The 57,671-nt window shown below is 29.9% G+C and carries 44 protein-coding genes (1 of these 44 running past the window's edge); 12 read left to right on the forward strand and 32 right to left on the reverse strand.

All coding sequences use genetic code 11. The features are described 5' to 3' along the window. Positions 1–148: 148 nt before the first annotated feature. The 5 genes from EYW44_RS19450 to EYW44_RS19470 form a co-directional block, all read right to left on the reverse strand. A complete protein-coding gene (locus tag EYW44_RS19450) occupies positions 149–982 on the reverse strand; it encodes a DUF4262 domain-containing protein (protein WP_132726684.1) in 834 nt (277 codons plus the stop codon). 495 nt (positions 983–1,477) lie between these two features. Next, a complete protein-coding gene (locus tag EYW44_RS19455; protein ID WP_132726686.1) occupies positions 1,478–2,302 on the reverse strand; it encodes a hypothetical protein in 825 nt (274 codons plus the stop codon). 90 nt (positions 2,303–2,392) lie between these two features. Then, on the reverse strand, positions 2,393–3,139 hold the full coding sequence (locus tag EYW44_RS19460) for a hypothetical protein (protein WP_132726689.1): 747 nt from the start codon (positions 3,137–3,139) through the stop codon (positions 2,393–2,395). Positions 3,140–3,680: 541 nt separating this feature from the next. Next, the gene (locus EYW44_RS19465) at positions 3,681–4,541 is read right to left on the reverse strand and encodes an SDR family oxidoreductase (RefSeq protein ID WP_132726691.1); all 861 of its coding nucleotides are present in this window, start codon (positions 4,539–4,541) and stop codon (positions 3,681–3,683) included. A gap of 22 nt (positions 4,542–4,563) precedes the next feature. Next, entirely contained in the window at positions 4,564–5,574 is a 1,011-nt protein-coding gene (locus tag EYW44_RS19470) for an SDR family oxidoreductase (RefSeq protein ID WP_132726694.1), read from the reverse strand. Between the two features lie 135 nt (positions 5,575–5,709). Here EYW44_RS19470 and EYW44_RS19475 point away from each other — a divergent pair, with 135 nt between their 5' ends. Continuing rightward, positions 5,710–6,129, forward strand: a complete 420-nt coding sequence (locus tag EYW44_RS19475) for a winged helix-turn-helix transcriptional regulator (protein WP_132726696.1) — start codon at positions 5,710–5,712, stop codon at positions 6,127–6,129. A gap of 165 nt (positions 6,130–6,294) precedes the next feature. Here EYW44_RS19475 and EYW44_RS19480 read toward each other — a convergent pair whose 3' ends face one another. Further along, positions 6,295–7,149 carry a dienelactone hydrolase family protein gene (locus EYW44_RS19480; RefSeq protein ID WP_132726699.1) on the reverse strand — a complete coding sequence of 285 codons (855 nt, stop codon included), beginning with the start codon at positions 7,147–7,149 and terminating at the stop codon, positions 6,295–6,297. Between the two features lie 201 nt (positions 7,150–7,350). Here EYW44_RS19480 and EYW44_RS19485 point away from each other — a divergent pair, with 201 nt between their 5' ends. Next, complete coding sequence (locus tag EYW44_RS19485) at positions 7,351–8,676, forward strand: alkaline phosphatase D family protein (RefSeq protein ID WP_132726701.1); 1,326 nt, start codon at positions 7,351–7,353, stop codon at positions 8,674–8,676. A 389-nt stretch (positions 8,677–9,065) separates the two neighbouring features. Here EYW44_RS19485 and EYW44_RS19490 read toward each other — a convergent pair whose 3' ends face one another. The 7 genes from EYW44_RS19490 to EYW44_RS19520 all read right to left on the reverse strand — a co-directional run bounded on the left by EYW44_RS19490 (position 9,066) and on the right by EYW44_RS19520 (position 24,165). Then, positions 9,066–12,350 (reverse strand): glycosyl hydrolase, encoded by a 3,285-nt coding sequence (locus tag EYW44_RS19490; RefSeq protein ID WP_132726704.1) that lies wholly within the window; start codon positions 12,348–12,350, stop codon positions 9,066–9,068. Between the two features lie 127 nt (positions 12,351–12,477). Continuing rightward, positions 12,478–14,088 (reverse strand): serine hydrolase domain-containing protein, encoded by a 1,611-nt coding sequence (locus EYW44_RS19495; protein ID WP_243643702.1) that lies wholly within the window; start codon positions 14,086–14,088, stop codon positions 12,478–12,480. Between the two features lie 132 nt (positions 14,089–14,220). Further along, on the reverse strand, positions 14,221–17,451 hold the full coding sequence (locus EYW44_RS19500) for a WD40/YVTN/BNR-like repeat-containing protein (RefSeq protein WP_132726707.1): 3,231 nt from the start codon (positions 17,449–17,451) through the stop codon (positions 14,221–14,223). Between the two features lie 309 nt (positions 17,452–17,760). Continuing rightward, the gene (argE, locus tag EYW44_RS19505) at positions 17,761–18,915 is read right to left on the reverse strand and encodes an acetylornithine deacetylase (protein WP_132726709.1); all 1,155 of its coding nucleotides are present in this window, start codon (positions 18,913–18,915) and stop codon (positions 17,761–17,763) included. Between the two features lies 1 nt (position 18,916). Continuing rightward, positions 18,917–20,320, reverse strand: a complete 1,404-nt coding sequence (locus EYW44_RS19510) for a YfcC family protein (protein WP_132726711.1) — start codon at positions 20,318–20,320, stop codon at positions 18,917–18,919. Between the two features lie 201 nt (positions 20,321–20,521). Beyond that, positions 20,522–22,234 (reverse strand): gamma-glutamyltransferase, encoded by a 1,713-nt coding sequence (gene ggt, locus EYW44_RS19515; protein WP_132726714.1) that lies wholly within the window; start codon positions 22,232–22,234, stop codon positions 20,522–20,524. Between the two features lie 293 nt (positions 22,235–22,527). Further along, a complete protein-coding gene (locus EYW44_RS19520) occupies positions 22,528–24,165 on the reverse strand; it encodes a hypothetical protein (RefSeq protein WP_132726716.1) in 1,638 nt (545 codons plus the stop codon). 351 nt (positions 24,166–24,516) lie between these two features. Between EYW44_RS19520 and EYW44_RS19525 the strand changes: the two genes are divergently transcribed. Further along, entirely contained in the window at positions 24,517–25,287 is a 771-nt protein-coding gene (locus EYW44_RS19525) for a LamG domain-containing protein (RefSeq protein ID WP_165872278.1), read from the forward strand. Positions 25,288–25,303: 16 nt separating this feature from the next. Here EYW44_RS19525 and EYW44_RS19530 read toward each other — a convergent pair whose 3' ends face one another. From EYW44_RS19530 to EYW44_RS19545, 4 genes are read right to left on the reverse strand one after another with little or no spacing between them, the layout of a single operon-like run. Further along, a complete protein-coding gene (locus EYW44_RS19530) occupies positions 25,304–26,056 on the reverse strand; it encodes a LytR/AlgR family response regulator transcription factor (RefSeq protein ID WP_132726722.1) in 753 nt (250 codons plus the stop codon). Between the two features lie 2 nt (positions 26,057–26,058). Then, entirely contained in the window at positions 26,059–27,126 is a 1,068-nt protein-coding gene (locus EYW44_RS19535) for a sensor histidine kinase (RefSeq protein ID WP_243643703.1), read from the reverse strand. Between the two features lie 9 nt (positions 27,127–27,135). After that, complete coding sequence (locus EYW44_RS19540) at positions 27,136–27,936, reverse strand: hypothetical protein (RefSeq protein WP_132726727.1); 801 nt, start codon at positions 27,934–27,936, stop codon at positions 27,136–27,138. 2 nt (positions 27,937–27,938) lie between these two features. Continuing rightward, positions 27,939–28,355 (reverse strand): ABA4-like family protein, encoded by a 417-nt coding sequence (locus EYW44_RS19545; protein ID WP_132726730.1) that lies wholly within the window; start codon positions 28,353–28,355, stop codon positions 27,939–27,941. Positions 28,356–28,527: 172 nt separating this feature from the next. Between EYW44_RS19545 and EYW44_RS19550 the strand changes: the two genes are divergently transcribed. Then, complete coding sequence (locus EYW44_RS19550) at positions 28,528–29,124, forward strand: Crp/Fnr family transcriptional regulator (protein ID WP_132726733.1); 597 nt, start codon at positions 28,528–28,530, stop codon at positions 29,122–29,124. A gap of 58 nt (positions 29,125–29,182) precedes the next feature. Next, entirely contained in the window at positions 29,183–29,923 is a 741-nt protein-coding gene (locus tag EYW44_RS19555) for an acyl-CoA desaturase (RefSeq protein WP_132726736.1), read from the forward strand. 54 nt (positions 29,924–29,977) lie between these two features. On the opposite strand, the gene EYW44_RS19560 is transcribed toward EYW44_RS19555, so the two are convergent. The 10 genes from EYW44_RS19560 to EYW44_RS19605 form a co-directional block, all read right to left on the reverse strand. Further along, the gene (locus EYW44_RS19560; RefSeq protein WP_132726739.1) at positions 29,978–31,756 is read right to left on the reverse strand and encodes an ABC transporter ATP-binding protein; all 1,779 of its coding nucleotides are present in this window, start codon (positions 31,754–31,756) and stop codon (positions 29,978–29,980) included. Positions 31,757–31,878: 122 nt separating this feature from the next. After that, the gene (locus EYW44_RS19565; RefSeq protein ID WP_132726742.1) at positions 31,879–32,064 is read right to left on the reverse strand and encodes a hypothetical protein; all 186 of its coding nucleotides are present in this window, start codon (positions 32,062–32,064) and stop codon (positions 31,879–31,881) included. A gap of 126 nt (positions 32,065–32,190) precedes the next feature. Further along, positions 32,191–33,327 (reverse strand): methionine aminotransferase, encoded by a 1,137-nt coding sequence (locus EYW44_RS19570; RefSeq protein WP_256369384.1) that lies wholly within the window; start codon positions 33,325–33,327, stop codon positions 32,191–32,193. Positions 33,328–33,388: 61 nt separating this feature from the next. Beyond that, positions 33,389–34,138, reverse strand: a complete 750-nt coding sequence (locus EYW44_RS19575; protein WP_132726749.1) for a LytR/AlgR family response regulator transcription factor — start codon at positions 34,136–34,138, stop codon at positions 33,389–33,391. Positions 34,139–34,142: 4 nt separating this feature from the next. Then, on the reverse strand, positions 34,143–37,184 hold the full coding sequence (locus EYW44_RS19580) for a ligand-binding sensor domain-containing protein (protein WP_132726752.1): 3,042 nt from the start codon (positions 37,182–37,184) through the stop codon (positions 34,143–34,145). Positions 37,185–37,259: 75 nt separating this feature from the next. Continuing rightward, entirely contained in the window at positions 37,260–41,753 is a 4,494-nt protein-coding gene (locus EYW44_RS19585) for a HEAT repeat domain-containing protein (protein ID WP_132726755.1), read from the reverse strand. Positions 41,754–41,848: 95 nt separating this feature from the next. After that, complete coding sequence (locus EYW44_RS19590) at positions 41,849–42,145, reverse strand: hypothetical protein (RefSeq protein WP_132726758.1); 297 nt, start codon at positions 42,143–42,145, stop codon at positions 41,849–41,851. A gap of 10 nt (positions 42,146–42,155) precedes the next feature. Beyond that, positions 42,156–43,169, reverse strand: coding sequence for a hypothetical protein (locus EYW44_RS19595; RefSeq protein ID WP_132726761.1), 1,014 nt, complete (start codon positions 43,167–43,169; stop codon positions 42,156–42,158). 80 nt (positions 43,170–43,249) lie between these two features. Then, on the reverse strand, positions 43,250–43,831 hold the full coding sequence (locus EYW44_RS19600; RefSeq protein WP_132726763.1) for a hypothetical protein: 582 nt from the start codon (positions 43,829–43,831) through the stop codon (positions 43,250–43,252). Between the two features lie 302 nt (positions 43,832–44,133). Further along, a complete protein-coding gene (locus EYW44_RS19605) occupies positions 44,134–46,287 on the reverse strand; it encodes a VIT and vWA domain-containing protein (protein WP_132726766.1) in 2,154 nt (717 codons plus the stop codon). 217 nt (positions 46,288–46,504) lie between these two features. Between EYW44_RS19605 and EYW44_RS19610 the strand changes: the two genes are divergently transcribed. The 3 genes from EYW44_RS19610 (at position 46,505) to EYW44_RS22350 (ending at position 48,467) form a co-directional block, all read left to right on the forward strand. After that, positions 46,505–47,026 carry a hypothetical protein gene (locus EYW44_RS19610; RefSeq protein ID WP_132726768.1) on the forward strand — a complete coding sequence of 174 codons (522 nt, stop codon included), beginning with the start codon at positions 46,505–46,507 and terminating at the stop codon, positions 47,024–47,026. Between the two features lie 113 nt (positions 47,027–47,139). Then, entirely contained in the window at positions 47,140–47,991 is an 852-nt protein-coding gene (locus tag EYW44_RS19615) for a DUF4437 domain-containing protein (RefSeq protein WP_132726771.1), read from the forward strand. A gap of 323 nt (positions 47,992–48,314) precedes the next feature. Then, positions 48,315–48,467, forward strand: coding sequence for a hypothetical protein (locus tag EYW44_RS22350; RefSeq protein ID WP_165872279.1), 153 nt, complete (start codon positions 48,315–48,317; stop codon positions 48,465–48,467). A gap of 38 nt (positions 48,468–48,505) precedes the next feature. On the opposite strand, the gene EYW44_RS19620 is transcribed toward EYW44_RS22350, so the two are convergent. Continuing rightward, positions 48,506–49,096, reverse strand: a complete 591-nt coding sequence (locus EYW44_RS19620) for a hypothetical protein (protein ID WP_132726774.1) — start codon at positions 49,094–49,096, stop codon at positions 48,506–48,508. 321 nt (positions 49,097–49,417) lie between these two features. Here EYW44_RS19620 and EYW44_RS19625 point away from each other — a divergent pair, with 321 nt between their 5' ends. Beyond that, positions 49,418–49,654, forward strand: a complete 237-nt coding sequence (locus EYW44_RS19625) for a hypothetical protein (RefSeq protein ID WP_132726777.1) — start codon at positions 49,418–49,420, stop codon at positions 49,652–49,654. 126 nt (positions 49,655–49,780) lie between these two features. Here EYW44_RS19625 and EYW44_RS19630 read toward each other — a convergent pair whose 3' ends face one another. Then, positions 49,781–52,126, reverse strand: coding sequence for an outer membrane beta-barrel family protein (locus EYW44_RS19630; protein ID WP_132726780.1), 2,346 nt, complete (start codon positions 52,124–52,126; stop codon positions 49,781–49,783). 221 nt (positions 52,127–52,347) lie between these two features. Here EYW44_RS19630 and EYW44_RS19635 point away from each other — a divergent pair, with 221 nt between their 5' ends. Further along, complete coding sequence (locus EYW44_RS19635) at positions 52,348–53,409, forward strand: sensor histidine kinase (protein ID WP_132726782.1); 1,062 nt, start codon at positions 52,348–52,350, stop codon at positions 53,407–53,409. Beyond that, complete coding sequence (locus tag EYW44_RS19640) at positions 53,410–54,105, forward strand: LytR/AlgR family response regulator transcription factor (protein WP_132726785.1); 696 nt, start codon at positions 53,410–53,412, stop codon at positions 54,103–54,105. It begins immediately after the preceding gene. Between the two features lie 13 nt (positions 54,106–54,118). On the opposite strand, the gene EYW44_RS19645 is transcribed toward EYW44_RS19640, so the two are convergent. From EYW44_RS19645 to EYW44_RS19655, 3 genes are all read right to left on the reverse strand, one after another. Next, a complete protein-coding gene (locus EYW44_RS19645; RefSeq protein WP_132726788.1) occupies positions 54,119–55,027 on the reverse strand; it encodes an AraC family transcriptional regulator in 909 nt (302 codons plus the stop codon). 157 nt (positions 55,028–55,184) lie between these two features. Beyond that, a complete protein-coding gene (locus tag EYW44_RS19650; RefSeq protein WP_132726791.1) occupies positions 55,185–56,294 on the reverse strand; it encodes a type 1 glutamine amidotransferase domain-containing protein in 1,110 nt (369 codons plus the stop codon). 161 nt (positions 56,295–56,455) lie between these two features. Continuing rightward, the gene (locus tag EYW44_RS19655) at positions 56,456–57,373 is read right to left on the reverse strand and encodes an FKBP-type peptidyl-prolyl cis-trans isomerase (RefSeq protein ID WP_132726794.1); all 918 of its coding nucleotides are present in this window, start codon (positions 57,371–57,373) and stop codon (positions 56,456–56,458) included. Positions 57,374–57,450: 77 nt separating this feature from the next. Between EYW44_RS19655 and EYW44_RS19660 the strand changes: the two genes are divergently transcribed. After that, on the forward strand, positions 57,451–57,671 hold the 5' portion of the coding sequence (locus tag EYW44_RS19660) for an RNA-binding S4 domain-containing protein (RefSeq protein WP_132726797.1). Its footprint extends 160 nt past the window's final position; the window shows 221 of its 381 coding nt (coding positions 1–221); the start codon lies at positions 57,451–57,453; its stop codon lies off the right edge, out of view.

Below are 57,671 nucleotides of genomic sequence, written 5' to 3' on the forward strand. Positions count from 1 at the left end.
TTTCTAATTCTATCATATCTTTGCTTAGTACTTGGTACATAGGGTTGTGTTTTTATGTTTCGCAACACAAATATCTACAACCCTTAATTTTTTCTCAAAAAAAGTCAAGATGACTTCATAACTAACATTAACTATATAAAATTGTTTTTTATTTAAAAGCCCTTAAAAAGTAATTTATAAAGTCTGTAAATTTCCTTTTTACTGAGAATAAGGTGTTTGTATTCCTATTAACCGTATTTTCTTCCTCATTTTTTGAATCTTCAATTGTCCACTCTCCTCCTATTTCATTTCGATAAGCAGTTTGTCCATAATTCAAATAATAAATTTCATTTAAAGTTGAGTCTATTTTTACAATTTCTTCAAGACAAATCAGTTTAGCATCTTCTATTTTTGGTTCATACTCAGTGTGAAATTGCCAATCACCATCTTCATTGTGATAAACGTACAAAATTGGCTTACCTTCAAGAGCATGAAAAGTTGTGTAAACACCTAAATATCTTTCCTCTTGATATTTAAAATCAGTGTTTCTGTCAAGTAAAGGTTGTTTGAATTTCCAGTTTTCGTTAAATCCAATCTCCCAAGGCCACTTACTTTCTTTATCAGGCCAAATCATTTGTAAAACAGGAAAATCAAATGTGTTGTTATAATACCAACTAGCATAGCCTAAATAATCTGCATAATTTGCTTGATTCACCTCTAAAAATTGAATATCATAACCTTCTAGTACACCTGAATATTGCTGATTAGGATTGTATTTGTTTCCTTTTCTTATTTCGTCTCTTAACTCGTTAAGAAGATGTCCCATTACATCAGTTTGAAGACCGAATATAATTATTTCAGGATGTTTAAATTTTTCATACAGTCCAATGGTATAAACAAAGGCAGGTGAATAACCATCACTTTCCAATATTGCTAAATAACAATCATATTCTTTAATATTATTTACAATCTTTTCTTTTATTTGTTTATCCTGGTTTTCCATAGTAATTGTAAAGTTTTAATTAACTAAAAGGTAAAAATCAAACTTCATTGTTATAATATATATGATAATCGATTCTTCTTCATCTACTGTTCCTAATTTTTGATTATTACCTCTCCAAAAAATTTTCACACTCCTATAAAAGTCAAATTGTATTTGTAAAAATCCAGCTGTTTCCATTCTCATATAATCCCAACCCCATAGATGTTTTCCTCCTCCATCAAAATCGTGACTCCATAAATCATGTTTAACCTCCCTTAATTCCTTTATTATATTGTCAACTTCTTTCCAATATTCATTCCAGTCTTTAAATGGTTTTAATCTATTAGTTAAATCTGTTTTTAACGAAATAAGTATTGATTTAAGCTCTTCATTATTTAGATTCTCTAGAGTTATGAGTTATTCTATCATATTTTTTATAATCATTCATGATATTTTTCTGTCTAAAATTTCACATAACGGCAGAATTAGGAAATTCTTACGTTACAGTTTTAGCATTTATAAATTCCTAGCCTTTATTTTTTCAATGGTTCCTTCAATAGCTAGTAACCATCCTTTCTGAATTTCATCATTGGTATTTTGCACAAAAACTAAGCTACGCTCTAGGTATGGTAAAAAGTCTAAATCATTTAGTGTTTCGATTGCCTCAAACAATAAAGTTCCATACTCCCTCCTATTTAGCTCTTTAATAATAATTTCTTTAACTCTTTTATCATTTCTATTGGCTAGTCCAACTATAGCTTCAAATCTTGAATTTTGATCACTATCATTTATCCTATCCCAAAGTGCATCTATAATTGTTTTGTTATTGATTTCTATTTGTGAACCGAGTCCAAAAGTAGCCCAATCTCTAACTGATACAACTTTATCTTTAGATAAATGTATTAATGTGTTTATCGCTATATCATATTCTAAACCACAGAGAGAGTTAACTAAAGCTTTGCGAACATCGGCATTGGTAGAATATTTAAAAACAGAAAGCTTTTCTACTTGCTCCTTTGTTAGATTCTCGTTATTATGACTGATTCCATAAAGAATAGAGCTTAGTACTTTGCCATTTGGTTTGGTTTCAATTAAATCGAAATATAATTTAATTGTTTCTTCTTGTTTAAATCTAGGATTGAAACCTAATTGAGCCAAAACATCAATTCCTATAATTTTTTCTTTGTTATTTTTAGATCTAGCTAATAAAGTAGCTTTTTCATATACATCTACACAAGGCCTTCTTCTCAACTCAGAAATATTATCCCAATATGTTCTTTCAGTCTTATTGTTTATAAGCCTTGAATACAATTTTTGATTTGTCCATTTCTTTCTACTCATTATTTATGATGTAAAACTTTTTGTAAGAATTACGTTTTTGATATATTTTCAGTTTTATAGCGATATTGATCTTTTTTCTCTTACTATATTTTATTCAATACAAGAGAAATGCATATTAAAAATACCTTCAAAACTATATTCTATCCACTTTTCTTTCTCTATCAATTTATATTTTGGTAATTTTTCCAAACTCTGTTCTATCATGTCTCTTCCGCGAATAAGTCCTAATTTATTTGATAAAGCGATCTCAAATAACTTTATATAATTTTCAAAATAATCCATTATTTCCTCATCATAAGGTCCAATAGAAAACAATTCATCTTTACTCATTATTAATATTTCAATATCCTCTAAATCTATCCAATTTATTATTCCCCCATCAGATAGAAAAACACTATTAAAGTCCTCTAAATTTTCCAATATTTCAAAAGCAATTGAATTATCTTTAGGGTCTAATTCTGATAATAGACCTCCTTTTCCAGTTGGAAGATGAGGGTAAAAATCTGCACAGTATTTAAATACATAATATTCGAAAAACCTACTGTATTCATAATGAAACTCGTTGTTTTGTAAACTATGATTTTCATCCGAATTTAAGTTATGTGCTTTAAAGTTTGAATTAAATTTATTAGAAATCTCAATAATTTTAGATACTGAAGTATCCGTTTTCTTTTTAAGCTCTTCTAATGATAAATCAGTAATGCCACCTGTTCGATATAATCTTAAAAACTCTATAAAATCATTTTGTAAACATCCTTTTTCTCCGCGTAATACAGGAACAAGTTCTTTGTAGAACTTATTATCATCGAACAAATGTAATGTATTCCAATATCCCAATTTCTCTAATTATTGCTGACTGTAAATATAACAAACGTTGTGATTTAAAAAGTACTGTGTTATATATCTTCAATGATAAAAGTTTAATACTAAATCCATAAAACACAAAGTCCAACCAGAATACAATTTCTAGTTGGACTTAAAATTAAAATAGTAATTGCTATGATAAATCAACAGAATCGCTAAATTTCATGAAACCAACTTTAAATCAGTCTTTTTATAAGACTATTTTTTTGTTAACTTCTGAAAAAAACAATGTATATAAAAATAAGGCAATTTAAGATTGTTAGAAAAGTATGTGCACACCCGTTTGGTAGTCAAATATAAAATTTGGTGTTTCAAATATTAAAAATGCAAAACATTATTTTAAACAGTAATAAACGTAAAGTGAGAGCTTACCCTATACCCTAGGTTTATAATCATCATCATTGTAGTTTATTAAAAAACTATCAAATTTTAATTAAAGTCCGAGTGATATATACAGTTTTAGAAACCTTACCTAGAATAGATTAAATTACTTTAAAATAAAACCTACCATTAATTATTTTTTAATTGAATGTGCAAGTTCCTTAGAAAATTCAGTAAACGAACGTGGTTTTCTTCCTAAAACTGTTTCAACAGTATCTGTTACAGAAGTATAGTCCCCCACAGTAAACCATTCAAACATTTCGCCAAATTCCACAGCTAACCAATCTCCTAATCCAGCTTGTTTATAAGCTCCAATTAAAGCTTCTTTTGGAATGTCCACATAATTAATTTGTTTTCCACTAACTTCCGTTAATAACTCTGCATGCTTTGCAGACGTAAATGATTCTGGCCCTGTAAGACAATATGTTTTTCCCGCATGTCCATCTTCTGTCAATGCTTTAACAGCTATATCAACTACATCATTAATATCAACCAAACTAAGTGCTGTGTCCCCAAAGCAAGAATAAAAATTCCCTTCAGCATTAATCGTTTCAAGATTTAGATAAAAATATTGAAAGAACATATTGGGTTGAATTAAAGTATAATCTAAACCAGATTTTTTGATTAATTCATCTGTAATAGCATGTACACGTATAGGTCCAGATAGCGCATCTTTTCTAGCCTTAAAACCAGATTGTTTAACAAGGTGCTTAACATTTGCTGTTTTGGCTGCAGAAACTATATTTTCTACCCATTCTTGAGCTTTAGGGTGTATAGGTGTTAATACGTATATTTTTTCTACACCTTCGAAAACAGTGATTAATGATTCAATATCGTTAAAATCACCAATACGGATTTGGTTTTCTTCTAATCCTAACTTTGTAGTATCACTATTTTTAGTAGCCATAATACCAAAGTCTACTTGTTTTTCTTTTAACTGATTTACAATAAGTGAACCTGTGTTTCCTGTTGCTCCTAATACTAAAATTTCCATTATATTACTTTTTACTTTTTGATTAAATAAGTGGTTTTATATATTCAGCTGTTTCTAAAACTGTTTTTTTAAAGTCCATTGGTTTCCAATTGAATGTTTTCATGGTATTACTTACATCAGCACTATAAGTATTTCCTATAAAAGGTTTCATTGCTTTTGCATCAGGAACGAAATGGGACATAATTTTCAATAAAAAATTTGGCGCTTCTATAGTACTTACTTTTTTGTATCCGTTTGTTTTTAAAATATTTGCCATTTCTTTAAAAGAATATGCTCTTTCAGAGGCAACAATAAACCGTTTTCCGTTTGCTTGTTGGTTTTCTAATGCTTGGACGTGAATTTTAGCAACATCTCTAACGTCAACCATATTCATAGCTGCTTTTGCTAGCATTGGTGTTTTACCAGTAATCATTTTTTTAACCAATTCTATAGATTCACCAGCCAAAGTACCAGATAAACTAGGTCCCCAAATTGCTCCTGGATTTAAAACAACCATTTCTAACTTGTCATTCCCAGTTTGTGCATTAATAAAATCCCATGCACTTTTTTCAGCTAGCGTCTTACTTTTTATATAAGCCGACATTCCTTTTGCTTTTGGGTTTGTCCAAGTGTCTGGATTCACATTAATAGACCGATTACCTTCGCCTAACATGGCTACTGTAGAAGATGTTAAAACCAAACGCTTAACACCTGCATTTTTTGCAGCATTTAAAGCACGTTGCGTTCCTTCAATAGCTGGTTTTATCATTTCGTTTTCATCCTTTGGTTCTGTAGCAAAATAAGGAGAGGCTATGTGTAATACATAATCACAACCTTCCATAGCTTCCTTCCAACCATCGTCTTTTAAAAGGTCCAATTCGTAATATTCTAAATTCCCTTTAGGATCAACTTCTTTTCTAAGAGCCTCTGTTAATTTTGCTGTTTTAGATAAACTTCTTACAGAACCTCGAACTGCGTATCCATTTTTTAATAGCTCAGCAGCAGTATGTAATCCAACATACCCTGATATTCCTGTTATTAATACTTTCTTCATTATTTATAAATTTTACAATTGCATCAAATTATTACTTGCTAAACGCAAGCAAAGATAGTAAATTACTTTTATTTCGCAAGTAATAAATAAAAATTGTAATTTTACACCATCATTTTATGTAAAATATAATTGAAAATGGAATACAAATTTAGATGTGATTGCCCAATTACTAGTGCTATTGATATAATTGGAGATAAGTGGTCTTTAGTTATTATTAAACAAATGTTAACTGAAGGAAAAAAAACATTCAAAGATTTTATTGAGAGTGAAGAAGCTATAGCTACAAACATTTTATCTTCAAGATTAAAAATGCTTGAAGAATTTAAAATTATAATCAAAGAAAAACTTCCAGAAAACAAAAAAACAAATATTTATACTTTAACGAACAAAGGGATTGCATTAACACCAATAATCGTAGAGCTATCGATTTGGAGTGACAATAATTTACGAGAATTTCATTCAGCTTTATACGAAGGAGAACAGATAGAAATGATAAGAGGTAACAAAGAAAAATTTATTAACGATATAATAGAAAATTATAAGAAAAATAACTAGCTATAACAACAGTAGTCGTTACACAACTCTATAAATCCATAAAACACAAAGTCCAACAAGAATACAATATCTAGTTGGACTTAACTTTAAAATATTAGAATAGTAATTACTGTTATAAATCAACTGAATTACTAAATTTTATAAAATATAATTCGTGATGGATTCTTAATCTACAAAAGCCTCTTTCAATAACTTTTGAAGACTATTCCATGATTTTTTATCAGCTTCTGCATCATATGCTAATGGTAAATTGAACTTTTTTCCATTTTCATCAGCAGCTTTTGAAGTAAAACTATGCTTTACACCCGGATATGAGTAATATTCATATGTAGTACCTAAAGAATCTAATGCAGATTTAAAGGCTGTTACAGACTCTGGACTTATAAAAGGGTCATCTGCACCATTACAAACCAAAACTCTAGCTTTTAAATCTTTATTAGGCATTACAGGCAATGCTACACCACTATGGAAAGCAGCTACAGCATCCAAATCAAACCCGCTATTAGCCATGGTTAATGCTACACTTCCGCCAAAACAATATCCAATTGCGGCTACTTTAGTAGTATCAACAGACTCATGATTCGTTAATAAAGCAATTGCAGCATTAAAACGAGCTTTTGCTTCAGGTAAGTTTTTCATTACACTGCCAGCAAACTTCCCTGCATCCTCTGGATGATTGGCTTGTTTACCATCTCCATACATATCAACAGCAATAGCAGTATATCCTAATTCAGCAAGCATATCTGCGCGTTCTCTCACATAATCATTATGTCCCCACCATTCATGTACAATAAGTACTCCTGGTCGTTTTCCTTTTTTACTTTCATCAAAAGCAATGTATCCTTTTAAATTTGTAGAATCAGAAGCATAACTCACCTCAGTACCTTTTACTTTTACGGTTTCAGTTTCAGTTTTCGGTACTTCTTCAGTTGTTACTGGTTTGGTTGCTGCTTTTTGTTTACATGATATTGCTGTGGTAGATAACACTACACACGCAATGAACATATTCAGTAATTTCATTTGTTACATTGTTTTATTTGGTTGTTATAAATATAGATATAATATTAAGAACTAGCGATTCTTACAGTTCAGATTTATACTTCAATCTTCTTGAATGTTCACTACAGATAACACTTTCTTTAACTTAAAAAAACATTATGTCAAACATTACCTTTAAATTTGTAAGATTACGAATTCATTAATTGTATCAATTTTATTTTTATGACTAAAAAGTTATTTCTTGTTGCTTTACTAATAGTTACAAGCTTTGTAAGTGTTGCGCAAGATAAAATTCAATCAGGACCAATGGTAGGATATTCCACAATGCGTGAAGTACTGTTATGGGTTCAAACTACTGAAGTTTCAAAAGTACATTTTGAATATTTTGATAAAAAAGCTCCTAAAAAGCGTTTTAAAACAGCTAGCTATACAACCAATAGTAAAGATGGACATGTAGCTAAACTGATAGCAGACAAAGTATTACCTGGCAAGAAATACACGTATGAATTATTTGTAAATGGTAAAAAAATAAAAAGGGACTACCCTATGGAGTTTCAATCGCAAACACTTTGGCAATGGAGAACAGATCCGCCAGAGATTAACTTTGCTATTGGAAGTTGTACTTACGTAAACGAACCTGAATTTGATAGACCAGGAAAGCCTTATGGTAGTAGTTATGAAATTTTTGATGCCATTCATAACAAAAGACCAGATTTTATGCTTTGGTTAGGTGATAATACCTATTTAAGAGAAGTAGATTGGAATTCTCGCACTGGTTTTTTACACAGATATACGCATACACGTTCCTTAAAAGAGTTACAGCCTTTATTGGCATCTTCTCATCATTATGCTATTTGGGATGATCATGATTTTGGTCCGAATGATTCAGATGGAAGTTTTCCTTTAAAGAAAACAGCAGACGAAATGTTTCAACTTTTCTGGGGAAATCCTAATTATGATGCTTTAGGTACTGGTGGTATTACAGGTTCTTTTCAATGGGGAGATTTGGACTTTTTCTTGTTAGATAATCGTTATAACAGAACTTCTAACAAAAATTTTACGGGTAAACGTGAAATGTTAGGAAAAGAACAAATAGACTGGTTAATCAATGCCTTAGCATCTAGTAAAGCTACTTTTAAGTTTATTGCTATTGGTGGTCAGGTATTAAGTACAGAAGCTATGCATGAGAATTATGCTACTTTTCCTGAAGAAAAAGAATATTTAATTCGAAAAATAAGAGAAGCCAAAATTAGAGGTGTTATTTTCTTGGATGGAGATAGACATCATACTGTATTAAGTAAAATGCAAGAAAGTGACAGAGTATATCCTTTATACGATCTTACTTGTTCTCCTTTAACTTCTGGTTCGCATGCCAGTAAAGAAGAATTAAATGCTTATAAAATGGAAGAAACTTTAGTTGGAGAACATAATTTCGGAATCTTAAATGTAAGCGGTCCTAAAAGAGATCGTGTGTTAAAGATTACAATCTTTAATAAAGATGGAAAAGAATTATGGACTAAAAGTATAAATGCTAAAGATTTAAAATGATTTTTCAATGAGTAATTATTAATTATCAGTGATCATTTTTAAACAGTAATAAAGTTTTAAAGTTAAAAGTTTTGTTTTTTTTAGATGTATGGACGTAGTATTATGAAACTATCATCTCTAAAAAACAAAACTACTTTAAACTTCTACTCTTCCAATTCTTAACTCCCTAAAAAAGTACAATCAAAAAAGCTCTCGACTGCGCTCGAGCAGACATTATTTGTAATAAACCAGCATTCTTAACTCCTAAAAAAGACACTCGAAAAAAGTCTCTTCTCTCTTCTCTCTTTTCTCTTTTCTAATTTTTACAAAAACAAAAAATCCCCACCAGAAAAACTAGCGGAGATTTTTCAGCTTAAAGCATAAAACCTAAAGCTTATAGCTATAAAACATTAATCCTCATAACCACGACCAGGCGTATATGGAGCTCCAGAATTGATCAATTCTTGCTCTAATGTTTTAATATCTTTATTAAATATTGTTTCCATTTTAGTTTTTATAACAGTTACTTCTTCTTTTGCTATTGCATAACTATCACGATGTGTTTTAGTTGGTGTAGCTGTAGAATACTTTTGCTCATAACCAATAGACCCTAAACGACTTGCAGTAGATAATGGTTGATCTATATCTAATCTACGTTTTACAGCATCGCCATACATTGCTATTTGTACCTCGTTTAATTGTTTTTCTATTAGTTTTACTGTTTTAGCTAAACTTCCTAATGGTTGCTCAGAACGTTTAATAGCTTCTTTAATATGAGTTAATTTATTTCTGCTTTCAGACATTAATCGCTGAGCAGTTCCCATATCTGCTTGTACTTTTGCCAATCCTTTTTGGAAAGCAACTTTTTCAGCACGATTTTTAGCTGGCATTTCTACATTGTTCAATGCTCTTACTTCAAAACTTGTAGGTGCTGTTAAAGAATTCAACTCACCATCTTTTAATATCCCCATTTCTACTGTATAAGTTCCTGGTGCTACTAAAGTTCCTTCTGAACGTCCAGCAAATGGATTATAAAATCCTGATTTGTTCAAATTGATAGGGTTTTGAGGCGTGTATCTTAAATCCCATTTGAAACGTTGTACTCCTTTTGCAACTGGCTTAAATTCTTTTTTAATTACTTTACCAGTAGCATCTTTAATATAAAATACCAATTCAGGTTTACTTTCGTTATTTTCTTCTTTTAACGATGTATAGTTTGGATACGGAGTATCTTGTCCTGATTTTACCAATCCTTTTTCACTCTTTTGACGTTTACTTTTTAAAGATGTAAAGTTTGAATCGTAATAATAAGTAATGATTGCCTCTGGACCAAGATTTTGTGCTGTATACAAGTTATCACCTTGGAAAGATTTTCCTGGTAAACCTAACGGACTGCTTTTTTCCCACATTAATGCAGTACGAATAGGATAAATTTTAGCCTTTTCTTTAGGAGCAGCATTTTCAATGTTTCTTAATGCTGAATAATCGTCCATTACATAAAAACCACGACCAAAAGTACCTAATACTAAGTCATTTTCACGCTCTTGAATAGCAATATCTCTTACTGCAATTGTTGGCAATCCGTTTTTCAATTGTTTCCAATTTTGACCTTTATTTGGAGAGAAAAATGCTCCAAACTCTGTTCCTACAAAAAGTAAATTAGAGTCTACATGATCTTCTTCAATTGCATATACACTACCTCTTTCTGGTAAGTTTGATGCAATTGCTTGCCAGCTATTACCTTTGTCAGTAGATTTAAAAACATAAGGTTTAAAATCTCCGTATTTATGATGATTAAAAGCAACATAAATCGTATTCTCATCATGTCTAGATAAATAAATGCTATTTACATATGATTGCTTTGGCGCTCCAGAAATACTTGAAATCTTTCTCCAACTCTGTCCTCCATTTTCAGAAATATGAATTAAACCATCATCAGTACCTGCGGCTAATAATTCTTTATTCTTTGGCGATTCAGCAAAAGCTACTACACTACCATATTGCGATGTTGAACCATTTTTCATTACTGCATCTATACTTACAACTCTTCCGTATACTTTTAAGGTATTTCGGTCTATTTGCTGTGAAAGATCATCACTAATAACTTCCCAGCTATTTCCATAGTCATCTGATTTAAACACTTTGTTTGCTGAAAAATATAAACGTCCAGGCACGTGTCTACTCACCACTAAAGGAGCATCCCAATTAAAACGGTATGCGTTTTCTCCTTTTCTTGCTTTTGGTTTAATTCCTACTTTTTCACCGCTTTTCTTGTCAAAACGAACCAATCCTCCATATTGAGATTGTGCATACACAATATTTGGATTATTAGGATCAATTTGCGATTCAAATCCGTCTCCTCCATTGGTAATAAACCATTCAAAATTTCTAATTCCATGATTCGTTAATACTCTTGACGGACCTCCTAAACTAAAGTTATCTTGAGTACCACCGTAAATATTATAAAAAGGATAATCATTATCTACAGCTACTTTATAAAACTGAGTAACAGGTAAATTTTCTTTGAAATCCCATGTTTTAGCTGCATCAAAGGTTTCATAAATTCCACCATCACAACCAACAATCCAATGCTTATTGTTATGAGGATTTATCCACATTGCATGGTTATCAACATGTTTTGTGTCCTCTCCTACTAATTTGAAACTTTTACCTCCGTCATGAGTTACTGACATCCAAGTATCCATAGAATATACTGTATTTTCATCTATAGGATCTGCAATAATTTCTTGGTAATAATTCCCACTTGTTACATGAGAGCTTCTTTTTTGCCAGCTAGCTCCTCTGTTTGTTGAAGCAAAAAATCCTCCTTTACGATTGGCAGCTTCTACAATAGCGTAAATAATTTCAGGATTTGCAGGTGAAATAGCTAAACCAATACGTCCTAACTCTTCATTAGGTAATCCTTTGTTAATCTTTGTCCAAGTTGCTCCACCGTCTACACTTTTATGAATTGCAGAACCTGGTCCACCTCCAACATAAGTATACACATGACGACGTCTTTGTAATGTAGTTGCATATAATACATTTGGATCTCTAGGGTCCATTACAACATCATTTACACCAGTATGTTCATCAACTTTAATTACAGATTTCCAAGTTTTACCTCCATCTTCTGTTTTATACAGTCCTCTATCACCTCCTTTACTCCATAACGGTCCAATAGCAGCTACATAAACGATATCTGAGTTTTCTGGATGTACAACAATTTTTCCAATATGTTCAGAGTTTTTAAGTCCCATGTGTTGCCATGAAGCTCCTCCATCTATTGATTTATAAATTCCGTCTCCATAAGAAACTGAACGTTGATTGTTATTTTCTCCTGTTCCAACCCAAATTACGTTTGAATTATTCGGATCCATAGTGACACATCCTATTGAATAAGAACCCTGTGAGTCGAAAATTGGTTGATAAGTAATACCTGAATTCACTGTTTTCCATACGCCTCCTGCTGCAGTTGCTACATAATATTCATATGGATTTTTAGGATTAAAGGCAAAATCAGATATACGTCCTGATGTTAGTGCTGGTCCAACATTTCTCCATTTAAGACCTGAAACACTTATGGCTTCTAAAGGAGATTTTTTTGTATCCTTCTTTTTAGATTTTCTCTGAGCATCACAAATTTGGGTACAACTTAAGAGTATCCCAAGTACTACGACAAGTGATTTTTTCATTTATTGTAAGTTTCTAGATTTGATTAGCCTCGAAATTACAAAAGATAACTATGAACTAAAATAAATATGGAATTTCAAACAAATTAATTTTTTTTGTATTCGATGTAATTTAGACTAGTGATAAAAATTAATCATTGACTATTGCTGGTAAAATATATGTTTGCATCATTTTATCTATATCAGAATGCATATAAGGTAAATTATAACCAGAGGCTGTAATTACCACTACAAAAGGGATATCTTTAAAAACAAAAATCTTATTCCCACCATTTCCGGTACAAAAAGATGTTTCATATTTTTTATCTTTCATTGTATATGTTTTATTCCAAAATAAATATCCATAGAAACTATCATCACTGTAAGGTTGTTTTATTTGTTTAGATAAACTTTTTGCTACCCAATCTTTTGAAATAATTTGTCTGCCATTCCAAACTCCTTGATTTTTATACAACTGACCATATTTAGCAAAATCAATCGCTCTTAATCGAATTCCTCCTGCTGTATTTCCTACTTTTTGAGGTGTATACTGCCATTTATAACTAGTGATTCCTAAAGGGCTAAATAAATTTTTATCAGCATAATCAACCAAACCATTTGGAACTGTTTTGTGTAATATATCTCCTAAAACTACCACACCAGCTGTAAAATAATGGTACTCTTCTCCTACTTTTCTATTAGACATTGGTAAGTCTAAAGCGAATTTCACCCAATTTTCTGTTGGGTACATAAACTCTTCGTTTCCTGGATTGCTAAAATCATTATCATCGCCTATAAAACCTGAACTCATGGTTAATAAAGACTCAATAGTAACCTTATCTTTTTTGGGAGTATAATTTTTGTATTCTTTTAAATTATAAAAATTGTCAATCGTTACTTTTTCATTTTTGATCAATTGATCATCAATCGCTATTCCTGTGATGGTTGAAGCAATTGTTTTTCCTACTGATCTTGGATCGTGTAAACTTTCTCTATTAGAATTATTAAAGTACTCTTCTATAAGTACTTCTCCTTTTTTCAGAATAACAATTCCGTTTATATGTTCAAATCTACCTTGTGCTATTTTTTTATTTAAGTCTTCTATTCTTTCTTTTTTATAATTACTCTTTGAAATTTTTAAATCTTTCATTGGAGTTATTTTTTGTACAGGAATTAGCGACGCATCGTAAGGCAATTCTTCTACATTTATATCAATTTTTCCTTCTGCTAATACTTTTCCTGTTTTAAAAGCGGTATCATTTATATAAGTGCTTACTTTAACTGTTAACTCATGTTTTCCCTCATCTAAAACATCTCTTCCTCCACTCATTTTCATAAACTTTAACCACATAAACCATCCCCAAAAATCCAATCTTTCAGGATATACTAGCGGTATTTTATATGTTAATTGCGTTGTTTTAGCTTTATTTGTTCCTGCTCCTTTATGTAAGTTTTCTGTATGAATTAACTGGTTATCTACAAAAAAGGAAAATTGAAAACTTCCTTTCTTTAATAGTTCTTCTTGAGATAAATTTGGAGCTAATTCTTTAAGATATGTAATTAACGGTTTATTTAAAGTAAACTCCATTGATAAAAAAGCATCTTTATTAAGATTAAAACTTTGAACATAGGTTCTTTTTTGTGTTTTGTTTTTTATATCTGAAGTTGAAAACCGTATAGGATTGCTATTTTGAGCTGATACATTGAATGAAAATAGTAGTAATAGTGAAATGATGAATAATGATGGTTTTATGATTTTCATGTGTCTATTGGTTGAATTGATTTTCATTCATTATAACGACTGAGCGCTATAAATGTTACCAATAATTACATTCACAAAAAAAAGTGACTGTATTGCTACAATCACTTTTAAATTTTTAAGTCTTTAATCGAATTAATTACCTATTAATCCTTGACCTTCTATCCAAGGGGCTCCAGCTTGTTTTAAACCTTGTTCGATACCTGGGATAGTACCGTTCATTACAGTTTTCAATTTCGTTTTAATTCCTTGTAATTGTTTTTTAGCTCTATTAAATGAAGCTTTTTGGTTACCTGTTGGTCCATAAGTGTTTGATAAAGCGCTATAAGCTAAACGATTTGCATCATTAGGTGTTGGATTTGAAGGCTCACCTATCTCATTTTTAACAGGATCTCCACTTAATTCTTTTTGAATAGCCAATAAACGTAATCTTGCCTCATTAATTTGTTGTAATAAAGCATCATTTGAAGCCGTTGTTTTATTAGCAGCACGTTTCATTGCTCCTATTTTTTGCAACTGACGATTCATTTCTATATTAGTAGCCGTTAAATCTTGTTGAAAAGCAAATACTTCTTTTCTAAATTGATTGATTTCATCAAAAGATTTTCTTGGTAATGCACCTTCGTACATAGGCACTACTTTAAACTCTTTAGGACCTTCAAGTACAGTTGTTACACCATCTACTCGTTTTACTAAAGTAGCTGTGTAAGTACCTGGTGTAGCAAAAATTGTCGGTCCACCCCAAGAACGATTTCTTGAACGAGTTTGTAATCTTTCTCCTCTTTTACTTGGGTAGTTTAATCTCCAATTAACTCTGTTAAATCCTTTTTTATTAGTTCCTTTTACAGTGTTTACTAAATTTCCTGCAGTATCTTTAATCAATACTTGAATTACAGGCTTCTCTTGATTTGTTTCTTTTTCAAGAGCATCCCAACCAGGGAAATTTGTATTTGACTTTTCTTTTGCTTTACGCTGATCTTTTAATGATTTAACTTTATCAGCCATAAAATAGGTAAAACGTGCTCCATATGCCGGATTCGGTGCTATGTATTCTGCGTCTCCTTGACTTCCTACTCTGCTTGCTTGTTTATACCAATATGCGTCTTTAATTGGGAATAACGTTGCTTCTTTAGATAACATTGTTTTATTGAAATTACGTAAAGGTGTAATATCATCTAACACAAAAAATCCTCTACCAAATGAAGCACCTACTAAATCATTTTCTCTTCTTTGAATAGTGATATCTCTAAATGAAATTGTAGGAATTTTTCCTTTTAACTGCACCCAATTAGTACCTCCGTTGTATGTAAAATAGATTCCGTATTCAGTAGCTGCAAAAATTAAATCTTTATTTACGTGATCTTGAACTAATCTCCAAATTAATAAACGTTCTGGTAAATCACCATTAATTAAAAACCAACTTTTTCCTTTATTGCTACTTTTTAAAATGTATGGTTTGTAATCACCGTATTTGTGATTATCTACTGCTGCATATACTACATTTGCATCAAACAAATCAGCACGAACATCATTTACAAATGGTACAAAATCAAGACCTTTTACATTTTTTAATGAAAATTTTCTCCATGTTTTACCTCCATCTTCCGTAGTTTGAATAAGTCCGTCATCGGTCCCTGCATATAATAAACCTTCTTGTTTAGGAGATTCTGCTAAAGATGTTATAGTGTTGTAATTAGACATTGCATATACATCCCATGCATTGTCCCAACTTTGTTGCTTACCGTAATAAGGTAATGTAATACGATTTTGATTTAAGGTTAAATCCTTAGAAATAGCTGTCCAATCATCTCCTCTATTTTCTGAACGCCATACACGTTGAGACGCAAAATACAAGCGCTTAGGGTTGTGTGGACTAACTAGAATTGGAGCATCCCAGTTAAAACGTTCAAAAGGCTCTCCTTCTCCAGACTGTGGTTGAATAAATACCGTTTCTTTAGTAGTTTGATCTATTCTCCATAAAGCTCCTTTTTGAAATTCTCCATAAGTTATATTAGGATTTCCTGGCTCTATAGCCGATTGATGACCGTCTGCACCTAATGTTTTCCACCAATCACCGTTGGTAATTCCATCAGAAAAAATAGTTTGAGAAGGTCCTCCATGCGATCCATTATCTTGTGTACCTCCATAGATTTTATAAAATGGCTTAGAATCGTCTACTGCTAACTTAAAGTACTGTGTTATTGGTAAGTTTCTAATAAATTTCCAACTCTTAGTAAGATCAAAACTTTCATATAAACCTCCATCTGTACCAAACAATACATAATTCGGATCAGAAGCTTTGAACGCCATAGCATGGCTATCAACGTGCTTGTTACGCTCGTTCATAGTGTAAAATGTTTTACCATGATCATCAGAAATTTGTACATAGTTATTCATTAAAAATAACTTTCCTTCGTGGTGAGGAGATGCATATAATTCTTGATAATAATGTGGTCCTGTACCACCAGAAACTGCATTTGATTGTTTTTTCCAAGATTCACCTCTGTTTGTAGACATGAATACGCCTCCTTTTCTTCTGTCTAACTCAATAGCAGCATAAATTACATCTGGATTAAAAGGAGAGATTGCTAATCCGATTTTACCTAAGTTAGAACCTGGAATTCCCTTTTTTAATTGTGTCCATGTTTCACCTCCATCAGTACTTTTATGAATACCAGAACCTGGTCCTCCTCCTAAATATCCAGCAACAATACGTTGACGTTGCCAGGTTGCTGCATATAAAACATCAGGGTTTCTAGGATCAATTACTAAATCGGTAGCACCTACCCATTCGCTATCTCCTAAAGTTCTTTTCCATGATTTTCCTCCATCAACTGACTTGTAAACACCACGTTCTCCTCCAGAAGTCCATAAGGGTCCTTGAGAAACAGCCCAAATAATATTTGAATCTTTTGGGTGTACTATAATTTTTGATAGATGTTCTGATTTTGTAAGTCCCATGTTTTTCCAGCTAGCACCGTCATCATGACTTACATAAATTCCGTCACCAAAAGCAACGTGACGACCTCCAACATTTTCACCTGTTCCAACCCAAATAGTATGTGGATTGTTAGGATCAATGGTTATAGCTCCAATTGAATATGACTTTTGTCTATCAAAAAGAGGTTTCCAAGTAGTACCAGAATTGGTTGTTTTCCAAACCCCTCCAGAACCTACAGCAACATACCAAACATTTTTATTTTCTGGATGAATAGCAATATCTGCAATTCTTCCTGATGTAAAAGCAGGTCCAATGTTTCTGAATGGTAAACCACTAAAGGTTTTACTGTTAATTTTTTGGGCTTCAAGCGGAATTATTAAAAGCATTAACCCTAATGCAAATAATAATTTTGAAAATGAATTCATTTTTTTAGATTTATATTAATTATAGTTAGTTGGTTTAATTTTCTAATTAATTATATATCTCTAATTCATTGCAATTGAATTTTAGTTTAAATATTGCTTAGTCTCCTAAATTTAGAAACTTGTCCGATCGAGCGCAGTCGAGATCCTTAATAATCAACTCTCTACTAATTTGTAAGCTATCTCCGTTCAAAGACTTTTTACTCAATAATACTCGAAGAGACAGTTTCATATCTCTTCACACTCACTTAGTACACTTTAAAACTAAAAGCTTAACACATTTACTACTTCAACTCCTAGATTTTCAATTTTTTATAAAGACAATTCTTTTATCAATTTTTGAATCATTTCTTCTCCTTTTTTTAACTGTTCTTTCGATATAAACTCATTGGCTCTGTGAGCTTGAGCAATTGAACCAGGACCACATATTACCGATTGAAAGCCTTCATTTGCAAACTGTCCTGCTTCTGAAGCATAAGCCACTGTATTCAATTTAGATTTGCCACAAATATTTTTGATAAAATTGACAACATCTGCATCGTCTTTAGTATCTAAATGAGGAACAGCCGGATGATTTTCTATTGTTTTAATACTAAAATCAGGAAAAATGTTTCTTAATTCAGCTTCTCTTTCTCTACAATAGGCTTCAAACTCTTCAACAATACTAGTTACATCGTCCATTGGTATCGTGCGTACATCCCAATAAAAGTGAGCTTTATCAGCTATAATATTAGGCGCAATACCTCCTTTTACTTGTCCTATGTGAATTGTAGAATGTGGTGGATGAAAACGAGCATCTAATTGTTTGTCTTCAATTAATTGATTCATCTTATTCTCTAACCAAAGCATTAAACGCATAGATTCGTGAATAGCACTTACTTCTTGTTTAATTCTACTACTATGACCTTCTGAACCATTCACATAAGTTTCTAAAATGTGAATTCCTTTTTGCCCCACAATAGGCTCCATTAAAGAAGGCTCTCCAATAATTGCGTATTTAGGCGTTTCTTTGTAAAAATTGTTGATTGCTTTGGCCAATTCTGGTCCTGCTAAACAGCCAATTTCTTCATCATATGAAAAAGCAAAATAAATAGGTTTCTTTAAATCTGCTTTTATCATTTCTGGTAATACAGCCAAACAACAAGCAACAAATCCTTTCATATCACAAGAACCTCTTGCATATAATTTACCATCTTCTTTGTCTGTTAAAACAAACGGATCTGTATCCCATTTTTGTCCTGCTACAGGAACTACATCTGTATGACCAGAAAGAATCACGCCTCCATCTACTTCTGGACCGATTCTACAGTGTAATGAAGCTTTGTCTCCCTCTTCATTAGGAACTAAATTCACTACTATATTATACGATTCTATATATTCCTTTATCCAATGAATAATACTTAAATTACTTTCGCCACCAAGCACTGGAAATGATACTAATTTTGAAAGAATATTTTCTACGGTCATACTAATTGTAATTTATGGTTACTGCTATGATTAATGTTAAAAATGAAATTGCTACAATACTTAATAATACTGGAAATATAAATCGTAACCATCGATCGATAGGTACACGACACATACTTAACATGGCTATTAAACCACCTAAAGTAGGATTGATAAGGTTAGATACTCCGTCACCTATTTGAAATGCCAAAATTGTAACTTGTCTTGTTAATCCTAATGATTCTCCTAATGGTAACATTACTGGTAAAGTAGCTAAAGCTTGTCCACTTCCAGAAGGAATGAAAAAGTTGATTACAGATTGTGATATAGACATACAAATTGCAGATGCATGCAATGGTAATCCTTGTAAAATAGTTGAAAGTTGATGTGAAATAGTATCTCCAATATTTCCCATTTCCATTAATACTTTAATAGAAGTAGCAAAACCTACCATAAAAGCTCCTGGTGCAGCTAAACTTACTGATTTTAATACTGTTTCACTAATACTTGTAGCACTCATATTAGAAATGATTCCACAAAGAAGAGCAATCATTAAAAAGATAGCAGACAGCTCGTTGATGTACCAATTCAGGTTAAAAACACCGTATAAAACAACAGCTAAACCAATGATAAACACTGAAATAACCATCCAATTTTTGCTTGTTAAGCTATAAAAATCTATTGGTTGTGATAATGATAGTTCGCTTGTATCTAATCCTTGTCCTAAACTCTTACTTGGATCTGCTGAAATTTTCTTAAAATATCGAACATTATAATACGCCATAATTGCCAATGCAGAAAAACAAAGTATGCTACGTAATAAAGCTCCTGAAAACATAGGTAATTCCGCTAATTTATGTCCGGTTCCAACTGTATAAGCATTAATTGGAGATAACCCAAAACCAACAGTCATTGCTCCTACAGAAATACCTGCAGCTAAAATTAAGTCTCCACCTAAAGCAAGGCTCAATACTGCTGCTATAGGAACCATGGCTATATTGTTTTCATAACCTATGGCCATACCTAATAAGCCATAAATGAAAGTCATTATGACAATAATCAAGTATTTATTTTTAAGTCCTAGTTTTTTAACAAGCGTTCCTACTCCATTTTCAACGGCTTTTGTTTTATCCATAAAACCAAACATAATTGCTCCTGCTAAAACAATAAAAATAATTTCTACGGCAGCTTTAAAGCCCAATGGAATCGCTTTAAACATAGCTAACAAACCAATAGGTGTTGATGCTATAGTTTTATAAGAATTTGGTACAACCGTACTCCTACCATTTGTCATTACTCGTTCATACATTCCTGCCGGAAGTACATACGTTAATAATGTTACAAAAACGATGATGCCAAATAACATCGTTATTGCATGAGGAATTCGACTAAAGAAAGATGATTGGGATTTTGATGTACTACTCATTGGTTGTTTTCAATACTTGGTCAATAAATTTTATAGAGGTTGGTAGTTAGTTGTACAATATTTTTAGTTTGTAATTTTAAATACTGTTAATCAAAACATTAAACTCATTCACTTGTGTTTTTAACTACTGACCTCTATAATTTTAAATTAGATGACTACTAATTTAGTTCTTTGATGTGAGTAAAGAAATTAATTTTAGATTTAATATCCTGCAGCTTGACCATCTTTTCGACTTTCCGAAGCTCCATGATATACTTTATTAACATCATCCCATAAAATAGCCTGATAACCACCATAGATTCCTCTTGCCGTACCTGTTTTGTGACCTTTACCCATTAAACCTCTAAGAGTTGAATATGGTATTCCAGATTCTGTACGAATAGTTCCAGTATTGGTTGTAGTTGCTCCCATAGGGCTAGCACCGCCTGTATGATCCCATCTTGGAGCATCTCCTGCTTCTTGTAAATTCATTCCAAAGTCAACTAAATTCATTACAATTTGTGTATGTCCCATAGGTTGAAAATCTCCTCCCATAACTCCAAAACTTACAAAAGGTTTTCCTTCTTTGGTTATAAAAGCTGGAATAATTGTGTGAAAAGGTCTCTTTCTTGGTTCGTAAGTATTTGCTTGTCCTTTTTTAAGACTGAATAACTCTCCTCTATCTTGTAACATAAATCCTAATTTTGGAGGTACCATTCCTGATCCCATTCCTCTATAGTTACTTTGTATTAATGAAATCATAGTTCCTTCTTTGTCAGCAACCGTCATATAAATAGTTTCACCTGCTGATATTTTTCCTGCTGAATATGTACTTGCTCTTTTACCTATTTGTGCTCTCCTCTTTTCAGCATATGCATCAGATAATAATTCTTCTACAGGCACATCAAAAAAGTCCATGTCTGCATAATACTTAGCTCTATCTTCAAAAGCTAACTTTTTTGCTTCTGTGAATAAGTGTAAATGTTCAGTACTACCAAACTCTATATTAGAAAAATCATATCCTTTTAGTATTTGTAACATTTGAAGCGCTGCAATTCCTTGTCCATTTGGTGGTAATTCCCAAACATCATAACCTCTATAATTTACAGATACCGGTTGAACCCATTCTGATTTATGTGCTGCTAAATCTTTAGCTGACAAAAATCCTCCTTGCTCTTTGATAAATTTACCTATTGTTTTAGCAATACTTCCTTTGTAAAAAGCATCTCTACCGCCTTCAGCTATTTTCTTGTAAGTGTTTGCTAAATATGGATTTTTATAGATTTCTCCTTCATTAGGCAATTTTCCTCCATTTTGAAATTTGTAAGTATCTGCTATATTCGGAAATCCTTTTGATTCATAATAAGGAACACTTCTATTTAAATACCAAGCAATTAATTCTGTTAACGGAAATCCTTTTTCTGCATAATCTATTGCTGGTGCTAAAATTTCTGTCATAGGTTTAGACCCAAACTTTTTATGCAACTCAAACCACCCATCTACTGCACCTGGAACACTCACAGGTAAAGGTCCTAGCGAAGGAATTTTTGACATTCCTTTTTTCTCAAAATATTCTAAAGTTAATTTTTGAGGTGATCTACCACTAGCATTTAAACCATAAAGCTTTTTAGTTTTACCATCCCATACGATTGCAAAAAGGTCTCCACCTATTCCGCATCCTGTTGGCTCCATTAAACCTAAAGCTGCATTTGCCGCAATAGCTGCATCTATAGCGTTTCCTCCTTTTTTAAGAATATCTAAACCTACTTGTGTAGCTATTGGATGACTAGTAGCTACCATTCCATTTTGACCTAAAACTTCTGAACGAGTGGCAAAAGGTTTTCCTGTAACTCTATCTTGTGCTACACCATTAAAAACACTGAAAAAAAGTAAAAGATTACATAAATATAGTGTGTAGTTAGTTGTTTTAACCATTGTATTGTTTTTTGAAAACGTTTCTAATTATTTTATTAATTCTGGAATAAAATAACCGAAATAATAGTTTTTTTAGTTGATGTTCCTCAAAATATAACACTATTGTTTAGTATTCGTCAATATTCATGTTTTTTAGTAATTATTTAACATCCTTACCACAAGGATTCACAACTAATTCTTTGATTAGCTCTCAAAAAAACAGTTTTCTACAAACTTTATAATTGAATATAAAAATAGCTCCTTCAACTAATGCTGAAAGAGCTTATGTTTAATTCAATTTATTTGAATGCGTATTAGTTGATACTTTCTAATAAATCTTTTGCATTTTTACCATTCTGACCTCCTTTATCCATAGCAATTACTTTATTTAACAATTCACTAGCTTTAACTTTGTCGCCCATTTTAAGGTATCCTTCTGCTAAGTTTTTAATAGCGCTTGGTGATTTTGGAAATAATTGAGATACAAATGATAGTATTTGTACTGCTGTTTGTGGATTGATTTCTAAAAATCTTTTTCCTGACTTACTCAATTCTTCTTCAAAGTTGAAAAATTTATATCTAGGATCTTTTACCATTTTTGATGTTTCCATGGCTAATTTTTGCATATTTCCTTCCATGAACAACTTTCTAATGTAATCCATTGGATTAGGTTTAAAATTTTCTCCAGAAAAATTCAATGCTGCTGTTAGTATCGGATCTTGATTAGTAATATATTCAGTAGAACTTATACCCACTGGTATTTGTGGAGCTGTCCAATCTGCATTTTCCCACGCTGGTTTATCTTGCCACCATGCATACGACAAATAAGCTTTAATTTTACTGTTGGGTAATATTACAGTATTAGTATCTCCCCAGAAATTAATATTCTCGGCGGTTGGTTCTCCTACAAAAAGTGCATTGGTATAATTATCTATTTCATTTACTAAGTTCTGACTAGCTGAAAATGTTCTTCTACCAATAATTACATACAAACTACCTATTTTATTAATTTTTTCAGATTTGATGATATTTGTTATTATAGGTTTATTTAAATAGTTATTTCCTCCTCCATTTAAACGTACATCTAATACTAATTTTTCAACCTGATTTTTTTCAATAAAATCAAAAACTCTATTATAAAATGTTTCTGTGTCTTCTGTTTTATCGTTTGCTATTCTGCTGTGTCTAACATACACCGCTTTTTCTTTAGGTAAATATTCATAAAAATAAACCTTGTCTAAATTCTTCAAAAACAATGGGGTTTTTGATTCATCTCTAGCTCCTAACCATTCTTCATTATCACTTACAAATCCGTACTTCGTTGGCACTGATTTACCTTTTGGCAATGATTCGAAAGTTTGAGTGAATGTTTTTCCATCTTTCTCTAAGGTTAATGTTACAGAACTTTGTAATTCTTTCGTTATTTTTTGTGCATGTAAAACCTCTAAAATAACAAGGTGATTGATACCATAAGCTTTAAAATATTGACTATTTTCTGAATTTACAACTGGTTGTATTTTTTCTAAAGCATGTTCAATAGTCATATTATTAACCTTTAAAACTTTAGCTCCCAATGCTTTTTTATATTTTTTGGTAGTTCCTTGAATGAAAACTCCATCAGTAAATTCATATAAATTAAATGGTAAGTGATGAAAAGATGACCTACCTTCTAAAAATATACCTGTATGTCCATATTTAAATAATGATACAATTTTAGACATTCCTACAACAATCTCGTGTTCCCTTAAATTTGGAATTTCATTATAAAGTTTTTCTACTTCACTATCAAAAGCTTCTTTATCTATTTTAACAAATAAAAAGTTATAATTTTTGTGAACGGTATTTTGTAAAAATAGAAGGTCTTTTTGCCATTGGTTGGTAGTTACTTTTTCTTGTGCTGTTAAAAAAAGGCACACAAACAGCATTATTAGAATAGTGAATGTTTTTATCATGTTTATTTTAATATTATTGTTACAATGTTTGAACCTTTTTAAATAATGTTTACAACAAATATTAGCTTTTTATAAGCTGAATGATACTACTTTGTATTGAAACGTTGTTTTTTATACTTGAAGTGTTATGTATTAAGTTTGGCTAATTTAATTCTGATGTATAACTTTAGATTTTTAATGTATGTTCATTTTAAATAATGAACATTAACAACAACTAATCATGTATTTAGCAACCAAACACCAATTTTTAATTATCATTTTAGCCTCTTCTTTATTTTTATTTTCATGTAAAAAGAGAAAAAAGAGGAAGTAAAAATTGTAGACACTACTAAAATTGATTTAAAAAAGGCTTTGACTTTTTACTCGTCTTTTGACAAAGGTATTGATGCTGATTTTGCTTTAGGAGACAATAGATTATTTACTGTTTCTAATAGAAGAACAGGTTTAGATTCGGCTAAAGTTGGTTTACATAAACCAGATATTTCTATACAAGAAGGCAAAGGTAAATATGGTGCTGGTTTAGTGTTTACAGAACGTAGCCAAGGAAGTATTTTTTATGCAAGTGAAAAAAACATAGCTTACAATACAGAAAATTGGAATGGTGGAATTTCCTTTTGGTTGAGTTTAGATCCTGAAACAGATTTAAAGCCTGGTTATTGTGATCCTATTCAAATTACAGACGTTAGTTATAATGATGCTGCTATTTGGGTAGATTTTACCAAAGAAAATCCGCGTGATTTTAGATTGGGTGTTATTGGTGATCGTGAAGTATGGAATCCTACACCTGAAGGACCTGATAATGAAAATCCTATTTTTATAAAACGTTTAACAGGAGTTAAAAATCCTCCATTTGGAACAAATAAATGGACACATATATTCATTAATTTTTCTGGTTTAAATACCAACAAAGGACAAGCTTCTTTATACATTAACGGTAAACACATGGGAACTCGAAATGATATTACCACTCCTTTTACTTGGGATGTATCAAAATCTAATATGTACTTAGGGCTTGGTTATATTGGTTTAATGGATGACTACTCTGTTTTTAATAGAAACCTATCTGATAAAGAAATTACTACTTTGTATGAATTAGAAAACGGAGTACAAAGTCTTTTTTAATTGTAAATTAGTACTGTTAGGTATTCATCCATTCTTTGAAATCACTTGTTTTTTGTCTGCTTACAATAAACTCTTGGTCTCTTGGGTTTTCTACAACAAGTTTTACTCTGTGATTAAAATAAGGTTCTATTTTTTGAATTGATAATTTGGCTACAATTTGTCCTCGATTAATTCTGTAAAATTTATGATCATCTAACGAATTAAATAACTGATCAACAGTTTCATCTATAATGTATCTTTTATTATGTGTTACTCCAAAAGTAATACTATCTTGAGAGTATATATATAATAACTCAGCTATTCTAATTTGTACAAAACCACTACCTTCTTTTACTAAAATTCCAGTTCGTTTTTGTGGTGTTTGCATACTAGCTAAAAGCTCCCTTAAAATAGAAGGATCAACTGTATTCGCATTATTCGATTTTTTGAATTTACGCAATGCAATTTGTAAATCTTCTTGCTGTATTGGTTTCAGTAAATAATCAACACTATTTACTTTAAATGCCTGAATGGCATATTGATCAAAAGCAGTTGTGAAAATTATAGGTGCATTAACTTCTATTTTTTGAAATATTTCAAAACTTAATCCATCCGCCAATTGAATATCCATAAACACTAAATCAGGCACTTCATTTTTACCAAACCATAAAACAGCATCTTCAACAGTATCAATAACATCTAATAATTGATACTCAAAATTTGTTTTATGAAGTAAGTTTTGTAATTGACGAGCTGCACGTTGTTCATCTTCTATTATCAATGTTTTCATAGTTATTTCTTTGGATTAGATCTTTTTAATAACGGAATAGTTACTGTAAAGTGCTCATTATTATCCTTTATCTCTAATGGTTGATTGGATATTAAAGCATATCTTTTGGCTATATTTTTTAATCCTATTTTTGTTGATGGTACTTTTGTTGACTTTGGCTGAATTTTATTACTAACAACCAATCCTTTACCGGTTGTTTCAACGTTAATTAACAAAGGTTTAGCTCTAGACACTACATTGTGTTTTATTGCATTTTCTATTAAAAGTTGTAAACTCATGGGTACAATTAACAAGCCTAAACTATCATCAGAAACATTCCAATTTACCTTTAAATTATCTCCAAATCGCTCTAATTGAATATGAATATAAGACTTTACAAACTTTACTTCTTTTTGCAGAGCTATTACATTTGAATTACCAGATTCTAAAATAAAACGATATACATCTGAGAGTTTATCTACAAATTTTTTAGCATCTTCTTTAGCTTCTTCATCAATAATGTCTCGTAACGTATTTAAGCTATTGAATAAAAAGTGAGGTTGTGCCTGATTTCTAAGCGTATCTAACTGCGCCTGTATCATTATTTGCTTTGTTTGCTCTTCCTCCCTTATTGATTTTTTTAATCGTATGTAATAGTAAATAGCTTCATAAATAGCCATAATCATTATGGTTATAATGGTAACTGGTATTAATACTTTTAATTGCTGTGAATGGCTCGCATTTGCTCCCAAAGAATTGAAAATAAACATTAACAATTTTCCTCCGAAGAAATCAACAAAAACCACAGTACTTATAATGGATAATAGAAAAATAATGACTCTTTTTTTATCATCTTTAAAATCAGGGAATCGTTTTCTTAACCCAATTAAAATACTTCGTATAATTAACCAATTACAAATTGTAAAAAATAAAGAAACAGACCAGCTCAAAATTGCTTCAAGTAAAGGATATCTGAAAAATGATTTGCTAAAAAGAAAATCGGTAATAAAACTTAACATTATCATCCCGATAATTGTAAACCAATTATCATTAAATCCTAAATATTGAATTCTCTTTTTTTTGTTAAACATTAGCATTCGTTATAGTCTTATAAGTGGTATACCTTGCTTGGCTTGATAAAAAACAAATCCGATCCAAAAAGCATAGACAAAGGCAAAAGTAGTTACCATTAAGATTTGTTTTTTACTAGTTGATTTCCATTTTTTTGAAAGTACGAATGCGAATAACGGAATTATTTGTATTGTATGCAAACTAAAAAAATGTGCAACTCTTAAATCTCCAGCAATAGTACTCCAGTTTAGTATAGGTAGACCTTCTCCTCCATCAGCTATACCAACAGTATGAGACATTTGTTTGATCATTTGCCCCCCAATCCAACTACCTATAACAATTACAATCCAGCCTAACAAAATAGCCCATTGAATTGATTTTTCTGTATGTAGTTTTAATCTAACTGTATCAAAAATAAACCATATCATTACCAACACATTAATAGCAACCAGCAGTCCCATAATTCCGAACAATATACCATCAAATGCACTAGATGTATTGTAATGGGATTGTACTCCTCGAACTCCTTGATAAGTGATAATACCAACTTCAACAAGCAAAGTCCAAGCAGTAATGTGATTGATAATATTCTTCTTTAAATTTGAATACGGATATAAAGTAATTAAAAAGCCAACCGTTAATAAATAAACAGCAACAGAAATATTAAATTTCAATGGTTTAATCCATACATTTATTCCCATTAAGGTTCTAGAATCTATAAAAACACCAACTATACATACTAATGATACTACTAAATGAACTAGAGCAATAACATATAATACTTTGCTTTGTTTTTTTACAGTCTCTAAAAAATCTAATACATACTTCATGATTACTTCTCTTTAATAAACTTTATAATCATAAATAAAAAGAAACCTAAGGGTCCAAACATAAATGCACCTAATAGACAAGGCGCCATAATTGCTTGATGTATTTGTAATTTTTTATTCTGATCTAGCATCCACATTCCAACTACAAGATCAAAAGTTAAATAATGAACCCATCCTGCTAAAACAGCATTCTGTTGAGTAAAAAGTTCCATAACAGATGCTAAACTTCCAAAATCCATCATACCTCCCGCTTGTATAGAAATGAAAATATAGATGATGTAAATTACAGATAATAATATAGGGATGATTTTATAATCAATTAAAAACCTGGTAACTTTCCATTTAGGTAAGAAAATCATTAAAATCCACATAGGCATAGCCATCATATTTGCTATTGAAAAAACTTCTGAAGGTGACATAAAATAGTTGTTTAAAAGATTGATATTTTATTGAATATACACTCAAAGATGTGATAATTTTAGAGTAAATAAAACAGCTTTATTTTGAACCGTCGTTTATTCTTGTTGAAATGTATTTTTACACTTTCAATTTAACATTTCCTTCTTATTAATTAAGTATCTTGCATTAATTATGAGTACAAATACAGAAAAAACATTAGAAATAGTCAGAAATTATTTAGAACAGTTTGCTGTTGTTTCTGATAGTGATTGGAGTTTTTTTTCTTCTAAGCTTAGTAAACACGTTGTTCCTAAAAAAACTACATTTTTAAAACTAGGTAAAGTTGAAAACTCTATTTCTTTTATTATTTCTGGATTGGTTCGTTTTTACATACCTAATATTGATCCTTCCAAAGAAATTACCTTTGGTTTCTCTTTTAAAGAACAGTTTATAAGTGCTTATGATTCATTTTTAACAAGAAAACCTTCTCTTTACGAAATAGAATCACTTACAGAAACTGTTATTTTAAGTATTGGCTATGATGACTTGCAAGAGGTTTACAAAACAACTCAAATTGGTAATTTAATTGGTCGATTAACAGCCGAGCGTCTTTTCTTATTAAAATCGAGAAGGGAGCAAAAATTATTACAATTTACTGCTAAAGAACGTTATTTAAATCTTTTTAAAGATCATCCTGAGATAATTAAGGAAATTCCTTTAAAATATATTAGCTCTTACATTGGTGTTACTCCACAAGGATTGAGTCGTATTCGCAAAGAAATTAGTTAACATTGGTTCATTGTTCTACGTCTTTTCTAGAAGTAATTTTGCAAAAAATTATAATTTTATGGCAATACTACTTTTGGTATTTTTTCTTTGGTATTCAAGTTTATTTTTTCAATCATTTTTTCTTCATAGATATGCTGCTCATCAAGTATTTACCATGTCTAAAAGAACAGAAAAAATCACTTTCTTTTTAACTTGGTTATGTCAAGGACCTAGTTATTTAAGTGCTTATGGTTACGGAATTATGCATCGAATTCATCATGCATACACCGACACTGAAAAAGATCCACATTCGCCAAGTTACGATGGTAATATGTTTGCTATGATGTGGAAAACAAAAAACATTTATCAAGATATCAACCAAAAACGAATTGAAGTAGATCAAAAATTCATGAAAAACGTTCCTCAATGGGAAGGTTTTGATCGTTTTGCAGGCTCTAGAATTTCTAGAATTGCTTGGGGAGTTGTATATACTATTTTATTTGCTGTTTTTGCTACAGCATGGTGGCAATGGTTGTTATTACCTGTTTTATTTTTGATGGCACCAATACACGGTGTTATTATTAATTGGTTTGGTCATATTTATGGTTACGTAAACTTTAAAACTACTGATACTTCTAAAAACCTTTTTAGATTTGATTTTTTAATGATGGGTGAAGGTTATCATAATAATCATCATAAACACAGTACAAGAGCTAATTTTGGAGGTATACATTGGTACGAAATAGATGTAACTTATGTTATAATGCGTATTTTACACAAAGTTGGTATCATTAAAATTAAATCTTTAATCGCCAAGTAGACTTTAATCAAATCAATATTCATCAAGCTAAAGTATCTAGCAACTGATAAAGCTTTATATTTTAGCTTGATAGGTATATAAATCGAAATACCTACCTCCTTTACTAATTAATTCTTCGTGCGTTCCCTGTTCTGCTATCTTTCCAGATTCAATTACTAATATTTGATCGGCTTTTTTAATCGTACTCAAACGATGCGCTATTACAATAGTAGTTCTATCTTTTACAAGCGTAGCCAATGATTTTTGAATTAATGCTTCACTTTCAGTATCTAAATTAGAAGTTGCTTCGTCTAAAATAATAATTTTAGGATCTGCTAAAATAGCTCTTGCTATTGCAATTCTTTGTCTTTGACCTCCTGATAATTTTACACCTCTTTCTCCTATTAAAGTATCCAAACCATCATCAAAACGATCTGTAAATTCATTAACATAACTCGCTTTTACAGCACGTTGTAATTCTTCTTCGGTAGCATTTGGTCGTGGAAACAAAATATTATCTCGTATTGTACCTTCAAATAAAAATTCGTCTTGCAAAACCACTCCTAAATGTTTTCTAAAGCTACTCAATTTTACTTTTGATAAATCTTTCCCATCAATAGTTATTATACCTGATTGCGGATTTAAAAACGAAGCACTCAAACCTGCTATGGTTGATTTTCCTGAACCCGAACTTCCTACTAAAGCGATTACAGAACCTGCTTTGACATTGAAATTAATGTTATGAAGTACATTTTTTCCTTCATCATAAGCAAAAGAAACATCATTAAAAGTTAATTCACCTTTTAAATTATCCAAAACAATCGTTCGCTCTCCTAATTCATCTTCAGGAGTCATATTCATTAATTCTTCAGTTCTATCTAAACCAGCCAATGCTTCTGTAAATTGACTTCCAATATTACTCATTTGTACTATTGGAGCAATCATTAATCCCAAGTATAAGGTAAAAGACAAAAACTCTCCTGTAGTCATTTCCCCTTTAATCATAAAATAACCTCCGATTCCCATAATTCCTAAAGACGCTAAGCCTAATAAAAAAGTAGATGAACTTGAAATAATTGCAGTTGCTGTTAAACTCTTTTTTACATTATCAAAGAGTAAAGCTACTCCTTTTTCAAAAATTTTATTTTCTTGTTCTTCGGCATTAAAACCTTTAATAACTCTTACACCAGCTAAAGTTTCAGTAAGTCTACCTTTAACTTCAGAATTAATCTTTCCTCTATTTCTAAAAATTGGTCTGATATATTTAAATGCCTTTAAAGCTACAAAACCGAAAATAGTAACCGGTAAAAACACAAATAAAGTCATCCAGCCATTTATTTGTATTAATAAAACTACAGAAACTACCGCAGTAATAACACCACCAACAAGTTGTACCAAACCTGTACCTATTAAATTACGTACACCTTCTACATCGCTCATAATACGAGAAACTAAAGCCCCCGATTTTGTATTATCAAAAAAACGGATTGGCAACGATAATACTTTTTTTTGCACTTGAGCACGTAACTCAGAAATTACATATTGCGCTTGTACACTTAAAATTCTGGTCAATAAAAAAGACGTTATTGCTTGTAATAACAGTGCACCTCCAACAAAAAGCAACACTTCATATAACTTGGTCATGTTTTTGTTTGGAATTACTTCATCTAATAAAATTTTAGACTGCCAAGGTAATATTAAACTAGCTACACGATTTATTGCGATAAAAAAGAGTCCTATGAAAACCAACTTTCGTCTTGGCCAAATAATTGTTTTAAATGCCTTTCCTATCGTTATTTTTTGCTTTTTCTTAGTAGAATTATCTTGAGGTGTTGTTGCTTGAAAATCTCTCATTTTATATTTGGTCGAAATATCTAATCAAAGATAATTTAATCTTTGTGATATTATTCATAATAAAAAAAGGAATATTCATATTTTGAATATTCCTTTTCTTGTATTTTTAAGGTATGATCTCCTTACTTTATACAGTTATCCCAACCTGGACAACCTGATGGTCCATTTCCGCATACTCCACCTGAACAATTAAGAATGTCGCAACGGATAACTCCACCTATAATAATACATCCTACTCCACCACCTTTGATAGATTTTTGACTTGATTTGTTTAAAACTGTACCTAAATTTGAAATATTTTTTAGCATAATAATTTGTTGATTAATATTATTTTATTTCAAAATAGGAAAAAAAACACTGGTACTAGACTTCGATGTATAAGCGTAAGTAGAAACTTAATATTAGAATCGTTTAAGACATTAAATAGTTATAACCTATACTACTTTAACTAATTTATCTGCTGCAGCAAGTAATGTTTCATCGGTTTTAGCAAAACAAAATCTTAACATTTGTTTGTCGGTAGCATCTTCATAAAAAACTGAAATAGGAATGGCTGCCACCCCATGTTGTGTAATTAATTTCTTAGCAAAATCCATATCATTTTCAGTACTAATTCCCTTGTAATTTACAATTTGAAAATAGGTTCCTTCAGAAGGTAACAGTTCGAATTTGCTATCTTTTAATGCATTTTGAAATAGCGTTTTTTTACGTTCATACATTTTAGCTACTTCATTAAAATCAACAATATCTAAATACTCAGAAATTACATGTTGTGCAATACTATTGACGCTAAAAACTAAAAACTGATGTATTTTCTTTATTTCTTTCATTAATGCTTCTGGAGCTATTAAATAACCAACTTTCCATCCTGTAACATGTAATGATTTTCCAAAAGAAGATGCTATAATTGTTTTATCTATTAATTTGGGACGAGTATTTGCTGAAATATGTTGGTGTTTAAACGAAATATACTCGTAAACTTCGTCACTTAATAATAAAACTTGTGGATGTTTTTCTAATAAAGTTTCTAATGCTTCAAAATCATTTTCACTCCATATTTTTCCTGTTGGATTATGTGGATTATTAATAATGATAAGTTTGGTTTTTGAAGTAATTGCCGACGCTATTTTATTAAAGTTTGGTGTATAATCATCATTCAAAGAAACTCTAACTGGCTTACCTCCTGCTACTAAAACTGAAGGCTCATAACTATCATAACTCGGATCTAAAATAATTGCTTCGTCACCATTTTTAATAAACGTATTTATTGCAGTAAAAATTCCTTGTGTAGCACCTGTAGTGATTAATAACTCTGAATTAGTATTGATAATTCGCTGATAATTTTCTTGTGTTAACAACGCTATTTTATGTAATAGAGAAGGCAAACCAGCCATTGGTGTATACTGATGAATATTTTCTGATAATAATCGCTCTGATATTTTTAATAATCGCTTATCTACAGGGAAATTTGGAAATCCTTGAGATAAGTTAATTGCATTGTGCTGATTAGCTAATTGCGACATTACAGAAAATATACTCGCTGTAGTATTTGGTAACTTAGACATTGTAATAATTCGGTTTTTACGAATATAATTTTTAAAGTTGAAAGTTTGAAACTTATAAAATTGATTCTTAACGATGCATTTTATCTAATATCTCTATAATCTCAGCTTTTTTACGAACAGAAACAGGAACATTTTCTCCGTTTTTAAGCATTAAATAGCCGCCATCTGTTTTTATAAAAGCACTTATACATTGTAAATTCACTAAATGACTTTGATGGATCCTAAGAAAATCATAGCTCTTCAACATATCAGAAAAGTACTTGAGTGTTTTTGTTACAAATATTTTTCGTTTGTCTTGTAAATAAAAAATAGTGTTATTGCTATCAGATTCACAACGAATAATATCGTCTAAACTCACGATAATAATTTTATCTAACGTATGTAATGATATTTTATCTGGTTTCTTTTCTGGTGCAGAAAGTGTTTCTTTTAAAATTGTCAAACTTTCTTTATTTGGCTGAATTTGTTCTTTTGCTCTATTAATAGCCAAATCTAAATCTTCATAACCGTAAGGTTTTAACACATAGTCAATTGCGGCAAACTTAAAAGCTCTTATAGCATATTCATCACTTGCAGTTACAAAAATGATTTTTGACTTTAAATCTGGAAAAATTTCTAAAATATCAAAGCCTGTACCATCGCCTAACATAATATCTAAAAACAATATATCAGGTTGCTTTTTTCGGAGTACTTTGGCAGCTTCAACCACACTTTGTGCAGTGTTAATAATTTCTATTTCTGGATGCCTAGTTTCTAAATCACTTTTTAGTAACTGTAAAGCATCAATCATATCTTCTACAATAACGGCTGTTAGCATATTTTTAATAATCTGTTAGTAAAGGTATTTTAAAGGTAATATTTGTTCCATCAATACTACCATTATCATCTTTTATTTCTGTTATTTCTAAGGCATTTTTTCCTGAAATAGAAACCAAACGTTCTTTGGTAACGGTTAATGCCATCGACTGGTGATCTGTTTTTTCTTTGGTTTCTTGCGATTTAAAAATACCAATTCCGTTATCAATAACACTACATTCTAAAAAATCATTTACTGTTTTAAACAATATTTGTAATTTTCCTTCTTTATTTCCTTTTAAAATTCCATGCCTTACAGCATTCTCTACAAAAGGTTGAATTAACATTGGAGGAATTAATATTTCTTCCGCGTCTAAATCACAAGTATTTTCAATATGAAACGTGAACGTTTTAGTAGCCATTAACTGCTCTAAAGTTACATAATGATGTAATGTTTTAATCTCTTGCGCTAATGTAATGTGTTCTTTTCTTGAATTATTTAATGTTTCTCTTAACAATACAGCAAAACTATTGATAGTGGTGTTCATTTTGTCTGGCTTGCTACTAGCCATTGCTTTTACCCCATTTAAAACATTAAAAATAAAATGAGGATTCATTTGTAATTGTAATGCTTTATGTTCTAAACTCAACAAATGGTTTTGCATTTGTAATTGCTCTTTATCTACCTTATTCTTCAAACGTATTCTTCTTATATATAACCATCCGAAGATTAGCAAAAGAACTATAATTAGCCCAATAAATGTCCATTGAAACCATGTTTTTTCATAAATAGGACTGTCTATAAAAAAATTAAACTGAATAGGATCACTTTGCTCCCATCTATAATTTCTAGATTGTACGGAAAATTCATGTGAGCCATAAGCTAAACCTGCGAAATTTTGCTTTTTCTCTTTACTCCACGGACTCCATTCATTTTTATTTAATTTAGATCTATATTCTATCTGATTTGGATGATCAATATCAATGCTATTGTATGCAAAACTTAGTTGGGTTTGATCTGGAGTTAATTGTAATATTTTATTACTATTTGTCCATTCCTTTAAATTAATCGTATCAACACTTTTGTAAGCTACTTGAACGTCTTTAAAGTAAACACTCGGTTTTAAAATTGCTTTCTTATCTGTACTCGGCGTGTATTTAGTTAATCCATACAAAGCACCAAACCAAATACTTCCATTATCATCTTTAGCTACCGAATTTAAACAGGTTTCTATTCCTAAAAACCCATCATTTCTACCAAAATGATACACATCTTCTATGTCATTTTCTTGATTTAACTGAATTTTATCAACACCACGTTCTGTTCCTGCCCATAAATATCCTTGATCGTCGAAAATGAGTTGATAAATATTTTTTGATGATAAATTTTTAACACCTTTCAAAGGCTTAAACCTAGGTGCTTTTATTCCTTGTTCGAGTGTTGCTAGCCAAATTCCTTTACCAGCAGTACCAACAAAAAGATGATTCTGATAAAAAAGCAACGTTCTTATCGTTGTTTTTTCCTTTAATACATCGCCAAAACCTGTATGTTTTCCTTTTTGTAAATAGCCTAAATGACCGTTTTGGGTTGCATACCAAAGTCTATTTTGACTATCTATTGCAATATCTTTAATTAATAGATCGGTCAATCCATTTTTCTGACCATATATTTTCTGAATAATTAAACTATCCTTTTCTAAATCATAATTAAATTGAACAATTCCACTTGAATATGTAGCTGCCCACATTGAATTATTTTTGCCACTAACAAGTTTGCGAATCCAATTAGAAGGAAAGCCATTTTTCTCATTTAAAACCTTATGCTCTACAACTTTTTTACTAATTACATTGGTTACAATGTTTAATGTATCACTTTTATCTACTACTAAACTATCTATCTGCTTAGTCGTTCTTAACAAAACACCTTTTCCTTCAGATCCTGCCCAAATATTATTATTACGATCGCTTGTTATGGTTTTTATTTTTACTTCTGAAAAACCTTCAATTTCAGGAATATGATGAATTCCTAATGAATCTATTTTAGTTAAACCAGCCTCAGAACTAGAAATCCATACACAACTATCAGATTTATGTACAGCATAAATTCTATTTCCTTTTAAACCTGAATCCTTATCAAAATGTTGAAAGTTATTTTGAAAATATTTATAAAAACCGCCACCAGAAGTTGCAATCCAAACATTTGATTGTCTGTCTGTAACTACTTTTCTAATATGAGAAACTGCTAATCCTTTTGTTTTATTTATTCTTCTCTTTACGGTATAATTATCAATATTTAATACAGTTATTCCTGTATTATCTGTAGCTATCCATAATTCATTGTTTTTATGGATGCTCATAGAGTTTACTCTCAATGGTTTTGGTAAAAAAATATCAGCTTTACTATCTTCAATATCTAATATTAATACTCCACTATTAAATGTAGCTGCATAAATTTTATTTTGATCGTAAACCAAAGCTGAAAAGTTATTAGCTTCTATTTTCTGAATTTGTCTACTTTTTGCATCTAATTTATCTACTTTCCACAATCCTTTATTAGTAGCAATCCAATGAAAATAACCATCGAAAACAATGGCATTTACAATACTTTCATCTATTTCTTGATGAATATTTAGTTTCTTTATTTTTTTTGATTCCGTATATGAATAAATCCCGTTTTTGGTTCCTAAGAATAGTTGGTTTTCAGTAGGAAAAAAGTAATTAATTTCTGGTGAAGTAAAATTTGAAAAACTATCTTTTACTTTAATAGATAATCCACGATTAGTTCCTATAAATAATGTATTATCTATAGCATATAAAGCATTAATATAGTTTGATAACAATCCGTCACTTTCATTCCAAACAGCAAAATTACTCCCATCAAAACTACTCAATCCTCCTCCTCTGGTTCCTAACCACAAATATCCTGTGTCATCTTGAACAATATCATACACTTGCGATTGTGGCAAACCATCTTCTATAGAATACGATCGTAATTGACTGTTTTGAGCTGTTAATGATACACCTACTAACAACAGGTATAATAAAATGTATGTGATTTGTTTATTCAAAGTAATTTTTGGTTTGATTAATCATTTTTTTTGATTTCCGTGTTAATCTCTCTCAACATTAATCCTAATAACTATTTAACTTTCTATTTCTGCTAATAAGTTTGTTAAAATATTTCGTTTATCAGGTCTTGCTTTATTTATTTCTTTGGTGAGTATAGGAATTATTTTCTCCCCCATTATAAGTAATCCTTCACGAGAATCTTTCGAAAACTTCTTGTGCGAAAGTAGCTTAATAAAAGTTGGAATAACAGGTGAATAATTCGCAAAACTAAGTGTTTTTATTATAGTAGAAAAAAGGTTTTCCTTTTCACTTGATAATAAACTATAACAAGTTTCTAAATATATTTCTTTAGATATTGTTTTTTTTAATAATCGTAAACAAAGTGCATCTAGTTCAGTTTTCTTTTTAGATGACAAAACATCCATAAGTATTGGTGTAACTTCATCAGGAGATTCATCTGCTAGGTTTTTTAAAAGTCTTTTTTTATCTATTTCTGTATTGTGTACTTTAATAAACTCACTTACTTGTTTGTAAAATAGTATTCTCTGCTCTTCTGTAAGAAAACTTAAGGCTAACAATTCTGTAGAAAAAAGATGAACTATTTGAGTAGTTACTGTATCGCTTAATACTTTAATAGTATAACATTCGCTTAGTATTTTCATTTGTTTTTCTAAACCTATGCCAGTACTAGATTCTAATACTTCAACTAAACTTTGCTTTGCCAAAAGCACATCTAGTTTAGTTAGTTGCTTTATAAAATCAACTACTATATCTATTTTAACTGTTTTATAGTCTAATGTTTTTAATTGTAATTGAATCAACAAAACTTCTTCTTTTTCATCCGTTGATATTAATGCTTTAAAAACAGAAGCATCCATCAAAGTATTAGGAACCTTATACAATAAATGAGATAATAATTCTATTTTCATTGAAGTACTATACCCAACATATTCATTTGTAAATATTCTTGTTAACTCTTTTTTATTTCTTTTAAATTGGAGTTTAAAAAACAATTGCCAAGCTATTGGCTCTTTAAATTCTTTTATAAATGGAAGTAACTCTTTCTCTAAATTAGGAAAATAAAGAGATCTATTTGTATCTATTAAACATTTTATAAAAGCTAATTTACCGTCTGACGATGCTTTTTTAAACCATCCTCTTAATTCGCTATTTATAGGGGCAAAATTATTAAAGAAACTAAACCAATAATAATTTCCTTGCGTTATTTCAGGTTTTAATATTTCCCATTTTCGTTCTGTGCTTAATTGGTAAAAAGAGCTGAGTAAAGAAGGGTCTGTTTCTTGATCTGAAGTAAGTTCTTTTACATAAGCTAGTATAAATTCATTACTATGGCATTGTAAATAATAAGATCTTTCTTTTGTGAATTCAATAGCTTCTGAATGCTTTTCAAATTGATCTATTTGAGAAGTATTAAATAATCTAGGTGATACTTTTTTTCCGTCTAAAGAGTGTTTAAAATTCAGTTCAAAAAGAGCTGTATGGTTTTCAGAATTTTTTATTGTTTGTAACAATTCAATACGCTGTTTCCAACTGCTCATTTTATACAGATCTATAATTTCTTCTTTTAATAACGATTGTTCTTGAGAATTGTAAGAAGCTAATTTATGTATCTTTCCTTCTACTGTTTCTTTTTCAAAAAAGAGGATTCTTTGATAGATTTTATTAGTAAAAGAATGATTTACGATGACAGTTTCTAAAGATTTTAAAATACCTTTATCTCCTTGTTTTTTAAGTGTTTTGTGTAATTTAATTAAAAGTGGAATGTATTTTGAATACGCTATTTTATTATTTAAAAATAGTTTTTTTAAAAAGTTTATTTGATTTTCTTCTATCAGTTTTGTTACTATTTTTTCAAGGCTATAATGAAGTAGAAAATGAAAAAATATTTTTTCTTTTTTCTTATCCTCTTTAAAAATCACCATGTTGTTGTATACAGTTTTTTCATTCTCAGGATCTAATAATAATGTATTTAAAACATCTATATCAGAATTATTTTCTGCGAATGCAACACGTGCTTCCTCACTGTTTAATACAGGTTTAAAACTTTTAGATAACGGTATTTTTTCAAATTTTCTAAATGTAGCAGCTATTAGGTCTGTTATAAAAACAAAATCAGCTTGCTTTTTTATAATTTCAATTTTCTGTATTAAGTCTTCTATTTTTTCAAATAATGATAAATCTTCTTTTATTCTATTTCTTATAGTTTTCCAATTTCTTATTAATTCTTCATCTTTTTTAGAGTTCGTAACTACTTTTTTTAGAGGTACAATTGTATTTAGCTCTGGAAAATCTATATAGTGATCTTCTTTTATACTTTCATCATTTGTTATAATACTTTCTAACAATTCCCGTTGCCAAGAAATATCGCAAGGAAAACATTCATTAAATAAAAAGAAATAATAAGTTTTTCCTAGAATACTTTTAAGCCCTTTTTCTAATTCATTTCGCAGTCCAATGTTTTTATGCCGTTTAAATAGATTTACCATAGCGGTAACAGCTTTTAAAGTACCATTTTCAGTTAAATATGCTGCCGCTGTTTTTTTTATATTCATATTTGGATGTCCTAACAAAGGAATAACCAAACTGTCTAATGAATTGTTTTTTAAAACTGTTAGGGCAAGTATTGCCTGCCTTAGGATATAAATGTTTTCCGTTTCATTTAGTACTGATTTAAGCTGTTTTATAGCTGTCCCTGTATTTATTTTCCCTAGATAAGAAATATAAAACTTAATTATATGAGGATTTGTAGAAACTGCAAGTATCGATAGTTTTTCTATTGGAAATTCACTTGGAATTACTTCAGAAATATAATTTAGATAGTATGTTGCATCTGTTTCACTCAACGGTGTTTCAAATTGTTTTAAAAGCACCTCTGTAAGAACAGTATTTACTGCAAGTTTCTGATTGCTTTTTTTCGTTCTTATCTTATGCTGATTATACGCTCTATTAACTATTTTTTTAGATGCTTCCCATGCAGAGTTTATTGTTATAGTTTCCCATGGATTTGAATGAACAGGATTCATTATTCCTATTTTCTTAATAATAGGTTCTAACGATTTTAACGTACCTAATTCTCCCAACTTTTCTATTCCGTATTGTACTGTTTCTATTTCTTCTTTACATAATAATTCCAGTAAATACTCTTCATTTTCTGGTGATAAAACTACATGCAAATTGGGTACATTAATATACGGTAGTTGATGTTTTTGCAGGTAATTAATAATAACTTGATGATCGGGAACTAGATCTGCTAATAATATAAGAGCTTCTCTTTCAAACGAAGGAATATTTTGTTTAACTGGTACTTCAAACTCAAGTAATTCTTTTAAATAAAGAATTGTTTTAGAACCTCCAATATGTTTTAATGTTTCTAAACATGGTGTAGGATAATTCTGTATGTACGGAAAAATATAAGGTTCTGCTTCTATTATTTTTAATTCAGATATGGTATATAATAAAATCGTTAATTGAGTACTATCTTCAATTTCTTTTAAATGTGTAACTATTTTATTTCTTGTATACGGAGTATTAAGTTCTTGATATAGTTGTATCCTTTTTTGAAAGTCAAAATCACTACTTTCTTGTAAAAGATTAAAGAGTTCTTTTTTAAACTTCTCATCTACGAGTTGAACAAGTTGTTTAGCAGTTATAAATTCATATTCGAAATAGTGCTGTATTATTTCTGCTATACGTTTTTTGTTAATATAAACCCCTTGTTCAGCTCCTCTTAACAAACAATCTAACCAATCTGCACTATAAGTCGGATACTCTATTAGATATTTGGTTAATATATCCATTAACGGTGTAGTTAATGGTAAAAAAGAAAGTATTACTCGTTTTGATTCTAATTGCCAACTTTTACCTTCTATTACTTCTTTAAATATTCGATTATCTCCCCATACACCTAATGTTTGAAGCGCTAAAGGTTCGTAAAGCTCTCCTCTTTGCATTACTTTTCTCAAACTTATCTCTGGAATGGATGAAAAAATAAAAGGGTATTTTTTTATTAGTTCACATGTTGAAAATACTATTTCATATTCTGTAGATGTTAGAAGATAGTGTAGTACTTTTTCACACACCTTATAGGATAGTTTAGTGTTTCGTATACCTCTTTTTAAAAGTATAAGTACTTCATTGTCATATACCTTATTTTGCTGCATCAGAATTTGTAATAATTCTTCTAATTGTTTGCGTGTATTACAATTTATATGATGTAAAGCATTTTTTATTTGATACGTAGTCGTATCATTTATTACCCCTTCTGGAATAATCATTAGTTGACTTATTAACCAATAATGTGTAACTACAGGTATTAACGTCGTGTTTTTTAACCAATAGGGGTTTTGTTCTTTACTCCCATGAATACCATACACTTTACTTAGTTCTACTTGAATTTCATATTCATAACTACTTAATCTTTTAAAAAATGGAAGAAATATCTCTGAAATAATTGAAGGAGTTGGTGTTCTTTTTTTTGCTAAATAGCAAAGCAATAATACATCTGGTTGTTTTTCGTTAGCTAGCTGTTTTAATATATCATTTTCCATTTTTTCTTAATGATTTAATTTCAGAGCAACATCTAAAATTCATTTATTTCCTTATAAAATTTCATATTCTATTAACAAATATAAAGAAAGATGCGTTATACAATAAACAAGATCATCACATATAAAAATGGAATGGCACTTAAAATAATCCAAACTATATTTTTATAATAATCCTGATTTTCTTCAAATACTAAAACAATTGTGTTTATAAATGAAAAACTAATGCTTAATAAGAACGTAATTAAGGAAATCAAGCTTCCATACTGGTAAATCGATGTACCTCTGTACGGCTTCACTAAATTTGATAAAAGTATGGTGCCAAAGAAGAACGAAATAATTATTATACTTCTAAATTTAACAGAACTAATAATATTATCCGATGTTATTTTCATTATCTAATTTTTACAGGATTTGATATAAAGAGTCATCCTTATAGTCCAGATTTTTATATTCAGAAGCATCGTTATCTTCTAAAATAGGTTCTAATACGCACAAAACAGTAGTTTTCCCTTTAATATAAAGTGTATTTCCTTTTATTTTACTTCTCCAACGGTATTTTTCAATCGGAATTTGTAAAGCAAATAATGTTGATGCCATTTCAGCATCCTCTGAAACCCAATCCATAATTTCATCTCTATTTTTCAATAATGGTATTTCAGAAGAATCATCAAAAGTAAACTCCCACTCTACAGGAATGTTAAATTTATAACTATAAGGCTCTCCTAAACTTGCTTCTTTTCTTGTTTTTAAAGCTGTAAACCAATCTATTTTTTGATTTGGATACGAAACTTTAAATTCTTTTGATAATGCTGTAGGACCTGGTGATTCTGCGGTTGGATAATAGCCATAATAAGGTTTCGCTAAATAATGTCCTGCATATTTACCTCCAAAAACATTAAAAAATGAAGAAGCTACAATTGTAGGGTTTAATTCTTTATTAATAGTAAACACTTGTTTTAATTGCTCAAGCAATGCTTTATTTTCTCCTAATCCGCAGGAATGAAAAATTATCTTTGACTCATGTGTTACACCAGATTTAAGAACATTAATATTGTTATTTTCTCTTTCTTTTAAAATACTTTCTACAGTTATTCTCTCTCCATTTTTAGATGTTTTTAAAGACATTCCCAACCATGCATTACTATGACTTACAATATGAACTTTTTCATAAACGTTAGCAGAATTTTCATTTAAATACGTTACAATTTCTGCTACTGAATACAAATTATCTATCACCTTTAAGCCTTGACCCTTAAAATAATTCTTAGCATTTGTATAATAAGTGTTATCACCTTCATCAAATCCTGCTATAAAAACAATAGATTCTTTAGTTTCATTTAATGTTTTTACAGCTTTTGGTAACGGTTTCGTACAACTTATAATTACCATCAAAAAGAATAAAAATTGATATTTCATAATGCTTTGTTTAGAATTCGTTGGTTTTCTACTTACAGTTTTAAAAAACTTATAGTGTCTTATTTATTTGACATTGGTAATTAATATTCTTTACCAGAAGGAATACTTGTAATCACTTCATTACTATCAAAAACGGCGTCATTCCAAACTAAGCTTTGTAAAACCTCTGTTTCTTTTATGGTTTCAATCTTTTTATCATAGGTTATTTCTGTTCTTAAAATCATGTTTGCTTTACCATATTTTTGAATTGGAAATACATATTGGACCTCAGAAACTGTTTCTTCACAAAAGGTATTTTCAATATGTGGTAACCTTATGAAATCACTATCATTAGTTACTAAAAAATAGAATGTATCAGAATAACCACAACAAGCAATGTAATTTGTTGTTACTTTAATTACCTCTTTAATTCCTTCTAAGTTTGGTTTTGGTAAAACTTGCACAGAAATATCGTGAAATGTTTCTAAGTCTGAAATATGTATAGTTCCTACTTTAGTAACTTCAGTGCCTGTAGTAATAACATCAAAATTAGTTGTATACTCATCTTGTTTAGTTCCTATTGAATTTATGATATCGTATTTTTTTGTTTCTGATATAAAGTCTTGAGCATTTATCAATTGCGATGTAAATACTGAGATTAAAATGATGATTATTTTTTTCATGATCTTTTTTATTAATTGTTTATTTACTTCAAAATTAAGAAGGAAGTGAAGCTGAATTTGGAAGCTTTTAGAATTCGTAACAATTAAACTAGAATTCGTTTTTATACATTAAAAAACTAGTATTAAGTAGTTTTATTTAATGAGATAAATACCTAATTCCTTCAACAATTTGTATTTCACAACACATTCATAAACTCTTTTAGCCTAAAACATAAAAACCCGCAAAGCTTAGCATGCTTCACAGGTTTTCTTCCTTTTTCTCTCATTATATCTTAATAAAACATAATCATTTATTAAAAGTTTTACTTCTTAATAATCAAAGTCATTCCATTGCTGTTACTCAATGTTTTTATAGTAGATTTAGAAAACTCTTTAATAATTGGATACGCATACACCCATTCTCCATTCTCTAACACTTCTGCTCTTATTATTTTTCCTTCTGAATTAAATCTAATACGTAAACTTTTATATTTTTCTAAATATTTATTTACTAACGCTGTATATAATGCTTTGAATTCCATTTTTATTTTTCTTTGATTTGATTTTGAAATTTTTTCTACAATGTTTACTGTGAAAGATTTTTTAAACTTTCTTTTCTTAGATACTTTTGCTGCTGCTCCAACTGCCGAATTATTTACATTTTTAGGCATTGGTAAAGGTTGTTGTACGGTTTTTAATTTTCCTTCTTTATTAGCAATACTTTCATCCACAGCAACAAAAGAAGTATAATTAGTTGCTAAATTGTACTGCAATCCTAGATCAATTACTTGTTGTTTTACATCATCACTAAACAACTTATTATAATCATCCAATTCTTGAATCTTTTTTCTTGCCCATAAGTAACGTAAGGCTTTGTTTTTTGAACTTACATTAGCTGAAGAAACTTCAAATTGTTGCTTAAATCTTTTCTTTCCCTGATATCCTGTAACTGTAATTTTCCCGTCTGGTTTTCCTTTATACTTTCCATAAACTAATACCGGTCTGGCAGCAAAAACATCTGGAACACTGTACGGAATAACATCATAAGTTTCAAAACCTTTTGTTTTAATTCTAACTTGCGTTAATAAAGGTGTTTCAATATATGTTTTGAACTTTTTAGCCACTTCCATTGCTTCATCTTTTGAAGTTGCAATGAAGGATTCACTATTAGAAACTTTTGCCATTCCTTCAATTAAATACCTGTTTACGCTAGAACCAATACCGAATGTAAATACGTTTGCCTGACCTAAATTTTTTCTAATCATTTCAAAAGCTTCTTTTTCAACGCTAATGTATCCGTCAGTAATAACAACCATCGATCGAGCACTACTTTCATCTTTTCTTGGTAATTTATACGCTTTTTCTAAAGCGCTTAATAATCTTGTACCGCCACCTCCTTGTCCGTCAGACAAAAAACGAATTGCAGCTTCTATATTTTCCTCTGTTACAGTTACTGGCTCACTACGAAAAACGGTAGAACTAGAAGCAAATAGTTGAACATTAAACGTATCTGTTTCTCTTAAGTTTCCTAATAAATTACGCATTAACTCTTTTGAAACTTCTAACGGATATCCATTCATTGATCCAGAAACATCTACTATAAAAAGGTATTCTCTTGCCGGAATATCTTTAAATTTTACTTTATTCGTAGGCTCCATTTGAAAAGCGAAGAAGTTTTCATCTCCATGTTCATATAGTAATAAACCAGATTGTATACTGTTTCCTCTTAAGCTGTAGTTTAAAATAAAATCTCTATTTCCTGCATTTTCATTGCTCTTTGATAAGAATATGTTTGCTGTTTTTGTATTTGGATAAGTAACATTTACTTGATGACTACTACTATTTATATTTTGTATCATAATACTAGAGTTTAATGAAACCTGAATATCATAATCAAAAGTAGAAGCTGCATCTTTTGATGTATAAGGTACATTAAAAGTAGTTTCACCATTATTACTTTCTCCAGTAAACCTTGGTCCCACAACTGCTGGTGCTACAAATTGATATTCTCCATTTATTGGCACTAACATTTCTGTATAAAATATATCGATAGCAATTTCATCTCCTGGCATAATATTTCCAACATTCATTTGAAAAACATTTGGCCTATTTTGATCTAACTTTGCTGCTCTTTTTCCTTCGCTAACCGCTTTCTCATAAACTCTTTTAGCTTCTTGTTTTTCAAAAATTTTAGCTTTTACTACTCTATCTCCAATAGTCATTTGCATTTTGTGCACTGCAGCTTGTGTTGATAATGGAAACACATATTTAGCTTCTATTGGTTGATTTCCTTTATTCTGATACACTTGAGTTACTTGTACATGGGCTATAACTCCTGATATGTCTACTTTAGTTTTTGATGATTTTAAAGGTATTTCTGCGTTCTCAGTAGTTATTAATAAGTAAGGGCTTTCTGTTTTTTGTGAAAAGCCTATTAAGGCAGTCAAAAAAAGACAAATGGTAAGTAATTGTTTCATGATTATGTTTTTAGATTGTTTTATTTTTGAACAAATCTAGCCGAGGAATCATGTTATTTTAAGGTGGTTTTAGAATTCGTTGAAGTTAAACTAGAATTCGTTTTTATTTAAAACTTTTGATTTAATACAATTATTTGTTTTCTTCTTTCTTATATTTTAGTCTTACAAAAGCATAAATAAATTGCTAACTATAAAAAATTAAGCCAACTAACAGATTATGATTCTAGAAATTAAATTTGACAAACAGATATTTAAAAAACTAGCAGAAATACAGTTCTATTCAATTTGGAAAAAGAATGTTAATAACAAAAGACTGATCTGGATTATTCTTTTCTTTATAATTGGTGTTTTTTTAGCTATTGATGAAAATATAGTTGGCTATTTGTTTGTATTTATAAGCATACATTATTTAATAAAATACATTGAATATTATCATTTTTATCAGAAAAACAAGAGAATATACTTTTTAGAAACAGATAAACACATACACATGTATGAAGAATCAAATCAAAATATAATTTTAGAATTCCATCATGACTATTTTAAATATTCAGATTTTAAATTTAAACAGGAAATTAAATGGTTTGCTTTTAAAGGTTACAGAATTATAGAAGATACTTTATTTTTAGATTTAAATCATCAAAAAACGATCTCTTATAACTTAAACAAAAATGAGGTTACAGAAGAAGAATGGAAAAAAGTTATTCAAATTGTTGATGAAAAAGTGGTTTTATACTAGCATTTAATCAAGTATTAAAAAAAACTTAAATTTAATACTATCCTTTTTGACTGGTATTGTATAAGAAACTTTACCTAACTAATTTTGCTACTACTTAAACTAAACATAAACAAATGAATACAAAAAAGTTACTTCTACTTATTCTTATTAGCGGAATAGTTTCTTGTTCTAAGCCTGTAAAAAAAGCAGAAAACAAATCCCCAAAAAAAATTGAAAATCCAACTAATAAAGTTCTGTTAAGCTCAGAAATAGTTTGGGAAAAATTAAATCCCGCTCGCGGAGATCAAAGTCCACAAGCTGGAACAATTTGGGGAGATAGAAAAGGAAATGTAGCTACAGGTTTTTTAGCAAAGTTTGTTGATGGTTTTTCTTCTCCTCCACACATCCATAATGTTACTTACAGAGCTGTAGTTATTAAAGGTTTAGTACACAATGATGATCCTGCTGCTGCAAATATGTGGATGAAACCTGGTTCTTTTTGGACACAGCCTGAAGGTGAATCTCATATTACATCAGCAAAAGGAACTGAAAATATTGCTTTAGTTGAAATTAATCATGGTCCATATTTAGTAAAACCTATAAGTGAGGCTTCTGATAATGGTGAAAGACCTGTAAATATTGATGTTTCTAATATCGTATGGCTTAACAATAAAAAAACAAATTATGTAGCGTCAAATAGTAATGCTGAAATAAGTTTCCTTTTGGAAGACAATGGACTTCAAAGCCTCTTTATTAAACTTCCTAAAGAATTTAAAGGCGAAATCTTAACAAATGGATCAGTATTACATTCAGTAGTTATAAAAGGTGAAATTAATTATACGATGCCTCAAAATAATGAAATTAAAGTTTTAGATACTGGAAGTTACTTTGGAGCAACTGACAAAGCTATTCATACAGTTTCTAACAATTCAAACAGTGAAGTTATTTTATACTTAAGAACCAATGGAGCTGTTATGGTGAAATAATAATTATAAAACTTATATCGAATATTTAATATAAATATAAAAGCCTTCTAAAGAGGCTTTTTTTATTTCATTATTTTTAATAAAACTGTAGTTTCAGTAAATTTTAAGAGTTTCTTAGTAGTTTATATCGTATATTTTTTTAATTTTATCAATGTTACTTAACAAAATTGCAAAATGAACAAAAAATACACTGTATTTATTACACTAATAGCTTAAAAAAATATAGGAACTATTAGGAATATTTTTAAAAAAAACAGACATAAACCCCTGAGTGTCTATAATAAAATCAGGGATCAATCATTTTTTTTAAAACCTAAATTATTATGAAAAAATCAATCTTAAATTTTGGAAAAGCTTTAAATAAAGCAGAACAAAGAACAGTAAAAGGAGGTATGCCTGTATGTCTTCCGGGTGTAGGCGGAAGCAGTTTACCTGAATGTGATGATGATGATGAAAGTCTAAGAGTATTAGCATAAAACAAAGGCTGTCTAATTATAGGCAGCCTTCTTATTTTTTAAAAATTAACGCTTCCGTTAAAATCTCCTTCATATATACTGTGTAAATTTATAACTGAATGAAAGCCATTTCTTCCTCTTGGTTGTAAAGACAAATTACCATCTTCAAGGTCTAAATAATCACCATTCAATAATACTTTTATAATTCTATTGTTTTCACACCTGTAGTTATCTCTATATACATGATAGTTATAATCGTTAGGATTTTCTGTAACAATAAACAGCTCTAAAACATCTCCTGAATCTAACTGATAACTAACTACTTCTGTTCTGTTTTGTAAAGGTTCTAAATGTGCACCTACCACACTAAACATTTGTCTACCAAAAGGTCCATTCTGATTTTGAATTTCTCCGTAACTATATGTTCTATCTCTATGGCACTGATTACATGCTTTGCGTCTTTTTTTAACTCTTGGTTTTCTTCTTGGAGCTGGCTCTGGTACTCTTCTAGTTGGTCTATCAACAATAACAACATCAGGAATAGGTAAATTAATATCTATTGAAACTCCTCCTCCAATTCTTATTTGACTAAAAACAGTCATAGAATTAATACTAAAAAAAAGAAATGATAAAGCTATTAGTTTTTTCATAATAGTTCGTTTTTTGATTTATTTTGATATTGAAAATCAAACAACGTGCCACAAAACATCATGATCAAATAAAATTCACACCTAATTAATAAAAAATATTATATATTTATGAAATATTGTTGACAATATAATATTTGAAATTTTCAATAATATAGTATATGCAAAGTGAAAAGAATTTTAAATGTAAGTTGATTGCTATCCTTTATTCATAAATTTTACAATAAATCTAAATCATATAGATAGTATTAAAAAAAACAGACAGAAGCTTTGGATGTCTTTAAACTACCAAAGAATTATCAACCATTTAAACTTTTAATTATTATGAAAAAATCAATCTTAAACCTAGGAAGAGCCTTAAACAAAGCTGATCAAATGCAAATTAGTGGAGGTACAACTGCTGCTACTTACTGTGCTTCTTATCATTATCATGGTTTATGTTTTGGACCAGTTCCTGGATGCCAGCCTTGTGGTGCAATAGATGGATATCCTTATGCTAGAACTTGTACTCTTATCCACCAATCTTGCGAGAGCGAAGGTGGCTTTCCTACTCCATTTTAAATAACTTATAAAGTTTATATATAGATATCTTGTTTGATATTCTATCATAAAATAGAAGCTGAATTTTAAAAATTCAGCTTCTTCATTTTCCTGTATACTATATTCATCTTAAACACATAATAAATATCACAAGAACTTATCTGCCTTTGTATTAGAATCACGTTTTTTACGTCCTGCTTTTTTATTTTTTATCCCAAATCTGTAAGACAACCCTATAAAAACAGCTTGAGTATCTCTTTTAAATTCACCTTCTTGTACAACTGTTCTAAAAGCATTAAAAGCAAAACGTTGTGTTCTAAAAATGTCGTTAAAGTTTAAATTTATACTACCTTTTCCTTTAGCAAAGCTATAACGAGCTCCAATATTTGCAAAAAAGTTTTCTTCTAATTCGTATTGTAAAACTCTTTGTTTTCCTGTATACAAAGTAAATAACTGAAATGTTAAAGCTTTTGTAGCTTTAAAACTATTACTAAGCTTCACATTAAACAATGTATTACTTACTTCTACATCTTGATCTTCTATAATTCCTTGTTGATTTCTAGAATATACATCTACACTTCCGTTCAAACGCCACCAATTATTCAGCTTATAATTGGTAGAAAATTCTAAACCATATGCATTTGTACTATCAAAATTATCATAATCAATCACCAAAACAGTTGGGTTATCCTCATCAAAAAATCCTCTTCTATTAATATCATCATGAACTCTTCTATAAAAGCCTCCAATAGTAAAATTTCCTTTATTTAATTTTCTGGTATAATTTAACTCTATTGAATTGGTAAATTGAGGTAATAAATTAGGGTTACCTGTAATAATCGTTAATGGTGTACTAATTTGCCTAATTGGATTAATTTGGTTTAAAGAAGGTCTATCTACCCTCCTACTAAAACTTAATACATAGCTACTCTTAGCATTTTCGCTTGGTATGTATTTTAAAAATCCCGAAGGATATATATTAAACTGCTTATCAGAAAAAATTTGTAGCTCTTCTCCTACTTCTAAAAACTCATTATCTGCTTTATAGCTCTCTAACCTAACTCCTAAATTATACTGCCATTGCTCCCATTTTTGACTAAAAGTAGTATAGAAAGAATATATTTTTCTATCAAAACTAAAGTTTGAATCTCTGAAATCAACACGATCCGTTTCGTATACATTTTCTACTTTGTTTAATCGAGCCTCAGCCCCAAGTTGTAGCGTAGAGTTTTCTGCTACAGAATTCTCATAATCTAAATTTATAGTGGTGTTATTTCTGTTATCATTAATTATTTCATCATAATCTGCTACAGGCGAATTAACAGTGTAATTAAAATCGTTATTTCTGTCTTGTTTTAATTGATTAAAGTCAACCTCTAATTCAATAGTGTGATTTTCAGAAAAAACATGCTTAAAATCAATATTATAAACCTGATTTCTATTCTTTCTTTTTAAATCATCCATCTGTTGAAAGTTAGCACTAGGATTTGTGAAAAATGTGATGGACCTATTACCATCAGATACTCGATTAGATATATTCTGATTTGTATAAATTGAGAATGTATTCTTTTTATCTATAAAATAATCAAATCCTATTTTTACTAAATGAGACTCTTGATTATTAATATTTCTGGTAGATTGTCTTGTTTGCTCCAAAGTTCTAGTAACCACTCCTGTTGTAATTTGATCTCCAAAGCGATTATTATAACTACCATAAAAATTAATCTTGCCATTGCTATAATTCAAATTTAACGAATTGTTATATCTACTACCTTCCCCTTGAGTAAAACCAACATTTATAGCTCCATTAAAACCTAAAGCTGTATTCTTTTTTAAAGTAATATTTATAATTCCACTCATTCCTTCAGGATTATATTTAGCAGAAGGATTGGTTATTAATTCAATCGTTTTTATAGAAGTACTTGGAATTTGCTGTAAAATATCTCTAGGATCTATATTAGTTGGTTTGCCATCAACTAAAATACGTACATTATCATTTCCTCTTAAAGAGATATCACCATCTTGATTCACACTAACCGAAGGAATATTGTTCATAATATCACTAGCAGAAGCTCCAGTAGTTGTCAAATCTTTTCCAACATTAACCACTTTTCTATCTATTTTTTGTTCAATTGTAGAGCGTTCTGCTGTAATTTCTACATTTTCTAAAGCCACTGCATCTTCTTCAATATGAATTATTCCAAGATTCATAGTTTTTTGATCAGCATTCAATGTTATATTTCTATATTCACTTTTATAACCTATAAACTGAATTGAAACCTTATACGTGTTGTAAGGAATATTTTTAATACTAAAAAAACCTTTCTCATCTGTAATTCCTCCTGTCACAATTTTTTCTCCTGATTTTAGTATCACATTTACATATGGTAATACTTCTTGAGAGTTTTTATCTATTACTTTTCCTTTAATAGCCCCCGTTTGTGCATAAAAAGTAATTGAGGATAGTAAAAAAATGTACAAAACATGTTTCATAAAACGATAATTAAATTATTCGATGACGAAACTATTGGTATACCATATTCCTTTTGAAAACTGCATACAAACAATGAATAATCGTGGTTAAAAAATCGTTTTACAATGCCTAACTAATTTGTCTACGGAAAACACTTATTAGACATCTTTTAACTTGTATTAGTAGTTAAACTCAAAAAAAGAAGACTAAGATTTGTATTTTTATACCAAACAAATTTACAATGCTAAAAAAACTTCAACAGTTTATTGAAACCTCCAAACTAAAATATCTGATATTCTGGTTGTTGATTTTCACTTTTTCTGCATCAGCTTCATCATGGTACTACAATTCAAACTACGAACTCTTTCTTACTTATGGTGTAAGAACCACTGAACAAATCTTGATGGCTTTTGTTATAGTTGAATTTCTTATTCCGTCTTTCTTAAACAAAAAGAAGAACACTGTTTTTACACTTTTAATGATACTTACTTTACTTTTATTTTATTGTATTTGTACTGTAGTGCATATGTATTATTTAGAGGTTAAGTTTCCGAGTACTTATGTTAGATATATAAAACGTTTTGAAGATCCTTCTCTACTAGGCAGATTTACAAGTTTTGCTGAATTTATATCCAAGTCATTATATCTATTATACCCTACTTTTTTAATTTTAGTGTTAAAATTATATTCTGAAAAACAACATCTTCTTAGAATAAACGAACAAAAAAAATCTGCAGAACTTTCTGCTTTAAAAAACCAATTAAATCCGCACTTTTTATTTAACACTTTAAATAATTTACACGCTTTAACTTTAAAAAAATCTGATGACACCTCTAAAGTGATAGAAAAACTATCACATATTTTAGATTATATTTTATATCGTTGCAATGATAACTACGTAACCATAAGTAATGAAATAGAGCTTATTAACAACTATTTGTCTTTAGAAAAAATTAGGTACGGAGATAGAGTAACTATTAATTTTACTCAAAATGTTAATGGCGATGAAAAAATAGCTCCATTATTATTATTAACGTTTGTTGAAAACGCCTTTAAACACGGAGTTGCTCAAGAAATAGACCAGGCTAAAATTGAAATAGAAATAACCAAAGAAAATGAACAATTAGCTTTTACTATAAAAAACAGTGTTCCTGAATTTGTGGTAGAAAAAACAACATCAACCTCAATTGGATTGAAAAATATAAAAGAACAGTTGGAATTATTATACCCTAAAACACATAGTTTAATCATCAATAATAGTTCTAATTCTTTTGCGGCTTTTTTAAAATTAAATTTAATATAAATGTACAATTGCCTTATTATTGATGATGAGCCCTTGGCTAGAGAATTAATTGAAACGTATTTAGAAAAATTACCTGATTTTAATTTAATAGCTTCTTGTAAAAGTGCTTTAGAAGCAAGTACAATTTTATCGAACACAAAAATTGATTTATTGTTTTTAGATATTGAAATGCCTCAATTAAAAGGTATCGATTTTTTTAAAACATTAGCTTATAAACCTAAAGTAATTTTCACTACAGCTTATCGTGAGTATGCCATAGATGGATTCGAATTAAATGCTGTTGACTACTTGTTAAAACCTATTTTTTTTGAAAGATTCTTCTCTGCTATTCAAAAATTCACTAACTCAACAAAAACTTTAGATAAAGACTTGAAAAATACTGGTTTTCAAGATTTTGTATTTGTAAGTAAATCTAAAAAACAAATCAAAATCTTATTTAAAGAAGTACTTTACATTGAAAGCTTAAAAGACTATATTAAAATACATTACAACAACAATAACACAATTACAATAAAAGAAAGTATTTCTAGTTTTGAAAAACGAATTGATAACCGATTTATACGAATTCATCGCTCTTACATTGTCAATAAAAATAAAATTACAGCTTACACAAAACACGATTTAGAAATAGGTAAAATTGAAATTCCTATTGGTAATAGCTACAAACATAACATGGTTTATTTTGAGAAATTTTAAACATGTATTAGGCCTATTTTTTTCTAAATTCTGAAGGTGTCATTCCAACAAATTTTTTAAAAGAACTATTAAAAGAAGACAAACTACTAAAACCAACACCAAAGGCAATTGAAGCTATTGTATGGTTTTGTGTTTCCTGATTTAAAAGCTCTTTCTTAGCTTCTTCAATTCTTGAAAAGTTCACAAAATCATTAAAATTTTGCTGCGCATATTGATTCACTACTTCAGATACTTTTTGATTTGTTTTCCCTGTCAATTTAGCAATACCAGAAAGCGACAAATCTGGCTCTAAAAACATCTTATCTTCATAAATCAACTTCTTTATAACTCCAAATAATATTAAATCATCATTCTTTTTAAATACTCCTCCGTCAATATCTGTTATTTTTAATTGAAATGCTTTTAAACTCAAAAAATATATAACTACTGAATACATAATAGGTCCGGTTATATACGGAACCATATTTTCAATAATATTCAAGAAATAAGAAAACCATATTACAACAAAGCCTAGTATTAAAAAATGTAACCAACTAAAAATTGCCTTCTGATGCTTCGTTAACAACTCAGAACTATAGCTCTTTTTTACTTTTCGTAAAGTTGAATTTGATATAAAAATATAAAAAGCAAAGTGTAGATAAATGAAAATCAAGAAACTTGCAAATACAATAATCACCGATTCATTTTGAGACTCGTACCATTCTCTTGTTACCATAAAACTAGCTAAAAACATGACTAAAAAAGGCAAAAACTCTAAATAGTAATATTTAGAGAATTTGAAATTAGCACGCAACATAGCAATAACATACCATCTTAGAAGAGGACCTATCAGTAATAAAAAAGCTAATCCAACAAAAATGAACACTGGCTCTAAATCATTTCCAAAATTTAACATTACAGACTTACCTATTCTAAAAGCCATAAAAATTAGTATAAATGCTAATAAATAGTTTGTTAGCAATTCTTTCTTCTTAAAAAAGCAAAGATGAATAGCAAAAGTCACCCCATGTAAAAGACCGGCGCTACTAATAATAATGAGAAGTATATCTAAAAAGCTCAAGTATTCGTTTTTTTCAAATTTAATTATTATTTTCTCTTCTCGATTCTTGTTTCTTAGCAAAAGAAACCAAATTTATCATATCAACGGCAGCTCCTATTTCTCCCTTCATAACAGCAATAATTGAATGTTTAGCTATCAACATTCTATCTAACTTCATTTGATTCTTCACAACCATATTTGTTATCAACTCTTTTGCTTTTTGCTTACCCGACTTACTATAGTTTGATAAAACCTTTACAGCATTTTCTTCTCCTGTAATTTCTCTCAATTTTGGTTTATATCCTAATTGTTTTATCATGTTTTCAGCAACACTCCATGTTGACCATGGGTTTTGACCTGTTATCAAATTACTATCACAACTAACTTGATTCAAATACATTTCTCCTTCAACAAATTCAGCCCCGTTCTCAAGCAATTTATTTTGTAATAAAAACGGAAATATTAATTCAGCATTAGGAATTAACAACAACTCTTCTTCATTTGTAAAACTACTTACTCTTTTATTCTCTAATAATAAATCACCATTATTTAAACGAACATTTACTAAAGCAGCTGGTCCGTGACAAACTGCTCCTATCACTTTACCTTTTTCATAATAATTTCTTACCATTTTCTGTATAACCTTATTTTCAGGAAAATCAAACATAGCTCCCTTCCCTCCTACAAAATAAACTCCTTCATAATTATCTAAATCAACATCTTCTAAAGCTATAGTATTGTTAATTTTATTTTGAATAACTGATGAATTTAAAAAAGCATAATCATATTTTCCCATATCCTCATCATCTATAACCACAGGAGGTCTCCCACCTTCCGGACTTGCAACATCAACATCAAATCCATTGGCTTCAAAAACCAAATATGCTCTTGCCAACTCTGTTAATTCATAACCGGTACTTTTACCACTACTACCTATAGCATCTGTACTGGTAACAACCGTTAAAATCTTTCCTCTCTTTGCTATTTTATTATGAGTCAAATAAGATAAATTTTCTATAGTAGCTATTTCAACTGAAGTATCTTTTTTGGGTATTAAACTTTTAAACCACATTCCAAAACCAACAATTAAAACAATAAAGCTTATTAAGAAAACAGCAATCATTTTTAAAATTCGATATTTACGTAACATAATATTTGTATTTAAATTTTATGCTAAATACCAACTAAACATTGATAAAACCTGTGTAAATGATAATTCCGTCAGAGCAAAAAATAATTCTACAACCTAAAAAAGGTCTTTTGAAATTAATTCAAAAGACCTTTTTAAAAATTTATAATTTCTTATTGTAACTAATCGTCTTGATTAGAATTACGAACATCTATATTCAAATAATCTGGCACATCTGGCTTATTTGGATCATTAAAATCATTTGCAGGATTACCATCTTTGTCAGCATCTTCAAAAAGTGTAGGCACTGTATCTCCATCATCATCTATATCTAAATAGTTAGCTAAATTATCACCATCAGTATCATCATTCCAAGGTAATCCATCACCATCAAGATCTTCATCAATGGAAGCTACTCCATCAGCATCAAGATCTGTTCCTAAAATAACATCTTTTAATTCAACAGAAAACATTAATATCTCATTAGCAAAAACAGCTCCATTACCAATATTTCTATAGGCTAAACCTGAAGGCATAAAAAGAAATGCTTTACCTGAATTTGTAAAAGATATTGGCTCATTAGGATCTGGACTTTCTGGTAAAACACCTCCTATTAAGTTAGGAATTCCGTAAGTCCAACCATCAATTACACTTCCTTTTCCTAATACAAACCAAGTATTTACATTAGAATCGAAAGTTACAGCTGATAATTCTTTAGAATTTAACACCTTTCTTCCAGAGTAATCTACCAATACTGAATCAACAACAGAAGGATTACCTTTTGGTGATCCACCTACAGCAGATATGTATGTATACAATTTATAGTCGATTTCAACATCATTGATCGTTTCCTTGATATCTTGAATTTTTAAATTAGGATCATCATATAAAGTTGTTTTCCCTGTAACCCAAGGCTCAATCGACTCAGAAGTCTCCTCATAATAATGTAATTTTAAAAAATTCACAATACTATCATTATCAATAACAGCTTGACCTGCATGATCAAAATTATCTACTAAAGGGTTCACTCCATTGTCTCCACATGAATACACCATTACAGACAACAAAGCCAACAGTAAAATATTTTTAAACTTTATCATTTATATTTGTTTTGTTTCGCAATTTAGCTTTTTTATACCTTTGCAAAAAGCAATTGAATAAAATTTTAACTTTTTGTATGAGAGTAGACAAATATTTATGGTGTATTAGATTATTTAAAACAAGAAGTATAGCCACAAATGCTTGTAAGAAAGGACAAGTGAAAATTGATGATAAAAACCTGAAACCTTCTAGAGAAATTTATGGTGGAGAAATCATACAGGTTCGAAAAAATCAAATAAACTATAAAATAAGGGTAATTGATATTCCTGAAAGCAGAGTTGGTGCTAAACTAGTTGA

The organism is Tenacibaculum sp. M341 (assembly GCF_004337695.1).
Classification (GTDB): domain Bacteria; phylum Bacteroidota; class Bacteroidia; order Flavobacteriales; family Flavobacteriaceae; genus Polaribacter.

Excerpts from the sequence above, each read along its gene's own strand:
- EYW44_RS19485 (WP_132726701.1), top strand. The coding sequence starts at position 7,351 with ATGACTAAAAAGTTATTTCTTGTTGCTTTACTAATAGTTACAAGCTTT.
- EYW44_RS22350 (WP_165872279.1), top strand. The coding sequence starts at position 48,315 with ATGAAAAAATCAATCTTAAATTTTGGAAAAGCTTTAAATAAAGCAGAA.
- EYW44_RS19605 (WP_132726766.1), bottom strand. The coding sequence starts at position 46,287 with ATGAAACAATTACTTACCATTTGTCTTTTTTTGACTGCCTTAATAGGC.
- EYW44_RS19470 (WP_132726694.1), bottom strand. The coding sequence starts at position 5,574 with ATGAAGAAAGTATTAATAACAGGAATATCAGGGTATGTTGGATTACAT.
- EYW44_RS19480 (WP_132726699.1), bottom strand. The coding sequence starts at position 7,149 with ATGAAATTACTGAATATGTTCATTGCGTGTGTAGTGTTATCTACCACA.
- EYW44_RS19610 (WP_132726768.1), top strand. The coding sequence starts at position 46,505 with ATGATTCTAGAAATTAAATTTGACAAACAGATATTTAAAAAACTAGCA.
- EYW44_RS19475 (WP_132726696.1), top strand. The coding sequence starts at position 5,710 with ATGGAATACAAATTTAGATGTGATTGCCCAATTACTAGTGCTATTGAT.
- EYW44_RS19545 (WP_132726730.1), bottom strand. The coding sequence starts at position 28,355 with ATGTCACCTTCAGAAGTTTTTTCAATAGCAAATATGATGGCTATGCCT.
- EYW44_RS19595 (WP_132726761.1), bottom strand. The coding sequence starts at position 43,169 with ATGAAATATCAATTTTTATTCTTTTTGATGGTAATTATAAGTTGTACG.
- EYW44_RS19625 (WP_132726777.1), top strand. The coding sequence starts at position 49,418 with ATGAAAAAATCAATCTTAAACCTAGGAAGAGCCTTAAACAAAGCTGAT.
- EYW44_RS19490 (WP_132726704.1), bottom strand. The coding sequence starts at position 12,350 with ATGAAAAAATCACTTGTCGTAGTACTTGGGATACTCTTAAGTTGTACC.
- EYW44_RS19465 (WP_132726691.1), bottom strand. The coding sequence starts at position 4,541 with ATGGAAATTTTAGTATTAGGAGCAACAGGAAACACAGGTTCACTTATT.
- EYW44_RS19540 (WP_132726727.1), bottom strand. The coding sequence starts at position 27,936 with ATGAAGTATGTATTAGATTTTTTAGAGACTGTAAAAAAACAAAGCAAA.
- EYW44_RS19640 (WP_132726785.1), top strand. The coding sequence starts at position 53,410 with ATGTACAATTGCCTTATTATTGATGATGAGCCCTTGGCTAGAGAATTA.
- EYW44_RS19530 (WP_132726722.1), bottom strand. The coding sequence starts at position 26,056 with ATGAAAACATTGATAATAGAAGATGAACAACGTGCAGCTCGTCAATTA.
- EYW44_RS19450 (WP_132726684.1), bottom strand. The coding sequence starts at position 982 with ATGGAAAACCAGGATAAACAAATAAAAGAAAAGATTGTAAATAATATT.
- EYW44_RS19615 (WP_132726771.1), top strand. The coding sequence starts at position 47,140 with ATGAATACAAAAAAGTTACTTCTACTTATTCTTATTAGCGGAATAGTT.
- EYW44_RS19455 (WP_132726686.1), bottom strand. The coding sequence starts at position 2,302 with ATGAGTAGAAAGAAATGGACAAATCAAAAATTGTATTCAAGGCTTATA.
- EYW44_RS19500 (WP_132726707.1), bottom strand. The coding sequence starts at position 17,451 with ATGAATTCATTTTCAAAATTATTATTTGCATTAGGGTTAATGCTTTTA.
- EYW44_RS19535 (WP_243643703.1), bottom strand. The coding sequence starts at position 27,126 with ATGTTTAACAAAAAAAAGAGAATTCAATATTTAGGATTTAATGATAAT.
- EYW44_RS19600 (WP_132726763.1), bottom strand. The coding sequence starts at position 43,831 with ATGAAAAAAATAATCATCATTTTAATCTCAGTATTTACATCGCAATTG.
- EYW44_RS19550 (WP_132726733.1), top strand. The coding sequence starts at position 28,528 with ATGAGTACAAATACAGAAAAAACATTAGAAATAGTCAGAAATTATTTA.
- EYW44_RS19585 (WP_132726755.1), bottom strand. The coding sequence starts at position 41,753 with ATGGAAAATGATATATTAAAACAGCTAGCTAACGAAAAACAACCAGAT.
- EYW44_RS19510 (WP_132726711.1), bottom strand. The coding sequence starts at position 20,320 with ATGAGTAGTACATCAAAATCCCAATCATCTTTCTTTAGTCGAATTCCT.
- EYW44_RS19555 (WP_132726736.1), top strand. The coding sequence starts at position 29,183 with ATGGCAATACTACTTTTGGTATTTTTTCTTTGGTATTCAAGTTTATTT.
- EYW44_RS19620 (WP_132726774.1), bottom strand. The coding sequence starts at position 49,096 with ATGAAAAAACTAATAGCTTTATCATTTCTTTTTTTTAGTATTAATTCT.
- EYW44_RS19520 (WP_132726716.1), bottom strand. The coding sequence starts at position 24,165 with ATGATAAAAACATTCACTATTCTAATAATGCTGTTTGTGTGCCTTTTT.
- EYW44_RS19560 (WP_132726739.1), bottom strand. The coding sequence starts at position 31,756 with ATGAGAGATTTTCAAGCAACAACACCTCAAGATAATTCTACTAAGAAA.
- EYW44_RS19635 (WP_132726782.1), top strand. The coding sequence starts at position 52,348 with ATGCTAAAAAAACTTCAACAGTTTATTGAAACCTCCAAACTAAAATAT.
- ggt (WP_132726714.1), bottom strand. The coding sequence starts at position 22,234 with ATGGTTAAAACAACTAACTACACACTATATTTATGTAATCTTTTACTT.
- EYW44_RS19655 (WP_132726794.1), bottom strand. The coding sequence starts at position 57,373 with ATGATAAAGTTTAAAAATATTTTACTGTTGGCTTTGTTGTCTGTAATG.
- EYW44_RS19575 (WP_132726749.1), bottom strand. The coding sequence starts at position 34,138 with ATGCTAACAGCCGTTATTGTAGAAGATATGATTGATGCTTTACAGTTA.
- EYW44_RS19630 (WP_132726780.1), bottom strand. The coding sequence starts at position 52,126 with ATGAAACATGTTTTGTACATTTTTTTACTATCCTCAATTACTTTTTAT.
- EYW44_RS19650 (WP_132726791.1), bottom strand. The coding sequence starts at position 56,294 with ATGTTACGTAAATATCGAATTTTAAAAATGATTGCTGTTTTCTTAATA.
- argE (WP_132726709.1), bottom strand. The coding sequence starts at position 18,915 with ATGACCGTAGAAAATATTCTTTCAAAATTAGTATCATTTCCAGTGCTT.
- EYW44_RS19495 (WP_243643702.1), bottom strand. The coding sequence starts at position 14,088 with ATGAAAATCATAAAACCATCATTATTCATCATTTCACTATTACTACTA.
- EYW44_RS19590 (WP_132726758.1), bottom strand. The coding sequence starts at position 42,145 with ATGAAAATAACATCGGATAATATTATTAGTTCTGTTAAATTTAGAAGT.
- EYW44_RS19565 (WP_132726742.1), bottom strand. The coding sequence starts at position 32,064 with ATGCTAAAAAATATTTCAAATTTAGGTACAGTTTTAAACAAATCAAGT.
- EYW44_RS19645 (WP_132726788.1), bottom strand. The coding sequence starts at position 55,027 with ATGGCTTTTAGAATAGGTAAGTCTGTAATGTTAAATTTTGGAAATGAT.